Genomic DNA, 57,361 nt, shown 5'->3' with positions numbered 1-57,361 from the left:
AACGCGGCGACGAAGATGATCGCGCAGGTCACGAAGATCGGGAACGGTACGTCGCCGGTGGCGGTGAGCAGGCCCACTGTGAACAGGAGAGAGTCGCCCGGCAGGAACGAGAGCACGATGAAGCCGGTCTCGACGAACACCACGGCGGCGACACCCAGCAGCACGAACGAGCCGAACCAGCCGATCAGCCACTCGGAGTCAAGGAAATCGATTCCGAAGAGTGTGGGTTGCATACAGCTGCCTTCCGGTCGGGGTCATGATTGCGGTCTCGATCGGATGGTGCCGGTACCGAACGCGGTCGAAAACGCGGCGGCTACCGGCTGATGCGCACCCTGCGGTCAAGGGTAGCGAACCCGAGGTGAACGGAAGCTGGGTATCCGTCCAGGCCCAAGGGGGACCACGCCGGCTGCTGTGCCCAGTTTCGGTGCCAGCCGATTCGGTGCCCGTCCTAGGCGGGATACGGTGGTGCAGTGCCAGAACCGTTGAACCCCACGCCAGAACTGTCCACCAACGGGGTCGGTCCGTGGGCCGGCGAGTGGCCGGACGAGCCCTACTACGATCGCGACCTGCTCGAGCACGGTGACACTCGCAACGTGATCGACCGGTACCGGTACTGGACGATGGCGGCGATCGTCGCGGACCTCGACGAGAAGCGCAACCCGTTCCACGTGGCCATCGAGAACTGGCAGCACGACATGAACATCGGCTCCATCGTTCGCAGCGCGAACGCCTTTGGCGCCGACACCGTGCACATCATCGGACGCAAGCGTTGGAACAAGCGCGGCGCCATGGTCACCGACCGCTACCAGCACGTGCTGCATCACCCGGATGTGGCGGCGTTCGTTCAGTGGGCCCGTACCGAGAGCCTGCCCATCATCGCGATCGACAACCTGCCCGGCAGCGTGATCATGGAGACCTTCAGCTTTCCCGAGCGCTGCGTGCTGCTCTTCGGCCAGGAGGGCCCTGGTCTCTCGCCGGAGGCCGTCGCCGCCGGTGATGCCCTGGTGGAGATCAGCCAGTTCGGCTCGACCCGGTCGATGAACGCCTCCGCCGCCGCCGCGGTCACGATGCACGCCTGGATTCTTCAGCACAAATTCTGACCCGACCGGCGCGCCCGGGGGCTAGCGTGGAGTCATGACTGCGATCACCGACGATCTCCCCGCCAGACTCCTGCACGAAGCCCACGAAGGGTGGCGCGCCATCCTCGCCGGCAAGGGCGGTGATTACTACCAGCGCACCATGACCGGTGACGGCCTGCTGATCCTCCCCGGGGTGGTGCTCGGCCGCGACGAGGTGCGGGCCGCGTTCAAGGCCGCCGCGCCGCTGGACCGGTACGAGCTGCACGAGCCGGCCGTCATCCGGTTGGGCGACCACGCCGGCGTGTTGGTCTACCGGTCGACGGCCTGGCGCGGCGACGTCGCCACCGAGCTGCAGATGTCCACCACCTACCTCTTCGACGAGAACAACGGCGGCTGGTCCATCGCCGCCCACCAGGAGTCGCCCGTTTAGCCTCGATACCGTTCAGTTAAGCTTTCTCATGTTACGTTGTGGCTATGGCGCGTACAGGGTGGGTGAAGCCGGTCTCTGACCGTCGGTTGTCGGATTTAGTGTCGGTGGGTTTGTTGACCCGCGTGTTCCCTGCTGATGTCATCGATGAGGTGGTTCAGGCCGCGGGCCGGACGGAGCAGCGCAACCGGGCGTTGCCGGCGCGGGTGATGGCGTATTTCTCAATCGGGATGGGCCTGTATGCCGAAGCGTCCTACGAGGACGTGTTTGCTCAGTTGACGGATGGGTTGTCGTGGTCCTCGGGCTGGTCCGAGACGTTTGTGCCGCCGTCGAAGTCGGCTATCTTTCAGGCGCGTCGGCGGCTGGGGTTTGAGCCGATGCGGGACTTGTTTGCCCGCGTCGCACGCCCGCTGGCAGGGCCTGACACACCGGGGTCGTGGTTGGCGGGACGGCGGCTGATGTCCATCGACGGCACAATCTTGGATCTGGCGGACAGCGTGGTGAATGCGGAGTTCTTTGGTCGGCCGCCGGTCAGCCGTGGGGAGCAATCAGCTTTCCCTCAAGCGCGCCTGGTGGCCCTGGCGGAGTGCGGGACGCATGCCGTTCTGGACGCGGTGATGGGCCCGTGCACGACGTCGGAGATTGAACTCTCCCGTGAGCTCGCCAGCCGTTTCAAGCCGGGCATGTTGGTCCTGGCCGACCGCGGCTTCTACGGCTTCCGGTTGTGGGCGCAGGCAGCAGCGACGGGCGCTGACCTGCTCTGGCGGGTCAAGACGAACCTCCGCCCCCGGTATCAGGAAACCCTCGCTGACGGGTCCTGGCTGGCGACGATCATCCCGACCTCCGGCCCGGGACGGCAATCGACACCACCCTTGACCGTGCGGGTCGTGGACTACACGATCGACGACGGACGCGACAACCCTGATGCCTACCGGTTGTTGACGACGATCCTTGATCCGGCCGAGGCCTCCGCGGAAGAACTCGCGACCGTGTACTCCGAACGATGGGAGATCGAGTCCGTGTTTGATGAGTTGAAAACTCATCAACGCGGCCCGCGCATGGTGATGCGGTCCAAGTCCCCCGACCTGGTCAAGCAGGAGATCTGGGGCCACCTCTGTTGCCACTACGCGATCCGCACCCTCATGGTCGAGGCCGCCCAACACGCTCACCGTGACCCTGACCGGGTCTCCTTCATCGCCGCACTCCGCATCGCCCGCCGCTCCGTGGCTCAGGGCGCTTTTCCCCCCTCCGCACCCTGACCACGCCACAGCCATCTGGCGCCATGCGGTACTCGCCCTGATCCGACGGCTGAACCCCGCCCGGCGACGACGATCAAACCCTCGCGTCATCAAACGCAAAATCTCGAAATGGCCCGCCAAACGCTTCCACCACGCCGACTGGCCACAACCCCGCCACGAGCCAGAAATCACCCTTCACACGCTTAACTGAACGGTATTGCCCTTAGCCTCAATCCACCGATCGGGTCCGAAATCTGACGGCGCGTTAAACCGAGAATGCCTGTCTTGTCAGGGAAAATTGTACTTACCACAGTGCAAATCGTCCCGAGAAGAGAGGCATCTCGTAGATGCAAGTTTCCCACAGCGTGCGGGCTGTCTCCGCGTCATTTGATGACCCGAATCTCGTGTCGGCCGCAGGTCTGGTCCCGATCCTGAAACTCGCCGAGAAAGCGGGCCTGCACCAGTTGGCCGACCAGTGGTTGAGCGTTCCAACGGACAAGGGAGCCAACGCCGGTTTGAAGGTCGCCTCCCTCGTGGGCGGCATGGTCGCCGGCGCGGATTCCATCGATGACATGGCGGTGCTGCGTCACGGCGGCATGCGGAAGGTCTTTAGCTCCTGTTACGCACCCTCGACCCTGGGATCGTTCCTTCGGAAGTTCTCCTTCGGCCATGTGCGTCAGCTTGATGCGGTCGCGTCCCGGTTCCTCCAGGGCCTGGCCATCCAAGCCCCGCTACTCGTGAAGGAGACCGACGCCGCCGGCTACGTGTTCCTCGATATTGATGACACCATCATCGAAGTACACGGTCATCAAAAACAAGGCTCCGGCTACGGATACTCCGGGGTCCGCGGGATCAACGCTTTCCTCGCGACGGTGAAAACGGACGCTTCCGCGCCGATCATCGTCGGACAGCGTTTACGGCGGGGCGCGTGCGGGTCACCGCGCGGAGCTGCTCGCATGGTCCGCGACGCCCTCGCGACCATCAAACGCCTCAATGGCATGGCCTCCGCCCGAGTGCTGCTCCGCGCCGATTCCGCGTTCTACGGTTACGCCACGATGAGCGCAGCGATCACTGCGGGCGCGGCCGTGTCGGTCACTGCCCGGATGGATCCGGCCGTGAAACGCGCGATCGCGGCCATTCCCGATAACGCCTGGGAGGCCATCGAATACACCAACGCGATCTACGACGAGGCCACGAAATCCTGGATCAGCACGGCCGAAGTCGCCGAGATTCCGTTCACCGCGTTCACGTCCTGGAAGAAGAGCGAGCACATCACTGGCCGCCTCGTGGTGCGGCGAATCCCGGAATTGAACGAGAAAGACCTCGAGCACCCCACCCTCTTTGACACGCACCGCTTCCACGCGTTCTTCACCACCAGTGACCTGCCCACGGTCGCCGCGGACAAAACCCACCGGGCTCACGCGGTGATCGAGCTCGTCAACGCGGATCTGAAGAACAGCGCCCTCGCGCACCTGCCCTCCGGCAAGTTCACCGCGAACGCCGCCTGGCTGGTCCTGGCCGTGATGGCCTTCAACCTCACCCGCGCCGCGGCGACCATCGCGGGCGCTGGCCTGGCCAAAGCGACCACGGCCACCATCCGCCGGAAACTCGTCACCGTCCCAGCCAGGATCGCATCGTCCGCCAGACGCATCATGCTTCATCTGCCCCAGTACTGGCCCTGGGAAACAGCGTGGACCACCCTGTTTTGCCACAGCACCGAGCGCCCCCGACCCGCGCCCAGCTGACGACCAGCCCCGACCCAACGACCAGGACCACGAGTGGAACACCACGAGCAGCGAGGCTCAGCACTCAATAACGCGCCAGCGCGCTCTAACTTTTCAAATCAGAAAACGCCGCCCAGCCTCAGCCGATCGGTGGATTGAGGGTAAGGCGCGCCGTGACCATCGAAAGCCGGCAACAGCTCAGGCAGTCCGGAAGTTGGCACAACCCACAAGTGCATCAGGCAACCGGGGTGATCGTTGCCCAGACCAATACCGACCCTGACAGTGCTCTGCTCCTACTCATTGAGCAGGCCGAGTCCTCTGGGCTTCCAGTGGAGGCCATGGCCGCCGCCGTCATCGCTCGCGAGATCAACTTCACCTAACGCTCTTGGCTGCTCGACCAGCCGGACGCTGCTCATCAATCCGTAGTGGAGCAATGCCAGCTGAGAGATGCCGCTCGGGACTCCCTCAGGCTACCGTGTCCCTATGCGGGACAGCACAGTGGACGCCGCCCAGATTCGACTCCGGATTCGGACCTGCGACGAAGCATGCGCCGCCCTTGTCATCGTGAGCGAAGACTCTGCCGACGCATGCCTGAATCTGGAGGACAGTGGGGAAGCGACGGCGCGGGTCTTGTCCTGGACAACGAGTGAGCACCACACGTCTGCAATCGCGCTCCTCGACGCGTGCCTCCGTTCCTGTGCAGCATCAACGGCCGCCTGTGAGCGGATGGCGGCGCAGCACACCCCGTGGACAACCTGCACCGCGGCGTGTCTGCGCCTGAGCACAGCATGCTTAGCCTGAGGCTAAGCCGGGCCCACCTTCACGGTTGGGACAACGTGTTTTCGGATACTCAGAGCTGGTGGTGTGAACGTCTGAATTAACAGGTTCGAAACAGGCGCCGAACTGCGCGGAAACGCAGGTGCCCGAAAGTAGGACCCGACAGGCAGGCGGGAAGCCGCGCGGGAGCGACTTCGCGGATTGCATCGTCGAGGCATCCATCGGCACGATACGGGGAAATCCAATGAAGACACTGACGCATCCAGCGGCGCAGATCGGGATCGCGGCGATCGCCGGCATCCTGTTCGGACTGATCGTCGGCGAGTGGGCGGCGAACCTCAAGTTCATCGGCGACCTGTTCATCCGGCTCATCCAGATGGCCATCGTTCCGCTCGTGATGTCGTCGGTCATCGTCGCGACTGGCTCGATCGCAGGCAAGGGCACCGGACGGCTGGCCCTCCGAACCTTCGCCTGGATGATCGGCTTCTCGATCGTCGCGGCCGTGGTCGCCTGGGGGCTCAGCGTGCTGATCCAGCCCGGCGTCGGCATGGTCTTCGACGGCGATATCGACCCGACCCTCGAGGAATCCGCCGGGCAGGCGACCGGATGGCAGGACACGATCCTCGGGTTCGTGTCGACCAACATCTTCGCGGCGATGTCGACCGCGACCATGGTGCCGATCATCATTTTCTCGCTGCTATTCGGGGCTGCTCTCAACAACTACGCCGGCAGGACCGGCAACACGCTGATCCTGAGCTTCTTCGACCAGCTGCAGCAGGTCGTGCTCACGATGATCCGCTTCGTGATGTACATCGCGCCGCTCGGCGTGTTCGCGCTGCTCGCCGCGCTCGCCGGCGACGTCGGGTTAGCGGTGATCACGACCGCGCTCAAATACCTCGGCACGACAGCCCTCGGTGTGGTGATCCTCACGGCTGTGTTCGTGGTTGTCGTGACCGTGCGCACCCGCCTGAACCCGGCGAAGCTGCCACGCAAGCTCGCCGAACAGACGGTCATCGCGGTTACGACGACCAGCTCGGCCGTAACGTTCCCGACTGTGCTGCGCAACGCCGTGGAGAAGGTGGGGGTGAGCCCGCGGGTCGCGAACTTCACCCTGTCGGTCGGTCTCACGATGGGATCGTACGGCGCGGTGCTCAACTACATGATCGTCATCATGTTCCTCGCGCAGTCCGGGGGGATGACCCTCTCGGTCGGGCAGATCGTGCTCGGTATGGGGCTCGCGATTATGCTCAACATGGGCACCATCACCGTTCCGGGCGGATTCCCGGTGATCGCCATGTTCCTCGGCGGAACGATGGGACTGCCGCTCCAAGCGGTCGGCCTGCTGATCGCGGTGGACTGGTTCACGGGCATGCTCCGCACCTTCCTTAACGTGAATGGCGACACGATCGTAGCCATGCTCGTGGCGAAAGCGTCGGACGACATTGACCGCGACGTCTACAACGGCACGAAAGTCGTCACGGCCAAGGGGATCGACACCGCCGAGTACGAAAAGTCGTTCGCCCGGGCGGACTCGGCAGACTGATGCTCGAGAGGGCGAGGATGAAGCCTCGATGTCCAAATAGGACCCTGCCCCCCCTGGGAGCGCGGGGCTGCAAGAGCGGAACCAGGGCGCTCGAACGGAGGAGGGGGCAGATTTCGGCCTGAGCTTTCTCCTCAGGGCGGTGTTGGACGAGCGGTCGGAATCGGGTTAATGAAAGATTGTGCGTGAAGTGTGATCGGCGCGGCTGGACCCAGAGGCAAAGTCAAGCAGTCGAGGCAACGCCGGTGGTTTGTGCTGCTGTGAGCAGCTGGGCCAGCCGGTTGGCTGGGGTTTCGAGGCCGAGGGTGGGTCGGGGCCGGCGGTTGAGTTTCGCCGCGACGCGGTCGAGATCGTCGGCGGTGTGGCCGGCAAGGTTCGAGCCTTTTTCGAACCAGAACCGCAGGAGCCGGTTGGTGTTCTCGTTGGTGCCGCGCTGCCAGGGCCAGTGCGGGTGGCAGAAGTAGAGCTTGGTGACCAGGCGAGTTGGATGCGTTCGTAGTCGGCGAGTTCGGTGCCGCGGTCCCAAGTCACTGAACGACGCAGGTGATCGGGGAGGTGGCGCATCTCGCGGATCATCGCGGTCGCGACCTCGTCGGCCGTGTGCGGGCCGGGCAGGTGCAGCAAGATCGTGAACCGGGTGCTGCGTTCAACGAGAGTGCCGATGGCCTCGCCGTCGCTGCCAATGATCAGGTCGCCTTCCCAATGCCCCGGGACGGCACGTACGCGGCCGCCAATTGGGTCGCCATCAAAGAGGCGCTCCTGCCGCTGGCCGAAGAAGCTGATCTTGATCTGTACTGGACAATGCAGGTGAACGCGCGCAGGAACGATCCCAACGTGGACGGCGCGTAGGCGCCAACAAAGAGTTTCTTCAGTCCGCCGTGGCGGAGCAACGCCATGTCATCGATGGAATCCGCGCCGGCGAGCATCCCCGCGATCAGCGCGGTGACTTTCAACCCGGCGTTCGCGCCGAAGTAGCCGGGCAACGTCAACCACCGGTTGGCCAACTCTGCCAATCCCGTCGACGTGGCCAGAACCATCGCTGGGACCAGCCCTGCGGACGACACGAGATTCACATCGTCGAAGGTCGCTGACAAGGCTGTGGATCTATGGAACAGTTGCATCTACGAGATGTTTTTCCTGATCAAAGGGACATTCTCTGTTTAACGCGCCGCTAACCCCTCAAGTCGACCGGTGGATTGAGGTTTAGGCGCTCACTGCACCTCGTATGGCCCATTGCGCCCGCAGAACGCTGGCGCGGTGGGCCATAACTGGTGCGCCGACGCCCTGTAGCTCCCGGCATCGCGGAGCTTGGGGTGCCGCGCCAGGAATTTACCTGCACTGTGCATCCCATGGTGCACAACACTCACTTCATGGCAGAAAATGCAACCCACTCGTGTTGAGCGACGGATGCGCAAGACCTCCGCCAATCTCACGGCGGTGTCTCGTCGGCTCACCGCCGAACGCGGCCAGACCGGCGCGCTGAGGAATGCGTCCGACCGGGTGACTAGGTCTATGGTCCCGGGTGCGGGGGCCGCGGTGGCCGTAGCCTGAATCCAGGCCGGTCTCGAGATGTCCCTGTGCGTGTGCGGCTTCCCCTGTTCCGACCGCGAAGGCCGTGCCATGTCCCTCACCCAGCCCGCCCAGTCTGCCGACGTTGGCACCCGCGTCAGCACTGACGAGATCTTCGCCGCCCACGAGGGCGGCAAGCTGCGCATCGAGCTGGCCCGCCCCATCGACTCCGCGCGTGATCTGGCGGTCGTGTACACCCCTGGCGTCGCCGAGGTCAGCCGGGCCATCCACACGGATGCCGCCGTCGCCGCCTCGCACACCTGGGCGAGCCGTCTCGTCGCCGTTGTCAGTGACGGCACCGCGGTGCTGGGCCTGGGCGACATCGGCCCGGCGGCGGCTCTGCCCGTGATGGAGGGCAAGTCGGCGCTCTTCCAGCGCTTCGCGGGGCTGAACTCGATCCCGCTGGTGCTCGACACCACCGATGTCGACGAGATCGTCGAGACCCTGGTGCGACTGCGCCACAGCTTCGGCGCCGTGAACCTCGAAGACGTCTCGGCGCCGCGCTGCTTCGAGCTCGAGGCCAAGCTGATCGAGGCCCTCGACATGCCCGTGATGCACGACGACCAGCACGGCACGGCCGTCGTGGTGCTCGCGGCGATCACCAACGGCGCCACGGTGCTGGGCCGCAACCTCCGCGGGCTCCGGGTCGTGATCTCGGGCGCCGGCGCCGCGGGGATCGCCATCGCCGCCCTGCTGCTTGAGGTGGGTGTCGAGGACGTGGTGGTACTCGATTCGCGGGGCATCCTGAGCAATCGCCGCTTCGACCTCCTGGGCGTCAAGGCCAGGTTCGCTCTCAGGTCCAACCCGCGCCAGGTCCACGGCGGTCCGGCCCAGGCGCTGGCGGGCGCCGACGTCTTCATCGGCGTCTCCTCGGGCACGGTCGACGAGAACCTGCTCGCCACGATGTCCGACGACGCCATGATCTTCGCGCTGTCCAACCCCGACCCGGAGGTGGCGCCCGAGGTGGCTGCCCGCTACGCCAGGATCGTCGCCACCGGGCGCAGCGACTACCCCAACCAGATCAACAACGTGCTGGCCTTCCCCGGCATCTTCCGTGGCGCGCTGGATGCCGGCGCCCGCCGGATCACCACCGCCATGAAGATCGCCGCCGCTACGGCCATCGCCGACCTGGTCGGTGACGACCTCGCCGCCGATTTTATCGTGCCCAGCCCGTTCGACGAGCGCGTCGCATCCGCCGTGGCCGCCGCGGTGATCGCCGCCGTCGATCGCCCTCTGGTCTGACCCCGCCGGATTCTGGCGCCGAGGCCGACTGTCGCGACGCTGGTGCACTCGTCTGCGGACTTCGCATAGTCCTGACGTGAAACGAAGGTGCGAAGTTCCGAAACGAGTGCGCGATTCGCCGTGCGCGGTCAGCCGATCAAGCTGGGCTTGAGGTCGCGCAGGGTGCGGAAGTGCGTCATCCGCACCACGCCGACCGCGGCGAGCACGAGCGCCCCGGTCAGCCAGAGCAGCAGCACGCCGGCGTCGTTCAGCGCGGTGGCCGGGTTGCCGCCGTACATCAGCTGACGGATGCCGTCGACCGCGTAGCTCATCGGCATCACGTGGTGCAGGAACGCCAGCGGAGCCGGCAGGGTCTGCCACGGGAAGGTGCCGCCGGCGGTGACCAGCTGGATCACCATGAGCACCAGGCCGACGAACTGGCCCACGCTGCCAAGCCACACGTTCAGCGCGAGGATGATCGCGGCGAACGTCATCGCGGCCAGGCCCATCATCGCGTAGGTGCCCACCGGGTTGTGCACCTCGAAGTGCAGCACGCCGGTGAGGATGCCGAACAGCGCGGCCATCTGCAGCAGCCCCAGGATGCCGGGGGTGAGCCAGCCGGCCAGGGTGATCTTCAGCGGCGAGTGCAGCGCCGTGATCGCCCGGCGGGAGACCGGCTTCACGATCAGGAACAGCGCGTAGATGCCGATCCAGCCGGCCAGGCTGGCGAAGAACGGGGCAAGTCCGGCGCCGTAGGTACCTGCGGAGGTCACGGCCGCCTTGTGCAGGTCGACCGGGTCGGCGATCGTGGAGGCCTGCAGGTCGCGGGTGTCGGCATCCGAGTCGGGGATGCTGTCGACGCCCTCGGTGAGCCCGTCGCGCAACGTGCCCGCGCCGTTCTTGAGGCCGAGGAGGCCGTCGCTGAGCGAGGAGGCCCCGGTGGCGAGGGAGTCGGCGCCGGACTTCGCCGCGGTAGCACCGGTGCTGAGGCTGGCGGCGCCATCGGCGGCGGCGGACGCCCCAGTATTCAGGGTGGCGGCGCCCGCGGCGGTCTGGTCTGCGCCGGCGGCCAGGGTGGCCGCTCCGTTGGCGGCCTGGCCGGCGCCGGTGGCGAGGGCGCTGGCGCCGTCGGCGCTCTGGTGTGCGCCCGTGGCGAGGGTGGCTGCCCCGTCGGCGGTCTGACGGGCCCCGGCCGACGCCGTGGCGGCGCCCGTGGCCAGGGTCGTCGCCCCGGCGGCGCTCTGCTGAGCGCCGGTGGCTGTCGCGGCGGCCCCGGCGGCCAGCTGGGTGCTGCCGGTGGACAGGGTGTTGATGGCGCTGCCGGCCTGGGTGAGGGCGGCTCCGCTCTGGGTGAGGGTGCTCCCGATCGGGGTCAGGGTCGCCAGGGCCGCGTCGACCTGGGCGGGGCTCAGGCCGTCGGCGGTGAGCTGGTCGGCCAGGGCGGTCTGCGCGGCCGTGTAAACCGCGCCGGCCCCGGCAACACCGTCGGAGGCCTGCTGCGCGGCCGTGTTCAGCGCCGCTGTGCCGTCGGCCACCTTCTGGGCGGCGGTGGCCACCTGGGTGGCGCCGGCCGAGACCTTGCCCGTGCCGTCGGCGAGGGATGCGGCGCCCTGTGCGAGCGCGGCAGTGCCGTCGGCCACCTGGCCGGTCGCGGTCGCGAGCGAATCGGCTCCGGTGGCGACCTGTGCGGTCCCGTCGGCGAGGCTGCCCGCACCCGTGCTCAGGGTACCCGTTCCCGTGGCCAGGGCATCGGCGCCCGAGGCCACCTGGCCCGTGCCGTCGGCCACCTGGCCGGCGCCGTCGGCGACCTGGCCGGTGCCGTCGGCCAGACTGCCGGCCCCCGTGGCCAGCTGGCCGGCGCCGTCGGCGAGTTGGCCGGCGCCGTCGGACAGGCTGCTGCCGCCGTCGGCGGCGGTCGCCGCGCCATCCGTGAGCTGCGTGGCGCCGTCGGCTGCGTCGACCAGGCTCGAGCGGATGTCGGACAGACCGATCAGCAGGGTGTCGGCGGCCTGCTCGTTGACCCGCTCGACGATGGCGTCCCGAATGGTCTGCGCCGCCTGGCTGCCGATGGTGGAGGCCAGGTAGCTGTTGGTGTCGTTCGTGGTGAGCGTGATGGTGGCCTGGTGCGGGGTGTCGGTCGACGAGGAGGCGATCGAGCTGGAGAAGTCGGCGGGAATCGTGACGCTGAAGTCGTAGGTGGCATCGGCGACACCGGCCTTCGCTGTCTGGGCCGTCACGGTGTGCCAGTCGAACGTGCCGTCGTCCACCAGCTGCTCGGCGACGTCCGCGCCGTAGTTGGTGGCTTCGCCGTCTTGCTCTGCGCCGGTGTCGGAGACGACGAGGGCAACAGGCACCCGGTCCAGGCCCGCGTACGGGTCCTGGTTGGCCCAGAGGTAGAGACCGCCGTAGAGCACGGGCACCAGCATCAGCGCGACGAGCGCGACCCGGGACATGGTGGTGGCGGTCAGGCGCGCCAGTTCGGCGCGGATCATGGCGAAGATCTTCACAGGACGACGGCTCCAGCGGTGGCGAGGGGTGAGCGGACGAGCCCGGCGGGCAGCTCGCCCGCCGGCTCGAGGTTGGTCAGTTCCAGGTCGGCGATCGCATGCGCAGAGGCATCGCCGGCGATCACGAGCATCGCGTAGCCGCGCGCGGCCAGGCCGCCGGCCACGTCCCACCAGCCCAACGGGTCGCCGCCATGGCGGTCGGGCGAGGTGAGAACGAGGCCCAGAACGCCGTCGCGGAGCACGGCCAGCTCGGTGAGCAGGCGGATACGGTCGTCGGGTGCGAGGTCGCCCATGTCGGAGCGGGCCTGGTCGGCGAGGCCGATCTCGGTGAGCACCCGTTTGACCGTGCTGCGTCGGCCGAGGCGGCCGGCGAACATCAGCTCCTCGGCCACGACCTCGTCCACCTTCACGTCGGCGGCCGGCTCGGAGACCCCGAGGGCGTCGACGAGGGCGACCTGGCGGCGGAGGCCCGAGTAGTCGGTGTGCCCGTCGAGGGTCACCGTGCCGGCGTCGGGACGCATCCGCCCGGAGGCGATCAGGCCGAGCACCGTGGGGCGGCGTTCGGTCTCGGCCCGGGCGAAGGTGACGGCGCCGCTGGCGAACTCCAGGGTCGTTTCGGGCAGGGCCGAGTTCTTCGGTCCTTTCGTGACGGCGGTGAGGGTAACGCGCATGCGAGCGCCTCCGGTGGTAGCGGGGAGCCCGGCCAGCGCCGGGCCCGAAGGGGAAGAGAGGCGTCGCGGCGCTGCGACAGGGTCACACTCTAATTCACCCGGCCTCCTTTTCACTGACTAGTCAGTTTTTGCTTTGAACTCTCTCAGACGTGACCCGGACGAGGGGTGCGGTTGCATCCGGCCGGAGCGCGGATCTATACTGACTAGTCGGTACAAAGGTGCCGACGAGAAGGGACCGACGTGCGGACGACACTGGTAGCGGACGAACTGACCGTGAATTACAAACGAGGCGTGGTCTTCGGGCCGCTGAGTTTCAGCGCCGGCGACGGCCTCACGGTGGTCTGCGGACCGGCCGGCAGTGGCCGCACCAGCCTGCTGCTCACCCTGGCCGGGCGTATGAAGCCCAGCTCGGGCAGCCTGTCGGTGCTGGGAGAGGACCTGCCCCGCCGCGCCCGCCGTGTGCAACGCCGCACGGGCATATCCGGGTTTCACGGCATCGACTCCCTCGAGGAGTCGGTCAGCGTGGCCGCGGCCATCCGCGAACGCCACGCCTGGCTCGCCCCCTGGTGGTCCTTCATCCGCGCGGTCGACGACGCCGAGGTCAGCCGGGTCTGCGGTCCCATCTTCGGGGACATCCCCCTGCCCGCCGCCAGCACCATGATCTGGGACCTCGATGAAGTCGAGATGGTGCTGCTGCGCGCGTCGCTGGCCATGATGAGCCGCCCCGACGTGCTGTTCTTCGACCAGGTCGAGCAGGTGCACTCCACCGAAGCCCGCCGGCAGCTCTGGCACCGGCTCGGCGCGATCGTGGCCGCCGGCACCCCCGTGATCGCCTCGGCCATCGCACCCGACGAAGAAATGTGGACGGACCTGGGCCTCGACCCGACCGTCCTGTACATGAACCAGGAGATTCGCTAGATGTTCGCCTTCCTTTCTACGGGCACGGAGCTCCGCCGATTCGGCAAGGGCACCCTGCCCAAGATCGCTCTCGTGGTGCTGATGTTCATCCCCCTGATCTACGGCGCCCTCTACCTCTGGGCCTTCTGGGCACCCGACAAGGAGCTCAGCCACCTGCCGGTCGCCCTGGTCAACGCCGACACCGGTGCCACCCGCGACGGCGAACCGGTCACCGCCGGCGATGACCTGGTCGACAAGCTCCTGGACGGCAACGACCTCGGCTGGGTCGAAACCGGCGCGGCGGATGCCGCCACCGGGGTCACCGACGGCGACTACTATTTCTCCGTCACCATCCCCGCCGACTTCTCCACCGACGCGGTCTCGGCCGGCACCCACAGCCCCACCGCGGCCGAGGTACAGGTGGACTACAACGACAGCAACAGCTTCCTCGCCTCCACCCTGGGCAAGCAGGCCATGATCCAGCTGCGCGACGCCGTGTCCCTGAACATCGGCGACCAGACCGTCAACGCGATGCTCGTGGCCGTGAACGAGGCCGGCGACGGCATCCGCAGCGCCGCAGACGGCGCCGGCACCCTTGCCGACGGCCTCACGACCGCCGAAACCGGGACCGGCACCCTCGTCGACGGGCTGGGCGACCTCTCCGCGGGCGCCGTCACGCTCGACGACGGCGCCGCCCAGGTCGCAGACGGATCGTCCGCCCTGGCCACCGGCCTCGGCACACTGTCCACCGGCGCGACCACACTGAGCGACTCCTCGGCGAAACTCGCCGATGGCGCCACAGCCGTCGCCGGCGGAACCCGGCAGGTCTCCGACGGCTTCGCCAAGGCCGCGGCCGGGGCTGCCACCCTCTCCGACTCCTCCGACCAGCTCGCCGCGGGGGCAACCTCGATCGCCACCGGTGCCGGTCAGCTGGCGGCAGGCACGACCACGCTCTCCGGAAGTCTGCAGGATCTGGCGGCGGCCATCGCGGCGGCCCCGGCCGGCACGCCGGCCTCCGCCTTCCTGCCGTCGGTGACCCAGCTCGCCGGCGGCGCCGACACGCTCAACACCCAGACGCAGGGCGCCGCGACCCAGATCTCCGGCTATGCCACCTCCAGCGGAACCTTCGCCGCCGGTGTCGGCCAACTCTCCGACGCCCTCAGCGGCGGCGTCCCCGGGGCCGCGCAGGTCGCATCAGGAGCCGGCGACGTCGCCACCGGCGCCGGCGCCCTCTCGGCCGGGGCCGGGCGACTCGCCACCGGAGCGGCGACCGCCGCCACCGGATCGGCCACCCTCGCCGACGGCGCGGGCAGCCTCGCCGCCGGCACCGGCACCCTCGTCGACGGCAGCACCAAGCTGGTCGACGGCGGTACCGCGTTGCAGTCCGGCACCCAACAGCTCACCGCCGGCAGCCACACCCTCGCCGACGCCCTGGCAACCGGAGCGGCCGCCGCACCGGACGACAGCGAGGCCCAGATCGCCACGAAGGCCACGGTGATCGCCAACCCGGTCGACCTCAAGCAGACCTGGGAGAACGCGTCCGACAGCTTCGGTGAGGGCTTCGCTCCGTTCTTCCTGGCCTTGGCCACCTTCGTCGGGGCGCTGATCACCTGGCTGATCCTGCGTGCCCTGCCCACCCGGGCCCTGGCCAGCGCCGCCTCGGGGCTGCGCGCCACGATGACCGGATTCCTGCCGGCCATGGCGATCGGCCTCAGCCAGGTCGTGATCATGGTCCTGGTGCTGGTCTACGGCATCGGGCTCACCCCCGCGCACTGGCTGGGCATGTCGGTCTTCATCTACCTCACGACGCTGGCGTTCCTGGCGCTGCAACAGATGTTCATCATCCTGTTCGGCACCGCCGCCGGCCGCGTGATCAGCCTGGTGCTGCTGATGCTGCAACTGAGCTCGTCCGGTGGAACCTACCCGGTGGAGACCACGCCGCAGTTCTTCCAGATCCTGCACCCGTGGATGCCAGCCTCGTACGTGGTCACCGGCCTGCGGCAGCTCATCACCGGCGGGATCGACTCTAGACTGTGGCTTTCCGTGCTCGTGCTCGTGGGCATCCTTGTCGGCTCGATCGCGATCAGCGCCTGGAGCGCCTCGCGGCAGCGGATGTGGACGATCACCCGGCTGCACCCCGAGTTGACCATCTAGGCTGCGAGCCCGACACGAGAGCGACGAAAGGACCGGCCATGCCCCGCGCGACTGGAACGAAACGGGCGATCTTGGATGCCGCGCTGCAGCTGGCCGCCACCCGGGGGATCACCGGCACCACGATGGACGACGTCGCGGAGCTCGCCGGGGTGGCCAAGGGCAGCCTCTATTACAACTTCAGCTCCAAGGACAACCTCTTCGAGGCGCTGTTGCAGGAGGGGGTCGGCGCGCTGGCCGACACCCTCGGGGAGGCGGCCGCCGGCCTGAACGGCCGCGCCGCCCTGGAGGCGCTGATCACGGTGCTGCTCGACCGGATCGAGGCCAATGCCGGCCTGGCCAAGCTGATGGCGGCCGAGATCTTCCGCACCGACCGGGCCTGGCAGAAGACCCTGTTCGCCCTGCGGCACGACGCCCTCGCGGTCTTCGCCGAGGCGATCGCCGAGGCCAAGCCGGCCACGGCTGCGGCCGGCACCAGCGGGCTGATGGCGTCGAGCGTGTTCGGCGCGGTGCTCATGGCCGGCCTCGAGTGGCTGGTCTTCGAGCCCGAACGCCACCGCGACGAGGTCTCCGCCGCCATCCTCGAGTCCCTCTCCGGCGGCCTGCTCGCCTCCCTCGCCCCGCCCCGCCCGCGAACTGTGACTTAAGCACCTAATTCTCGCGATTTGCGGTGCTTAACTCACAGCTCGCGGGCCTGAATCTCGGGTCGCGGTAGTATCGAGTGTGACCGGCGCAAATCTGATCGAACAGCCCGAGACCCTCCTACCCGCGGAACCGGAGGTGACTGAGGCGCTCAGCCGAACCGGAACGCAAGATATATCAACCGTTGTGGCGGCGCATCCGAAGTCATCGCTGGCCTGGGCGGCCCTCGCAGACGTGACCCACTCTCAGGGCCGACTGCTCGAGGCGTACGCGTATGCCCGGGTGGGCTACCACCGCGGCCTCGACGCGCTGCGCAAGGCCGGCTGGCGCGGCCAGGGACCCATCCCGTGGTCGCACGCACCCAACCGTGGGGTGCTCCGCGCCCTGTTCGCCCTTCGCCGCGCCGCGGCCGAGATCGGCGAGACCGACGAGTTCGAGCGGCTCACCGACTTCCTGGACGGGGCCGATGCCACCGTCATCCCGCTGCTGCGCTCCGAGGCGGACGATTCCCAGAAGTTCCCGGCGGCCCCGCCCGCCGTTTCACCCGGCGAGGACCCGGCCCCGCCGACCGCCGCCTTCTTTATCCAAGGAGAAAACTAAGCCATGCCCGCAATTGTTCTGATCGGCGCCCAGTGGGGCGACGAAGGTAAGGGTAAGGCCACCGACCTCCTCGGCAGCCGGGTCGACTACGTCGTCAAGTTCAACGGCGGCAACAACGCCGGCCACACCGTGGTCGTCGGCAACGAGAAGTATGCGCTGCACCTGCTGCCCTCCGGCATCCTCACCCCCGGCGTCACCCCGGTGATCGCCAACGGAGTCGTCGTCGACATCGAGGTGCTCTTCGAGGAACTCGACGCGCTCAGCTCCCGCGGCGTCGACGTGTCCAAGCTGCGCGTCAGCGCCAACGCGCACGTGATCACCCAGTACCACCGCACCATGGACAAGGTCACCGAGCGGTTCCTGGGCAAGCGCCAGATCGGCACCACCGGCCGCGGCATCGGCCCCACCTACGCCGACAAGATCAACCGCGTCGGCATCCGCATTCAGGACCTGTTCGACGAGAACATCCTGCGCCAGAAGGTGGAGGGCGCCCTCGGGCAGAAGAACCACATGCTGGTCAAGGTCTACAACCGCCGCGCCATCACCGTCGACGAGATCGTCGACGACCTGCTCAGCTACGCCGAACGTCTGCGCCCTATGGTCGCCGACACCGCCCTGCTGCTGCACGAGGCGCTCACCGACGGCAAGACCGTGCTGTTCGAGGGCGGCCAGGCCACCATGCTGGATGTCGACCACGGCTCCTACCCGTTCGTCACGTCGTCCAACGCCACGTCCGGTGGCGCGGTGACCGGCTCAGGCATCGGCCCGAACCGGATCGACCGCATCATCGCGGTCGTCAAGGCGTACACCACCCGCGTCGGCGCCGGCCCGTTCCCCACCGAGCTGTTCGACGAGTCCGGCGAGTTCTTGCGCGCCAAGGGCTTCGAGTTCGGCACGACCACCGGCCGGCCGCGCCGCTGTGGCTGGTACGACGCCCCGATCGCCCGGTACACGGCCCGGATCAACGGGGTCACCGACTTCGTGCTCACCAAGCTCGACGTGCTCACGGGCCTTGAGACCATCCCGGTCTGCGTCGCCTACGAGGTCGACGGGGTGCGCTACGACGAGGTACCCGTGTCGCAGTCCGACTTCCACCACGCGAAGCCGGTCTACGAGGAGTACCCCGGCTGGACCGAGGACATCACCATGGTGCGCCACTTCGAAGACCTGCCCCGGAACGCCCAGGACTACGTCCTCGCGCTCGAGGCCATGAGCGGCGCCCGCATCTCCGCCATCGGGGTCGGCCCCGACCGCGAGGCGATCCTCACCCTCCACGACCTCATCGACTGACCCACGGCCCGCGAACCGTGAGCAAAGCCCCGAAAACGCCGAGTTTTCGGGGCTTAGCTCACAGTTCGGCGAAGGGAGAACCCACGTGACCGCGCACCGACCCGACGCGACACTGCTGACGGGGCGCTTCGTGTGCCTGGAACCGCTCAGCCGGGCACACCTGCCCGAGTTGCACCGCGCCATCGCGCATCCGGCGGTCTTCGCCGGCGGGTACGGCGGCGGCCCGCACGGTCTGCCCGCCGCGCTCGAGGACTTCGTGGCCTTCGCGCTCCAGTACTACCAGTGGGATGCCCAGCCCTACGCCGTGCGCGTCGTCTCCGGTCCGCACGCCGGCGACCTGGTCGGCACCTCCACCCTCGGCGACATCGACCTGCCCAACGAGGCGCTGCACCTGGGCTGGACCGCGTACGCTCCGCAGGTCTGGGGCACCGCGGTGAACCCCGAGACGAAGCTGCTGATGCTCGGTGCCGCGTTCGAGCACGGCTTCGGCCGGGTCAAGATCCAGGCCGATGTGCTCAACTCCCGGTCCCGCGCGGCGATCCTGGGCATCGGCGCGCAGTTCGAGGGCATCAACCGGCGAGTGCAGCGCCGGGCGGACGGCTCGTGGCGGGACACCGCCGTCTACTCGGTGCTCGCCGACGAGTGGCCCGTGGTGCAGGCCGGGTTGCACAAGCGGCTCGACGTGTTCAGCGGCACGGCCGTCGAGTACCGCGACCCGCGGGCGCCCCGCCGCCGGGTCACGCCCAGCTGAATACGGCCATCCGCCCGCGATTTTCGGACATCACCGTCGGCGGCGCCCTGCACACGGCCTGGCCGCTCGGCCAGTGGGCTAGGGTCGGCAGGTGAGTGACATTTCCAGCCCCCGCAGACCCCTGGTCGTCCTGCAGTTCCTGGGGATGGGGGTGGTCTGGGGCGCCAGCTTCCTGTTCATGAAGATCGCCCTCGACGGCGTCAGTTTCGGCCAGGTGGCCTGGTCCCGCCTGGTGCTCGGCGGCCTCACGCTCGGCCTGATCGTGCTGGCCACCCGTCCACGGGTCAACCGCGGTCCGGTGCTGCCCCGTGAGGGCATCGTCTGGCTGCACTTCCTGGTCATCGCGATCACCGGATGCGTCGTGCCGCACCTGCTGTTCGCCTGGGCCGAGCAGTATGTCTCGTCGAGCCTGGCCAGCATCTACAACGCCGTGACCCCCATCATGACCGCGGTCATGGTCACGGCCGTGTTCCGGGTGGAGAAACTCGCCCGCGACCAGGTGATCGGCGTGCTGGTGGGCGTCGTGGGCGTCGTCGTGATCATCGCACCGTGGCAGTACTCCGCGCTCACCGGTGACCTCTGGGGCCAGCTCGCCTGCCTGGGTGCGGCGCTCTGTTACGGCTTCACCTTCGGGTACACCCGCAGAAATCTCAGCGGCCGGCCGATCGCCGGCACCACGTTCGCGTTCCTCAACATCGGCCTGGCCGGGGTCCTGATGCTGCTGCTCACGCCCGTGCTGGCCTGGCAGCCGGTGGCTCCGACCACACCGATCGTGCTCAGCCTGGTCACCCTGGGTGTGCTCGGCACCGGGTTCGCCTACATCTGGCACATCAATGTGTTGCGTGCCTGGGGCCCCACGACGACCTCGACGGTGACCTACGTCACCCCGGTGGTGGGCGTGGTCCTCGGTGTGCTGGTGTTGTCCGAGACGTTCTCCTGGCACGAACCTGCCGGGGCGCTGCTGGTGCTCGTCGGCATCCTGCTCACCCAGAAGCGCGTGCGCTTGCCGTTCGCCGTGCCCCGCACCGCCTGAGCATAACTCCTGCGATCTTCCGCCGACCGGATGCCGCGCCCCGGAATCCCGGGGTCGGGCATCCGTGGCCGTGGCGAATTGCAGGAGTTATGCCGACACGCGGCCTGGGTGGGCGGCAGCGCGCGACTCGGGCATCCGGGTCGGTGCAATATCGGTCGGTGCAATATGGTGAAGACCATGGCTGCAAACAAGGAATTGCCCGCTGACGCGGGGCAGGAAGCGATCAACGAGTTGCAGGGCATCCGCCAAAGCATCGACAACATCGATGCGGCGCTCATCCACCTGCTCGCCGAGCGGTTCAAGTTCACCCAGAGCGTGGGGCGCCTGAAGGCCCAGCACGGCCTGCCGCCGGCCGATCCGGCCCGGGAGTTCCTGCAGATCCAGCGACTGCGCGGCCTGGCCGAAGACGCCAGACTCGACCCGGCTTTCGCCGAGAAGTTCCTCAACTTCATCATCGCCGAGGTCATCCACCACCACGAGAAGATCGCCGGCGGCTCCTCGGATGCCGCCAAGCCCGCCGCAGCCCCGACGAGCTCCGCATCCGAGTCGGGCAGCGCAGCCGTCACGGGTGACCCGGCCGTCGATCCGGCCCACCCCGCCCCTTCAGCGTGAGCTGGAACCCGCGCTCGCTACCGGACCAGTCCGGGCGCACCTTCGTGGTCACGGGCGCCAACGCGGGCCTGGGCTACTTCACCGGCGAACAGCTGGCCGGCGCCGGCGCCCACGTGGTGCTGGCCTGCCGCAACCCGGCCAAGGCGGCCGCGGCCGTTGCCGCGATCCGCGGGCGGGCGCCCGGCGCCTCCGTCTCGACGCTCGAGCTCGACCTCGCCGACCTCGCGTCGGTGCGCCGGGCTGCCGAACGGATGCTCGAATTCCCGCAGCTGCACGGCCTCATCCTCAACGCGGGAATCGTGCACCCGCCCACCGACCGGTCGGTGAGCCTGGACGGCACCGAGCTGGTGCTGGCCGCGAACTACACCGGACACTTCCTGCTCACCAGCCTGGTGCTACCCGTGCTGCTCGGCACGCCCGGCAGCCGGGTGGTGTCGCTTGGATCGCTGATCTCCCGGCTGATGGACTCGGCACTGGACGACCTGCAGCTGGAGGTCACCTACAACGGCTGGAAGGCCTACGCGCAGTCGAAGATCGCGATGCAGGTCTTCGGCTTCGAACTCGACCGGCGCCTGCGTGCGGCAGGCCAGGGCGGCGTCGGCGGTGTGCAGAGCCTGGTGGCGCACCCGGGTTGCTCGATCTCGGGGCTCACCCCCGGCATCCGCGGGGTCAACGAGGTGAGCCGGGCCAAACGGTTCGTCGACACCCTGCAGAGCTTCGTCGGCGCGCAGGGCAAGGATGCCGGCGCCTGGTCGACGGTGCGCGCGGCGATAGACCCCGCCGTCACCGGTGGCCAGTACTACGGTCCGCGGCTTCTCACCCGGGGCACCCCGACCCTTCAGCACCCCACCCGCACCTCGCTCGACCGCGACATCGCAGCGCGCCTCTTCGCCCGCACCGAGGCCCTCATCGACGCACCGTTCGCCCTCGGCCCGTAACCGCCCCCGCGCCATCGCCCCACACGCCGGGCGATCAGTGCAACTCCTGCAGAACCTCCCGCGCTGAGGTGCACACCCGCGTGATTCCGCCCCCGCTGACCGACGAGCGCACAAATTGCGGGAGTTATGCACGGGGCTGCAACGGGAGGCATTGCCGGGACCGTCCGCAGGGGGCAGGATGCCACCGTGCGGGGGTTCGTCGAACCGGTGGTCCGTCACGGGCACATGAGAACGGATGGTTATGGGCGAGCGCATTGCGATCATCGGCGGCGGCATCGTGGGGGTGGCCATCGCGCGGGCCCTGGTGTTGCGCGGACTCGGCGACGTCACCGTCTTCGAAAAGGAAGACCGGCTCGCCGCGCACCAGACCGGGCGCAACTCCGGGGTGGTGCACGCGGGTCTGTACTACCAGCCGGGAACTCTCAAGGCACAGCTGTGCGCCGCGGGCCGGATCAGCATCCGCGACTACTGCGCCGAGAAGAACCTGCCCTACCGGGAGGTGGGCAAGCTCGTCGTCGCCGTCGACGAGTCCGAGCTGCCGGCCCTGGCCGACATCGAGCGGCGGGCTCTCGCCAACGGGGTACCCGGCCTGGTGCGCCTCGATGGCGGGGCACAGCTCCGCGAGATCGAACCGCATGTGGCGGGCATCGCCGCGGTGCACTCGCCTCACACCGCGGCCGTGGACTACACCGCGATCACCGAGGCGATGGCCGAGGATGTCCGCCGCAACGGCGGCACCATCCGCACCGGCCATGAGGTTGTGGCGCTGCACCTCGAGGGCTCAGCGGTGCGGGTGCGCACGGCCGACGCCGAGCAACTCTTCGACCGGGTGATCGCCTGCGCCGGTCTGCAGTCCGACCTGGTCGCCCGTCTGGTGGGCGCCGACCCGTCCCCGAAGATCCTGCCGTTCCGCGGCGAATACTGGGCGCTGGATCCAGCCCGCACCGACCTGGTTCGCGGCATGATCTACCCGGTGCCCGACCCACGGTTCCCGTTCCTCGGCGTGCACTTCACCCGCGGCGTCCACGACGACGTGCACGTGGGGCCGAACGCGGTGCCGGCGCTGGCCCGGGAAGGCTACAGCTGGCTCGCCGTCTCGCCGAAAGACACTTGGGAGTCGCTACGTTGGCCGGGAGCGGCGGCGCTCGCGCAGCAGCACTGGCGGATGGGCATCGACGAGATCAGCGGCTCGTTGGTCAAACCCCTGTACTTCCGCAAGGCCCGCCGGTTCATCCCCGAATTACGGATGCGCGATCTCACCCACAAGACCGCCGCCGGCGTGCGCGCCCAGGCCTGGGGCAGCGACGGAGCCCTCCTGGACGACTTCGCGGTCGACCAGGTCGGCCCGGTCACGCTGCTGCGCAACGCCCCGTCCCCGGCTGCCACCTCGTCGATGGCCATCGCCGATCACCTCATCGACCACTATGTTTTCGCCCGCACCACAGACTGACCTGAGCGCATCCGCCCCGGATGGCACTCGCCGCACCCCTGGTGGCGCCTCGCGCCCGCTCTCGCGGGTGCGGCCAGCCACAGCCGGCGTGGGCATGCCACAGCGCGCGGTGACGGCTCACAAATCGGCTGAGGTGCAACCCCTCCAGGCCGGTGCGGCCGAGGTGCCTACGATGGGCAGATGATGTTCGAGCAGATCGCCAGTGACGCCGCCGCCGGCCGCTTCGACGACTGGGCGCTGTCAACGGTGATCGACGAGAACATCCAGTCGCCGGTGATCTCCAAGGCCGAGTTCTTCAGGTTGCATGCGGCGGCGGGCATCGTGGCGACCTGGCCGATCGGCAATGCCGGCCTGTTGCACGTCTACGGCTACCTGCTCTCGAGGGTGGTCACGCCGTTCGGACTCAAGGGCGACCGCTGGCGAAACGGCGAGCTGGCCGGCCAGTTGGGCCTGGCGCCCGCGGCGTTCCTGCTTGACGCCGCGGATGCGGCCGGCGAAACAGTGCTGCAGCGGGTCACGGATGCGGCGTTGCCGCACCTGGCGCATCCGGCAGGCGCGCTCGGGGACGTTCTGGTCATCGACGACGAGGTGCCCGGGGTCGCCACGTTCTTCCGCACCACGGTGGTGAGCACACCCGGCCGATCAGGCGCGGCCCTGGTCTACGGTGTGTCCGACGTCGGCCGGATGCGCGTGGTCACGGCCTTCTCGATGGCCAGCCCGTCCCCGGTGTCGCTTGACGCCCTCGCGGCCGAACCGCCACGGATGCGCTACAACGCCGCCCTGGCAACGCTCCCGCCGCGCACCGGGCTCCGCCGTCGCCGCTGAGCTGCACTTTCACGGCTGCCGCAGCTCGCGAAAGACGCCGCGTGGTTACGCGAACGCGTTCGGCAGCGTGCTGCGGTGGCGCGACTGCAGTTCGGTCAGCGGCACGGTGAAGTAGTCCTGGATCTCCAGAACCGGAGCAGTCGCATCCGTCACACCGATACGCAGCACCGGGTAGTCGCGGCCTTCGCAGAGACCGAGGAACTTGACGTCGTCCTCACGCGGCACGGAGACCAGCACGCGGCCGGTCGACTCTGAGAAGAGGGCAACGGATGCGTCGACGCCGTCGCGCTCGAGGATGTCGCCGAGCCAGACCCGGGCGCCCACACCGAAGCGGAGCACGGCCTCGGCGAGGGCCTGCGCGAGGCCACCCGTGGAGAGGTCGTGCGCGCTGTCGATCAGAGCCTCGATCGACGCGGCGTGCAGTAGGCCGGCGAGGTCGGCTTCGCGGCCGAGGTCCACGATGGGTGGCAGACCACCGAGGTGGTCGTGCACCACGGCGCTCCACGCGGAGCCGTCGAGCTCCTCGCGGGTGATGCCGAGCAGGTAGATGTTGTGGCCGTCGTCCTGCCAACCGCTCGGCACGCGGCGGGCCACGTCGTCGATCACACCGAGCACGGCCACCACGGGGGTGGGGTGGATCGGCTGGTCGCCGGTCTGGTTGTAGAACGACACATTGCCGCCGGTGACCGGGATCTCCAGCTCGAGGCAACCATCCGCCAGACCCTCAACGGCCTGGGAGAACTGCCACATGACCTCGGGGTTCTCCGGCGAGCCGAAGTTGAGGCAGTCGCTGATGCCCACCGGCACGGCGCCGGTGACGGCCACGTTGCGATACGCCTCGGCGAGGGCCAGCTGGGCGCCGCGGTACGGGTCGAGCTGGCAGTAGCGGCCGTTGGCGTCGGTGGAGATGACGAAGCCGAGGCCCGACTCCTCGTCGATGCGGATCATGCCGGCGTCGTCGGGGAACGACAGTGCGGTGTTGCCCATCACGTAGCGGTCGTACTGGTCGGTGATCCAGCTCGGGTCCGCCAGGTTGGGCGAGCCGAGCAACGCGAGGAACTGCTCCTGCAGCGTCTGGGCATCCGTCGCCCGGGGCAGCGCGGAGGCGGAGTCGGCCTGCAGGGCGTCGATCCAGGTGGGGTAGGCCACTGGGCGGTCGTAGACCGGTCCGTCGACGGCGACGGTGCGCGGGTCGACGTTGACGATCTCTTCGCCGTGGAAGTCGATGATCAGGCGGCCGGAGTCGGTGACCTCGCCGAGCACGCTGGTCTCCACGTCCCACTTCTGAACCACGGTGAGGAAGCCGGCGAGCTTCTCCGGCGTGACGACGGCCATCATGCGTTCCTGGCTCTCGCTCATCAGAATCTCTTCGGCGGTGAGTGAGGGGTCGCGCAGCAGCACCTTCTCCAGCTGGATGTACATGCCGCCGTCGCCGTTGGAGGCCAACTCGCTGGTGGCGCAGGAGATCCCCGCGGCGCCCAGGTCCTGGATGCCCTCGACGAGCTTTTCGCGGTACAGCTCGAGGCAGCACTCGATGAGCACCTTCTCGGCGAACGGGTCGCCCACCTGCACGGCAGGGCGCTTGGTCGGGCCGCCCTCGCTGAACGTGTCCGAGGCCAGAATGGATGCGCCGCCGATGCCGTCGCCGCCGGTGCGGGCTCCGAAGAGCACCACCTTGTTGCCGGCGCCCGAGGCGTTGGCCAGGTGCAGGTCCTCGTGGCGCAGCACGCCGACGGAGAGCGCATTGACCAGCGGGTTGCCCTGGTAGACGGAGTCGAACCAGGTCTCGCCGCCGATGTTGGGCAGGCCCAGGCAGTTGCCGTAGAAGCTGATGCCCGAGACCACACCGTGCACGACCCGGGCGGTGTCGGGGTCGTTGATGTCGCCAAAACGCAGCGCATCCATCACGGCGACCGGGCGGGCGCCCATCGAGATGATGTCGCGCACGATGCCGCCGACGCCGGTCGCGGCGCCCTGGAACGGCTCGATGTAGGAGGGGTGGTTGTGCGACTCGATCTTGAAGGTGACGGCCCAGCCCTCGCCCACGTCGAGCACACCGGCGTTCTCGCCCATGCCCACCATCAGGTTCTTCTTCATGGCGGGGGAGACCTTGTCGCCGAACTGGCGCAGGTACTTCTTCGAGCTCTTGTAGGAGCAGTGCTCGCTCCACATCACCGAGTACATGGCGAGCTCACCGCTCGTGGGCCGGCGGCCCAGGATGGTGCGGATCTCGGCGTATTCGCCGGGCGTCAACCCGAGGGCAGCGTACGGCTGCTCCTTGTCGGGAGTGTTGATCGCGTTGGTCACGGTGTCAGCGACGCCGCGGGAGGATGTGTTGGAAACAGCGGTCACGAGTGGCGTTCTCCCAGAGATAGCGGATGCTTGACCGGGCAAGTCTACCCGGCGACCCCGCCCCGCGGCGGCGGTCTCGGTACCGCTGTCGAGTCGCCCCTGTGCGCGCCTCCTGGTGGGCGCCACGGTGCTCCGCGTTGGGCGCCAGGGCGGGTCTTGGGGCGAAGCGCGGGTCAGGCGCCGCTACGCGGGTGGCGCGCCACCCGCGCAACGGCGCGTAGCCCGCGCACCGGCGCCGGCAGGCCCGGCCGGGTGCGGGCGCGGCGGTTAGCTCTCGCCGCCGGGCGGGCCCATCACGAGCAGCGTCGTGAACACGGCGACCAAGCCGACCACCAGCACGGATGCCAGCAGCACAGGCCGCGCCAGGCCGAACCGCAGCAGCCGGCTCACCACGGTGTGGTCCCGGGGGTCGTCCGTGGCCTCCCGGCGCCAGGCGCCGTCGAGCAGCGTGCGTCGCTCGAGCCAGCGGTCGAAGGGGATCGTGGCGTAGGGCACCACGGCGGTGGTCACGGCCAGGAGCATCAGCCGGGGCCGCCAGTGCTGGTTGACGCCCACGAGCACCGCGGTGATCCCGTAAGCCAGGAACACCAGTCCGTGCACGAAGCCGCCCACCCGCACCGCGCCGTCCCCGAAGTCGCCGGGGAGGAGCACGTACTTGAGCAGCATCGCGGTGATCAGGATGGTCCAGGTGATCGCCTCGGCGATGGACAGGATGCGGTAGAGCAGGCGGGGAGACACGGGGGAGAACTCCATACGGCGTGTGAGGTGGGCAGGTCTGCTCCCAGCCTGTCAGGCCCGCCTGGGCGGTGCATCCGTCGAAGGTTGGAACCGCGCTCGCCCTCGTAAAAGGACAAAGTGACTAAGAAAGGATGCGAGTGCTCAGATCGTCCTTTTTTGGGACCGAAGTCCTTCGCAGCGTCCGCCGCTTCGGGCCGCACGGTCCTCAAGAAGGCCCGGAGCGCAGAAACCTACGCGTTGACCAGCGCGCGATCGATCACCGAGGTGAAGAACGCGAGCCCATCCACGCCGCTGCGCATGGCGGCAGCCGTGTCGGGCCCGAAGCCCGGCTCCACGGCGTGCTCGGGGTGCGGCATCAGGCCCACGACGTTGCCGCGGGCATTGGTGACACCGGCGATGTCGTTCAGCGAGCCGTTCGGGTTCACGTCGAGGTAGCGGGCGATGACCCGGCCCTCACCCTCGAGGCGAGCCAGGGTCTCGGTCGAGGCGATGAAGCCGCCCTCGCCGTTCTTCAGCGGGATGGTGATCTCCTGCTTGTCGGCGAAGCCGCCGGTCCAGTCCGTGGAGTTGTTCTCGATGCGCAGGCGCTGGTCGCGGCAGATGAACGCGCCGGCCTCGTTGCGAATGAGCCCGCCCTCGAGCAGGTGCGCTTCGGTGAGCATCTGGAAGCCGTTGCAGATGCCGAGCACGGGCATCCCCTGGTTGGCGGCGTCGATGACCTCGGCCATGATCGGCGAGAGGCTGGCGATGGCGCCGGCGCGTAGGTAGTCGCCGTAGCTGAAGCCGCCGGGCAGTACGAGCGCGTCCACGCCGTGCAGGTCGTGCTCGCCGTGCCAGAGGACCACCGGGTCTGCGCCGGCCAGGCGGATGGCGCGCTGGGCGTCGCGGTCGTCGAGCGAGCCCGGGAAGGTGACGACGCCGATGCGCATCAGTGCGTTTCCCCGGCGGCGACCTCGAGCACGTAGACGTCGGTCACGTCCTCGATCACGGAGTTGGAGAGCACGCTGTCGGCGAGCTCCCGCACGTCGGCGAGCAGCGCAGCGTCCGCTGGCCCGTCAACGGTGAGTTCGAATCGCTTGCCGACGCGCACGCCGGTGAACTCGGTCTTGCCGAGGCGGCGGAGGGCGCCGGCGACGGCCTTGCCCTGGGGATCGAGCAGTTCTGCCTTGGGCATAACTTCTACGACGATGGTTGGCATGGCTCACTCCGTAAGACGTCGGGGGCGGATGCGTCGATTCTACAGGCCCGCGCTCTCCCCGGCGGCGGGGGCGAGACCGGCCTGGCCGAGCAGGATGCCGCGCAGCACGTCCCGCACGGCCGCGACGCCCTGGTAGGTCTCCACGAAGCTGGTGCTCAGCGGCGACAGCCCGATTCGCAGGCCCTCCGGCGCGCGGAAGTCGGGGATCACGTCGTGCTCCCAGAGGATCCGGGTGACCTGCCTCATGGCCGGGTGATTCACGGTGACGTGGCCGCCGCGGTGGGTGTGCTCGCGCGGGGAGGCCACGGTCACGCCCAGCGGCGCCAGCCAGGCATCCACCAGCTCCAGCGCGAACTCGGTCAGCGCCACCGACTTGGCCCGCACCGCATCGATGCCCACCTCGTCGATCATGGCGATCGTGTCCTGCATGGCGAGCATGCCCACGATCGCCGGGGTGCCGCTCATGAACCGGCGGATGCCCGCGGCCGGCACATACTCCGGCCCCATCGCGAACACGTCGGCGGCGCCCATCCACCCCTGGATCGGCTGGGACAGATCGGGTTGCAGCTCGGCATGCACGTAGCCGTACGCCGGGGCGCCCGGGCCGCCGTTGAGGTACTTGTAGCTGCAGCCCACGGCCAGGTCGACGCCGTCGAGGTCGAGGTTCACCGGCACCGAGCCGGCCGAGTGACAGAGGTCCCAGAGCACCAGCGCGCCGGCCTCGTGCACGGCGGCGGTGATCGACGGCACATCGGCGAGGAACCCGGAGCGGTAGGCCACGTGGCTGAGCACCACGAGCGCGGTCTGCGGGCCCACGACGGCGCGCACCTGGTCGACGGTGACGCCGGCTGTAGTGCTCGACTCGATCCAGCGCAGGGTGAGGCCGCGTTCGGCGGCGATGCCGGCCAACACGTACCGGTCGGTGGGGAAGTTGTCGGTGTCGAGCACGATCTCGCTGCGGGCCGGCAGCGAGTCCACGGCGGCCCGGGCGAGCTTGTACAGGGTCACGGTGGTGGAGTCGCCGATGTACACCTGGCCGGGGGCTGCGCCGAGCGCAGCGCGGCCGAGGGCATCGCCGATGGTCAGCGGCAACTGCATCCATTCGTCGTCCCAGCCGCGGATCAGCCGGGTGCCCCAAGCTGTGCCGAGGAACTCGGTGATGCGCTCCACGCTGGCGATGGTGGGGCGGCCGAGCGAATTGCCGTCGAGGTACACGATCGACGGCGCATCCGGATCGGCGTCCACGGTGGTGTCATCCAGGCCCACGAACCGGCGGCGGCAGTGGGCGAGGCCGTCGATGCGGTCCATCCGCCGGGCGAAGGCGAGGTGGGCGTCAAGGCCGTCGGCGACGGTGGTGTCGTGCTGGGTCATGATCGGAGGTCCTCGAGGTCGGGCCGGGGGAGGGCGCGGGCTGGCTGTTCGTGAGCGGGCAGTGCATGGTTGGGCTGTGCGTGGGCGGGCAGTGCGTGGGCGGGCTGTGCGTGGGCGGAGAGTAGCCAGTTGATGAAACCGGCCGGATCGTCGGAGTCGGCGGGACGGTCGCCGGGTACAACGGTAACCGTCCCGGCCCGGTCGGGGCGGGTGCCGGATGCCGCGTCGACGGATGCCGCGCCCGGCCGGCCCGGGAAGTCCGCGGTCAGCGCGGCGAGCACGTCGTCGGGGGAAAGGCCGCAGGCCACCAGCGCCGCGATCTCCCGTCGGTTGAGCCCCACCGGCAGCGGTCCGTTGCCGAGGTCGGTGCCGTAGAGCACCCGGCCGCCCGCAGCGTGGAACCGGGAAAGGTTGTCGCTGGCCACGTGGAATGCCGCGGTCGGCTCACCCCAGCCATGGATGTCCAGCGTGCTGATCCAGGTGGTCCGGCCGGCCATCGAGCCGAGCAGCGCATCGGACAGGCGCTCGGAGAACGGCGTGTGCGCGAGCAGGTCGACCCCGGCGTCGAACGCGGCCGCCGCCTGGCCGGCGCCCTCGGTGTGGGCGGCGACGGGCAGCATCCGCGCGTGCGCCGCCGTCACGATGGCCAGAAGGGTGTCGGCCGTGAGCACTGGACCGGCCGCGGAGTTGAGCGTCACCTTGATTACCGAGGCGCCGGCCTCGGCCTGGCGGTGCACGGCCTCAGCGGCATCGGCGGGCGCCGCCACCGGGCAGGCGCTGCCCGCTGGGGCCCAGGCCTGCCGGCTCGGATACCCGCCGGGGGCGCCAACGAACTGGCCGGCGAACCGGGTCTCTGGACGATCCCCGGACGCGTAGTCGCCCAACTCGTCGGCGGCGGGGGTCCACCCGCCCAGGTCGAGCACCCGGCCGATGCCACCGGCGGCCAGGCGTGCCGGGTCGATCAGGGCGAGGTGCACGTGCGCGTCCAGGAACCCGGGCAGCACGACCGTCATCGCTCCTCGCAGGCCGCGTCGACGGTCCAGTACTCCGTCTTGTCCTTGTATATGCCACGGAAGGTATGAACCAGGTCGGGATGCAGCACCCAGTCCTCGGTGACGTCACGGTCGAGCACCGCCGCCGGGACCTCGAAGCCGTGCCGGTGCTTGAAGCGCAGGAACTCGAGGTCGCGGGTGTTGTTCTCCACTGGCATGGCATCCATTCCGCCGGGCACGGTGCGGCCCGGTTCTGCTCCCTGAATTGTGTGGGCTCTTCGGCGCGGGCGCAACACGCGCTGCGCTGCAGCGAGCCGACACGCCAGGGCGGCGCAGACATCCGAGCACGCCGACCCACGGCCTGGTTGGCTGGGGAGGCCTCCCTCCGCCACCTCGCAGGAAGGGGATCTAGAATCGACCGCATGACTACCTCTGCCCGGCCCCCGCAGGACGCGTCTCAACCGCGGCGCCGCGACGCCCGGCAGAATCGTGAACGTCTCATCGACGAGGCGCGCAGCCTGATCGCGGAGCACGGCGTTGACGCCTCGCTCGAAGAGATCGCCCGCCGCGCCGATGTGGGAGTGGCCACCCTGTACCGCAACTTCCCCACCCGCGACGACCTTGTGCGGGCGCTCTACGACATAGCGCTCGCGGAGCTGTTCGCGGTGCGCGGCGAGATCGAGGCGGCGCCCACTGCGTGGGCAGGCGTGGTGCTGTACACCGAACGCCTCGCCGAATGGCTCGTCGCCGACCCGTCGTTGCCGCCGATCCTCAAGCGGATGGCCACCATCGACCCCACCGCCCGGCCGTCGGTGGAGTTCGAGAGTTTCATCGCCGCGCTCGTGTCGCGGGCGAAGAAAGACGGCGACCTGCGCCCGGACGTGGACTCGATGGACCTCGCCGTCCTCGTCACCATGATCGGGTCGCTGGGTACCCTGGGCGGCGGCTACAGCGGCCAGTGGCGCCGGCAGCTCTCCCTGGTGCTCGACGGCCTACGGATGCCCGAGAAGACCCGGCCCAAGCTGCCCGGCCGGCCTCTGAGCGTCAAGGAGTTCCAGGCCACGGTGCATGGCCTCACCCGCCGCGCCAAGCGCGCCGCCCGCGGCTCCCGCGCCGCCCGCTGACCCGGCCCGCCCGCTGACCCGAGCCGCCCGCTGACCCGCGCCGCCCGCTGACCCGGCCCGCCCGCTGACCCGAGCCGCCCGCTGACCCGAGCCGCCCGCTGACCCGCGCCGCCCGCTGACCCGCGCCGCCCGCTGACCCGCGCCGCCCGGCCTCGCTCGCGGCACGTTTTCGTCCCGGCGGCACGTGTTTGTCCGCTCGCGGCACGTGCTCGTTCCGGCGGCACGTGTTCCAACACGTGCCGGCGGGCGCAAGTAGTGCCGCGAGAACGGGAGGTGCCGCGCGGCGCAGGCTACCCGGCGGTCAGCAGCCCGAGCAGCTCGCGGTACCGGGCCGCGGTCTGGGCCACAATCTCTGTGGGCAGCTCCGGTGGGGTGCCGGTCTGGTCCCAGTGCGCGGCCAACCAGTCGCGCACGATCTGCTTGTCGAAGCTGGCCATGCGCTCCGCCGGCGTGGCCCCGGCCAGCCAGCGCGCCGCATCCCAGTACCGGCTGGAGTCACTGGTGAGCACCTCGTCGCCGAGGGTGAGCAGGCCGGTGGCGCGGTCGGCGCCGAACTCGAATTTGGTGTCGGCCAGAATCACGCCGGCGGTCTCCGCGATCACGGATGCCCGGCGGAAGATCTCCAGCGACGCATCCCGCAGCGCCGCCGCCACGTCGGCCCCCACGAGCTCGACGGTGCGCTCGAACGAGATGTTCTCGTCGTGCTCGCCCATCGGAGCCTTCCAGGCGGGGGTGTAGATCGGTTCGGGAAGCCGGTCGCCGTTCTGCAGACCGGCCGGTAGCGGGATGCCGCACACCGTCTGGCTGGCGACGTACTCGAGCCAGCCGGAACCGGTGAGGTACCCGCGCACCACGCACTCGATCGGGTACATGTCCAGGGTCTTGCAGAGCATGGCCCGGCCGGCGACGGCGGCGGGGATCAGGCTCGATGCGTCGAGGGCGTGGTCGGGCACGAGGTGGTTGGGCACACCCTCGAGCTGGTCGAACCACCACAGGCTCAGGGTGGCCAGCAGTTCGCCCTTGCCGGGGATGCCGGGCTCGAGCACGTGGTCGAACGCGCTCACCCGGTCGCTGGCCACGACGAGCACCCTGTCGGCGTCGGCCAGGCCGGTGGCTTCGGCCGGCACGTAGAGGTCGCGTACCTTGCCCGAGTAGACGTGTTGCCAGCCGTCCAGCTGCAGCGCGGCCATCAGCTCGCGACCTTGGCGGCGATGTCGCCACGGTGCTGGGAGCCCTCGAGCCCGATCAGCGCCACGGCCTCGTAGGCGCGCGACCGCGCCTGGGTGAAGTCGCTTCCCACGGCCACGACGCTGAGCACCCGGCCGCCGGTGGCGACCAGAGTCTGGCCGTCCAGCGCGGTCGCGGCGTGCGCGATGGTCACGCCCGTCACAGCGGCGGCGTCGGCGAGCCCGGTGATCGCACGACCGGTCACCGGGGTCTCCGGGTAGTTCTCGCTGGCGATCACCACGGTCACCGCGGCGTCGGCCGAGAATTCAGGGCGGGGCAGCCCGGCAAGCTCGCCGGTCGACGCGGCCAGCAGCAGCCCGCTCAGCGGTGTCACGAGGCGCGGCAGCACCACCTGCGTCTCGGGGTCGCCGAAACGGGCGTTGAATTCGATCACCCGGATGCCGGCATTCGTGAGAATCAGCCCGCAGTACAGCAGCCCGATGAACGGGGTGTCTTCGGCGGCGAGCTGGCGCACGGTGGGCAGGGCGATGGTCTTGATGACCTCGTCCACGAACGCGGTCTCGCTGCCGAAGCCGGCGTCGAGCCAGGGCAGCGGCGAGTAGGCGCCCATGCCGCCGGTGTTGGGGCCCTCGTCGTTGTCGGCGAGACGCTTGTAGTCCTGGGCGGGGGAGAGCGGCAGCACGGTGTGGCCGTCGCTGAGCAGGAACAGGGAGACCTCCTGGCCGGCGAGGAATTCCTCGATGAGTACCGCACCGTGCTGCAGCCAGCGCACCGCGTGGGCGAGGGCGTCGTCACGGTCGGTGGTGACGAGCACACCCTTGCCGGCGGCCAAGCCGTCGGCCTTGACCACGTACGGGGCGCCGTATTCGTCGAGCGCGCCCTGCGCCTCGGCGAGGTTGCCGGCCCGCACGGCGCGGCCGGTGGGCACTCCGGCCTGGTCCATGATGCGTTTGGCGAAGGTCTTGCTGCCCTCGAGGGCGGCGGCGGCCTGGCCCGGGCCGAAGACCGGGATGCCGCGGGTGCGCAGTGCGTCGGCGACCCCGGCCACCAGGGGAGCCTCGGGGCCCACCACGACGAGGTCGATGTTGTGCTCCTGGGCGAAGTTGGTCACCACATCGGAGTCGGTGGGGTCGAGGTCGACCACGGGTGCATCCGCGGCGATGCCGGCATTGCCGGGTGCGGCGATCACGTGGGGCCGCGGCTCCTCACGCAGGAGGGCAGTGACGATGGCGTGCTCGCGGGCGCCGGAACCGAGGACCAGTATTCTCACCGGAACAGGCTACCCGGCCAACACGGTGACGCGCACCCCGGCCGACGCCCGGCGTCACGGCGCGGTGCGGGAGAGGGCAGACTGGAGGCATGGCACGCGCAAGAATCGACGACGGACTGGGCCGCACCGCCGTGAAGGCCTACCTGGCCGACGAGGCCGGCGCGAGCCGGGACACCAAGGCGCTCGCCGTGCGGTACACCCTGCAGATCCTCGCCGAGCAGGCCGAGGGCAACACCGTCGAAGTGCGCGTGCCGCCGTTCGGCGCGGTGCAGTGCATCGCCGGCCCCCGGCACACCCGCGGCACCCCGCCCAACGTGGTCGAAACGGATGTCGCCACCTGGCTGGCCCTGGCCACCGGCGCGCTGGCCTGGACCGACGGCCTCAACTCCGGCCGAATCCATGCCTCCGGGCAACGTGCCGACCTCAGCGCCGAGCTGCCCCTGTTCCCTTAGTTGCACCCGGAACGGGCTTCTGTTCCCCGTGCGGACAATTGGGCCCGGTGCGCCGGGTGCAGAAGTCCGAATCGGCCACAGTTGCGGCCCAGCGGCGGCTCAGGCCAGGATCGCCGCGACCTCGGCCAGCGACGGCATCGAACTGGTGGCGCCGGGCCGGGTCACCGAGATCGACGACGCGACGGTGGCCCAGCGCACGGCGTCGACCATCCGTTCTTCGGAAATGGCGGCGGCGGACAGCTCGAGCGGCAACCCGAACGCGGCCAGCCGGGCCACCAAAGCTCCCACGAAGGTGTCGCCGGCCGCAGTGGTGTCCACCGCCTTCACCGGCCGTGCGGGTGCCAGACCCACCACGGTGCCGTCGTAGGCGAGCACACAGCCCTCGGCGCCGAGCGTCACGATCGCCCAGGTCTTGTCGGCGCTGAGCAGCTCGGCGGCCCGAACCGGGTCGGCCTCGCCGGTCAGCTCGGTGGCTTCGATCCGGTTCGGCACCACCAGGTCCACCGACCCGGCGAAGCCCTCTGGCAACGGCAGCACGGGAGCCGGGGTCAGCACGGTGAACACTCCGTTCGCCTGGGCGATGCGGATGCCGGCCGCAAGCGCCGGCACCGGCAACTCGCACTGCATGACCAGGAACCTGGCCTGGGCTATGGTGGCCTCCTGCTCCGCGTCGAGAGCGGTGACGGTCGCGTTGGCCCCGGAGACCACGACGATCGAGTTCTCGCCGGAGTCCAGCACGGAGATGTGCGCGGTGCCGGTGGGCTCCCGCACGGCGGCCAGGCCGCGCGCGCCGATCCGGTGCAGCGCGAGGACGCCGCGCAGCTCGGTGCCGTTGGCGTCGGTGCCGACCGCGCCCATGAAGTCCACCGCTCCGCCCTGCCGTGCCGCGGCCACGGCCTGGTTCAGCCCCTTGCCGCCCGGCACAGTGCTGTACCCACTGCCGAACATGGTCTCCCCGGGCTGGGGCAGCCGGGGCTGCCGCACCACGAGGTCCATGTTGGCGCTGCCGAGCACGGCGATCCGGTTGGTGCTGGTCGTCGCGGTCCTGGGGGTGGTGCTCGAATCGTTCACCCGCCCAGTCTGACGGATGCCGGTGCGCGGGCGCCGCGCCGCTGGGCCCGTGGCGCGCCACCCGCGTGAGCGGCGCCTGCCCCGCCGCCCACGAACCGCACGACATGTCTCCGTGCGACAATAGAACGGTGAGTTCTGCAGACCAGCACGGTGACGCCGAGACGGCAGCGTCCGGCACTGCTTCGCCAGCCGCGGCCCCGCCCGGCGTGGCCCCCGAGGCCCACGTGGCCCACGTGGCCCCCGCGGCAACCCCGGTTCCCGTCGAACCGACCGAGACCGTCGTCGCGGAGCAGACCCTCGTTGTGCGTCGCTCGCCGCGCTACGTGAGTTTCATGATCGTCGGCGCCGTCGTCGGCGCCCTCCTGGCGCTGGTGCTCACCGTGAGCTACCCGCAGAACGCCGAGTTCGACCCTGCCCAGGTCTTAGGGTTCCTGCTTCTGGGCGGCGTCGCGATCGGCGTCGCGGTCAGCTGCCTCATCGCGATCGTGCTCGACCGAATCGTCGGGCGCTCCGCAACCACGGTCGTCGTCGATAGACTCAACGCGATCTCAACAAGCGCCCTCGAGGCTCCGGATCCTGGATCCGACCCCCAATCTTCCAACGAGAATTCCTAGTAAGGGGCTGCGGCTTGGCCGGTGGCGACGGACGACTGAATCATGATCTTCTTCCTGGCGAGAAGGGCCCGCAGGATGCCTGCGGAGTCTTCGGCGTCTGGGCTCCCGGTGAAGAGGTAGCCAAGCTCAGCTACTTCGGGCTCTACGCCCTTCAGCACCGAGGCCAGGAATCGGCGGGAATCGCCACGAGTGACGGCTCGAAGATCCTCATCTACAAGGACATGGGCCTGGTCTCCCAGGTCTTCAACGAGGCCTCGCTGAGCACCCTGCTCGGCCACCTCGCGGTGGGGCACACCCGCTACTCGACGACCGGGTCGTCGAGCTGGCAGAACGCCCAGCCCACCCTCGGTCGCACAGCCGGCGGCACCGTCGCGCTCGGCCATAACGGCAACCTCACCAACACCGCCGAGCTGCTCGAGCTGGTGCGCGAGCGCTACCCCAAGGTCGACGGCGAACTCGCGCGCGGCAACACCACCGACACCGCCGTGATCACCGCCCTGCTCACCGGCGACCTGGACCACACCCTCGAAGCCACCGCCATGGAGGTGCTGCCGCGTCTGCGCGGGGCCTTCTGCCTGGTCTTCATGGACGAGACCACCCTGTACGCAGCCCGTGACCCTCAGGGTGTGCGCCCGCTGGTGCTCGGCCGGCTCGAGCGCGGCTGGGTCGTCGCCTCCGAGACCGCCGCCCTCGACATCGTCGGCGCCAGCTTCGTGCGCGAGGTCGAACCCGGTGAGCTCATCACCATCGACGAGAACGGCCTGCGCACCCAGCGTTTCGCCGAGGTGAAGCGGGCCGGATGCGTGTTCGAGTACGTCTACCTCGCCCGGCCGGACACCACCATCGCCGGCCGTGGCGTGCACGAGGCCCGGGTCGAGATGGGCCGCCAGCTCGCCGCGGAGTACCCCGTCGAAGCGGACCTCGTCATCCCCACCCCCGAGTCCGGCACCCCCGCGGCGATCGGCTACGCCCAGGCGTCTGGCATCCCGTTCGGCCAGGGCCTGGTGAAGAACACCTACGTGGGCCGCACCTTCATCCAGCCCTCCGAGACCATCCGCCAGCGCGGCATCAAGCTCAAGCTCAACCCGCTCAAAGAGGTCATCAAGGGCAAGCGGCTGATCGTCGTCGACGATTCGATCGTGCGCGGCAACACCCAGCGCGCCCTGGTCAGCATGCTCCGCGAAGCCGGTGCCGCCGAGGTGCACGTCCGCATTTCCAGCCCGCCGATCACCTGGCCCTGCTTCTACGGCATCGACTTCGCCTCCCGCGCCGAGCTGATCGCCACCGGCCTCGGCGTCGACGAGGTGCGCCAGGCCATCGGCGCCGACTCGCTCGGGTATCTCTCCGAGGACGGCATGATCGCGTCCACCGAGCAGCCCCGCGAGAGCCTCTGCACCGCCTGCTTCACCGGCGTGTACCCGATCAAGCTGCCCGAGACCCAGCACCTGGGCAAGAACCTCCTCGAGCGCGACGTCTCCTCCAACGGCTGTGACCCCGGTCCGGACGCAGAGTTCGAGAGCGTGCTCACCCCTGACTCGACGCGGGCCACCGTGCTCGTCGAACACAGTCAGGTCCCGTTCGGCGATCCCGGAAGACCAGAATGAGCAACGCAACCTACGCCGCAGCCGGAGTCGACACCCACGCGGGAGACCTCGCGGTGTCACTGATGAAGTCCGCCGTCTCGGCCACCCACGGCCCGGAGGTGCTCGGCGGTTTCGGCGGGTTCGCCGGCCTCTACGACGTCTCCTTCCTCACCACCTACAAGCGCCCGCTGCTGGCCACCTCCACGGATGGCGTCGGCACCAAGGTCGCCATCGCCCAGGCCCTCGACAAACACGACACCATCGGGCAAGACCTGGTCGGCATGGTCGTCGACGACATCATCGTCGTCGGTGCCCGACCGCTGTTCATGACCGACTACATAGCCTGCGGCAAGGTCGTCCCCGAACGCATCGCGGCGATCGTCGAGGGCATCGCCAAGGCTTGCGCCGCCACCGGCACCGCCCTCGTAGGCGGCGAGACCGCCGAGCACCCCGGCCTGCTCGGCCCGGACGACTACGACGTCGCGGGAGCGGCGACCGGTGTCGTCGAGGCCGACCAGGTCCTCGGCGCTGAGCGGGTCCAGTCCGGCGACGTTGTCATCGCGATGGCCTCCTCCGGGCTGCACTCCAACGGTTTCTCGCTCGTGCGGCACATCCTGGCCGCGCGTGGCGTCGGCTACACCGACACCTCCGCCGAACTCGGCGGCGTCATCGGCGAAGCGCTCCTTGAGCCCACCCGGCTCTACACCGGCCCGCTGCTCAGTGTGCTCGCCGACCCCGAACTGGCCGGCGTTGTGCACTCGCTCAGCCACGTCACCGGCGGCGGTATCGCGGCCAACCTGGCCCGGGTGCTGCCCGTCGGCAGCTGGGTCGAGGTCGACCGGTCAACCTGGTCACCCGACCCCGTCTTCAGGGTGCTCGGCGATATGGCCGGCACCACGCTGGAAAGCGCCGAAGGCACCTGGAACCTCGGCGTGGGCATGTTCGCCGTCGTCGCGGCCAACGCCGCGTCATCCGTCATCGCGCGCCTCAAGTCTGAGGGTATTCCGTCCTGGGTCGCCGGCCGCGTGTCGATGGCCCCGCACGACCTCACCGGCTTCGAACAGGGCGCCAAGGGCGTCAACGGTGGCGCCGTGCGCCTCGTCGGCGGCTACGCGGCCTAACCGAATCCTCGGTCAAGCTCCTGGCTCGCCCATTTTTGCTGGTCGGCGCCCCGCGCGACTAGCGAATTCGGGCCAGTCATCGTCGGAGCGCGAGGTAACTGCCCCGCCGATGGCTCGCCCATTTTCGGCAGTGAGGGATCCCCTGCACCAGCAAGAGTGGGCGACCCTGGTGCAGCCGAGGGCGCTGGCGTTCTCACACTGAGAGTTGTCCGGGAGCCGGTCTATGGGCGCGCCACAAGCGCAGCCGCGCACAGAGGTGCGCAGCTCCTCAGCGAGTTGAGCTAGGCGCGCTTCTTCTCGTCTTCGGTTTCGTAGTGGTCGACGTAGTCGTCCGGCTCGTCAGCCGCCGTCTTGTTCGCTTCGTACTCCGGCCACTTGGCCAGGTCCTCGTCGAGCCGCGGGTCGGTCACCGGATGCCCAGTGAGCTCGCGTTCAAGCGCGTTGTAGTTGGTGTCCGGGCTGAAATACTTCAGCTCGCGGGCAACCTTGGTGTGCTTTGCTTTTTGACGGCCGCGCCCCATGCGTGACCCCCTAACGATGCCAGGCCGGGTGAGTGATGAGTCACCCGGGAGTTGCCGAACGGAATTGTGAAATCTAGCCGCTAGTTTAGCATGGTGGGCCTGACGCCCCGATGACGCGGTTCACGGTCGGAACCCGAGGGATGAGGACGAATGGTGAACGCCACGGCCGTTCCGGTGGTGATCATCGGTTCCGGGCAGGCCGGGCTGTCGGTGGCCTACCATCTCAGGCGGTTCGGGCTCAGTGCGGGGCGCGACTTCGTCGTCTTCGACCGCGGCACGGATGCCGGCGGCGCGTGGCAGTACCGCTGGGAGTCCCTCCGCCTGGGCGCGGCCCACCGGGTCAACGACCTGCCGGGCCTGTCCGAGCTCGGCCTGAGCTTCGAAACCGCCGATCGCTCCCGCCCCGCCCGCGACGTGGTCAGCGAGTACTACCGACAGTTCGAAAAACACTTCGAGTTGAACGTCGTGCGGCCGGTCACCGTGCGGTCGGTGTTCAACCGGCGTGCCGACCTGGTCGTGCGCACCAGCTCGGAGCACTACGGCGAGCGCGAGACCCTGGCCGGGCTGCTCGTCAACGCCACGGGCAGCTGGGGTGCGCCCTTCGTGCCGCACTATCCGGGCGCCGGGTTGTTCGCCGGTCGTCAGCTGCACACCAATGGGTTCCGGGATGCCGCCGACTTCGCCGGCCAGCGGGTCGTGGTCGTCGGCGGCGGCACCTCCGCCATCGGTTTCATGCCCGAGCTGGAGGGTGTCGCGGCAAGCCTCACCTGGACGTCCCGCCGCCCGATCGACTGGGTGCACACCGAACGCCTCGATCTCGAGGGGGCGTCGGCCGCGGTGGCCATGCAGGACGAAGCAGCCCGAAACGGCCGGGCCCTGCCGAGCATCGTCAGCGGCACCGGTGTGCCGGTCAGTCGCCGTATCCAGGCCGGCATCGACCGGGGCACCCTCGTGGCCCGGCCGATGTTCGAGGCTCTCGAGGAGACCGGTGTGCGCTGGCCGGACGGCTCGTCCAGCGAAGCGGATGCGATCATCTGGGCGACCGGATTCCGGCCGGAGCTGCGCCACCTGGCCCCGCTCAAGCTGCGTGACAAGGCCGGCGGCCTGGTCGTCGGCGCCGGCTCGTCCTGGACGGACCCACGGATCTTTCTGGCCGGCTACGGCCCGCAGGCCAGCACCATCGGCGCCCGCCGGGCCGGCCGCGTGATCGCCCGGCAGGTCATGGCCCTGCTTTAGCCGCGGCGACCGGCTCGACCCCGCTTGTCGGGCCACCGCTGGTTGACCCACCGCTGGTCGGGCCGCCCACCGCTGGTCGGGCCGCCCACCGCTGGTCGAGCCTGTCGAGACCTACTTGCGCTTCCGCCGGTTCGGGTTCACCGGCCGCGTCCGCGGCTTCATCGGCGGGCTGGCCGGGCTCGACTTCGGTCTCACATTCTCGCTCTGCACGGCAACACTCGTCGTGTCCACGGTCACCGGCGCCAGGGGCTTGCGCGGGACCGGGTGGGAACGCACGGGCTCGCCGCGACGCTCCTGGCCGGGAATCGGCCGGGACCGGCGTCCGTAGATGAGTTCGGAGGAGTCAAGAAGCCACGGCACCAGCGCGATGGTGACACCGTGCACGAGCATCAGCTTCTGGCGCAGGCGCCTGGCCTTGTGGTTGTGCAGCAGCGACTCCCACCAGTGCCCGACGATGTAGATCGGCGTGTACACGGTGACAACCTCGGAGCCGTACTCCTCGCGGCGGTCCTTGATGTAACAGATCAGCGGCCAGCTGATGTCGCGGTACGGCGAGGCCACGATGTTCAGCGGCACCTGGATGTTCTGTTTGGCCCAGTCGATGATGAGGTTCTCGGTCTCCTCCTCGTCGATGGACACGTGCACGGCCTCCAGGCTCACGTGCCGCGCCGCAATGGCGTAGTCGAGGGCCTTGAGCACGGGCTTCTGCATCTTGCCCACCAGCACGATGGCGTGGTCGCCCTGCGAGCCGAAGGTTGTGATCGGGTCGACCTCGATCTCCTTGGCCACGTCGCGGTAGTACCGGTTGACGCCGATCATCAGCACGAACAGGATCGGCATCATCAGGAACACCAGCCACGCACCGTGGGTGAACTTGGTGATCGTGACGACGATCAGCACCACGCCGGTGAGAAGGGCGCCGAAGCCGTTGATCGACAGGCTGCGGATGATCGAGCCCCGGTTGGGCGGGTCGGTTTTGAGCAGGGTCAGCCAGTGCTTGACCATGCCGGTCTGCCCGATGGTGAACGACACGAAGACGCCGATGATGTAGAGCTGGATGAGCACCGTGAGGTTGGCCTGGTAGATCACGATGATCACGATGGCGGCCAGGGCGAGCAGCACCACGCCGTTCGAGTAGATCAGGCGGTCGCCGCGGGTGCTCAGCGACTTGGGTGCGTAGGAGTCGCGGGCCAGGACGCTGCCGAGCAGCGGGAACCCGTTGAACGCCGTGTTCGCGGCCAGCAGCAGGATCAGGGCCGTTGCGCCCTGCAGGATGAAGAACATGAGCGAGTTGTTGCCGAAGGTGGCCGCTGCGATCTGGGCGATCAGGCTCCGCTGGGGTTGTGTGGCGCACTCGGCCCAACCGATGAGGTCGCAGGGGTTCTCCGCGTAGTGCACCTTGGAGAACAGCGCCAGGGCGGTCAGCCCCACGAACAGCACAATCGCGATGCCGCCCATCAGCGTCAGGGTGATCTGGGCGTTCCTGATCTTGGGCCGCTTGAACGCCGGCACGCCGTTGGCGATGGCCTCCACGCCGGTCAGGGCGCTGCAACCGCTGGCGAAGGAGCGCAGCAACAGCAGGATGAACGCCGTCTGGGCGAGGTTCTGCGCCTCCACCTCGAAACCAGCCGACTCGGCCACCGGTGCATCGCCCAGGGCAACCCGGCCCAGGCCCACGACGATCATCAGCAGCACGCTGCCGATGAACAGATAGGTGGGCAGGGCAAAGGCCTTGCTCGACTCGGCGACACCACGCAAGTTGACGGCGGCGAGCACGATCACGAAGACGACGGCCAGTTCCACGCGCAGCGGGGCCAGCCCGGGTATCGCCGAGATGATGTTGTCCACACCGCTGGACACCGACACGACGACGGTCATCACGTAGTCAACGAGCAGGGCGGATGCGACGACGAGGCCGGCCTTTTCGCCGAGGTTCTTGGAGGCGACCTCGTAGTCGCCGCCACCGTTCGGGTACGCCTTGATGAGCTGGCGATACGAGGCCACCACGACCACCAGGAGCAGCACGACCACTGCAGCCACCCAGGGCGCGAAGCTCAGGAAGGCGAGCCCCCCGAGGGTCAGGATCATCAGCAATTCCTGCGGAGCGTACGCGACGCTCGACAGCGGGTCACTGGCGAAGATCGGCAGCGCCAGGTGCTTCGGAAGCAACTGCCCGTCCAGGTGTTCGCTGGCAAGCGGTTCGCCGATTATCCACCGTTTAGGTGATCGGGCTTCGGGTGCTGGGGGGTTCCCCTCTGGTGTCACGAGGGACGACACTACTCCGATGCACCGCACTGTCAAGTTGTCGGCGGATTGCCAGGATCACCCCGGCGCTTCGGCGGCGGCAGACCGATCGGGCCGTCGGATTGTTCCGGCTGGTCGGCGCGCAGTTCCGCGGGCGACACGAGCCGGTCCGGGCGCCGGATCGGCGCCCGGACGCTCGCAGCCGGTGTGCAGGTTAGCTCGTGAGCGAGTCGCGGATGCTCGCGCGCACCAGATCCAGCTGGCGCCGCAACTCCGGCACGGTCTCACTCGGCATCGTCGAACGGTACGCCTGCGTCCGCAGGTCAGCGCGCATCTGCTGGCGGAACTCGTTGAGCACCATGTCGGCCTCCCGCAGCGCGAGGTTGGAATCGCCGGTCGGGCGCGCATCCGACGTGGACTTGGTCGGCTCTGGCGCCTTCTGCCGTGCGGCGGAGGCGAGGTCGGCCCGCAGGCTCTTCATGGCCTCCGTGACGCCAGTGCGCACCTCGTCGGCGAGTCGGCGAACCGAGTCGGTGACCTCGCTCTCGATGCTGGCCAAGTCGTCGGCGCGGGCGGCCAGTTCGGCGCGGCCGGCGTCGGTGATCTCGTAGACCGTCTTGCGGTCGCCCGCCGTCTTGGTCACCAGACCCTCCTCCTCGAGCTTGGCCAGCCGCGGGTAGATGGTGCCGGCGCTCGGACTGTAGGTGCCGCCGAAACGGTCGCTCAGAGCCTGGATCAGCTCGTAGCCGTGCCGGGGGCGCTCGGCCAGCAGGCTCAGCAGGTACAGGCGCAGGCTGCCGTGGGCGAAGATCGGGGTCATGACGACGCTCCGTCGCCCACGGTGTCGGTGCTGCCTGCGGTGCCCGCGTCGTTGACGCCGGCGCCCTGACGGCGCACCACCGAGATGTTGCCGGACACCGAGTTCGCCCGCAGGTCCAGCCAGGCGCCGTTGAGGTCGCCGGTGCTGCCGTCGTAGCCCTTGCCCAGGGTGCCGCGAATGGTCTGGTTGTCCAGCTGCAGCGTGCCGGAGACCGTGTTGATCTTGTAGCGAGTCGGCACGTCCGCGCCGATTCGCACGGTGAGGTTGCCGCTGACCAGGTTGGTGGAGATCTGGTCGGGGGTGCTGTCGATGTCGAGGAACACCGCGCTGGTGACGCCGTCGACGGTGAACCGGCCGATGTCCCCGCTCGCGGTGATGTCGCCGGAGACCGTGTGCGCCACGATGTTTCCGGTGTGATTGCGCACCGACATCTCGCCGTTCACGCCGTTGAGCTCGAGGTCGCCCACCAGGTCGTCGACGACCAGGTCGCCGGACACCGTGCTGAGCTTGGCGTCGTTGCGGAGCCCCGTGACGAGGGCGTCCGCGGTGACCACCCCGAACTTCATGGCCACATCGCGCGGCACGGTGACGCTCACCTCGGCCTTGGCGCTGCCGCGGAAAGAGGCGAACACGTCGATGAAGTTGTCCCAGCGCAGCTGGGGGTGGTCGATCTCGAGGGCGTCGTCGACGACCGAGATCTTGAGGTCCTTGCCGGAGACGCTGTGCACCTCGATGCGTGCGCCCGGTTCGTCACTGCCGATCACATCAACTTTTCCGCCGATCAGGCCCACTTTGAGCGAGCGGACCAGCTCGACGTCGATGATCTTGGTCTGCCCCGGGGCGACCAGCCATTTTTCTTGCGTCATAGTCTTCTCCTTCGCGATATATCGCGTTCAATAAATCTCAAGATATATCGCGTCTGAGCGGGCGGCAAGCCCCTCACGGCAAACCCGAAGGTAGCCGGATCCGCAACCGACGGTCGCCGGCTCAGTAGGGGAAGATTGCGAGCCAGTCGCGGTTGTGCGCGTGCACCAGTACGAGGAACACCACCAGGTCGAAGAGCAGGTGCACGCAGACCACGTAGGTGAGCGACTTCGTGATCGAGAAGGTATAGCCCTGCAGAAGGGCGAACGGGATCGTCAACAGCGGTCCCCAGCTGCGGTAGCCGAGTTCCCAGAGGAACGAGACGAAGATCACCATCTGCAAGAGGTTCGCCGTCCAGAACGAGAAATGCCGTCTGAACAGGGCGAAGACCGTGCAGATGAAGAACAGTTCGTCCCAGATCCCCACAAACCCCACGCCCACGAAGAGGCGGCCGAGTTCATCGGGGGCGCTGATGCTCGGCCAGTTCAGGTAGGCGCCCGAGCGGATGAAATAGCTCGGCAGGATGAGGTACCCCAGCAGCAGCACGCCCACCAGGTACCAGCGCTCCAGGGTCGTCCAGCGTTGCCCGGTTTTGATCGGAAACCACACCTGCCGGTCCCCGAACGCCCGCCGCGAGATGACGTACGGCACCGCGACGGATGCCGACAGCACCACCCCCATCAACACCATGTTGGGGTAGCTGATGTTCGCCTCCACCGAGATGGTGCTGATGATCAGGAGCCCCACCGCGATGAGGAGGAGGTCACGAAACAGGGCCCGGTCCACCAGCCAGGCGACGACCAGGGCCGCCGCGAGGGTCGCGTATCCCGGCACCGGTAGCCGCACCGCGAACAGGAGCACCGCGGAGGCCGACACCAGCACGGCCGCCAACAGACGCAGCGGCGCGGGTGCGGATGCCCGCCCGCGCGTCGCCGGAGCATCTATGGCGGCTTCGTCTCCCATCGTGCAATTCTCGCCGAAATCGTCGTCAGGGTAAATGGCAACCCTGCCGGGCGGGGCCATCCGGCAGTAGGTTCGGGGAATGGTGAACCCCACGAACCGCGCGGATGCCCTCCGGCATGGCAGTCTCGAGCCCGCCGACAACGGTCACCTCGATCCCGTCGCGCTGGCCGCCCGCCTCGTCTCGATCGATTCGACCAATCCCGACCTGGTCCCCGGCGGCGCCGGCGAGGCCGAGATCGCCGCCTGGTGCGCCCAGTGGCTGGCCGCCCGCGGCTTCCAGGTGCACCGGCTGGAGGAGAGGGCCGGTCGGCCGTCCATCGTCGGCATCAAGCGCGGCACAGGCACTGGCGGTTCCCTGATGCTCAATGCCCACCTCGATACCGTCGGCGTCGCGGGCTATGAGGGTGATCCGTTCTCGGGCGAGCGGCACTCCGGCCGGCTGCACGGTCGCGGTGCGTTCGACACCAAGGCCGGCCTGGCCGCCGTGTTGGTCGCCGCGCACCGGGCCACCCTCACCCCGCTGGCCGGGGACGTGCTCGTGACGCTCGTCGCCGACGAGGAATTCGGCAGCCTCGGCACCGAGGAGGTGTTGCGCCGGTTCAGCGCCGACGCGGCGATCGTCGTGGAGCCCAGTGAGCTCAACCTCACGGTCTGCCATCGTGGTTTCGCCTGGTTCGAGCTCACCCTGCACGGCCGGGCGGCGCACGGATCGATGCCCGGCGAGGGCGTGGACGCCATCCGGCACGCCGGCCTGGTGCTGCACGGCCTCGACGAGCTGCGAACCGGCCTCGAGCAGAGACCCGCTCACCCGTTGCTCGGCCACGGCACTGTGCGGGTCGCCATGATCGCCGGCGGCACGGATGCGGCCACGGTCGCCCCGAGCGCCACCCTCACCATCGAGCGGCGCACCGTGCCCGGCGAGGCTCCGAAGCAGGTCGAAGCCGAGCTGCGCCACCTACTCGACCACCTGGCCGCGACGACCGCCGACTTCCGGTACGACCTCACCAGGCTCGTTGCCCGCGGCGCGTTCGAGGCCGACCCGACCTGGCCCATCGTGCGGCTGCTCGACGAGCAGGCCGAGCGGGTGCTCGGCCGCCCCGTGGTGCAACGCGGCGAGCCGTTCTGGACCGATGCCGGCCTGGTCCGAGAGGCGGGCATCCCGTGCCTGCTCTTCGGCGTCGACGGTTCCGGAGCGCACGCCCCGGTCGAATGGGCCACGGAGAGGTCGATCCATCAGCTCGCCGAGATTCTCGAAGACACCATCATCGCGTTCTGCGGCTGACGCCCCACGCCCCACACCCCACACCCCGCACCCCAGCAGCCCCCACCCCACCGCACCGCGCCCCCGCATCCCGATTTCGCGAGCCATCAAGCGGGATCGAGCGCGGGAGCGGCCGCGTGGGCGTGGCGCCGGTCCCGGGCGAACAGGGGCAGCGTCCACTGGCAGAGCGGCCCGACCAGCACGGCGAACAGCACGGTGCCCACCCCGACGTTGCCGCCGAGCACCCAGCCGGTCGCCAGAACCAGGCCCTCGATGCCGGTGCGCACGGCCCAGATCGGCCAGCCGGTGCGAGCGTGCAACCCGGTCATCAGGCCGTCGCGCGGGCCGGGTCCGAGCCCCGCGCCGATGTAGATGCCCGAGGCGACCGCCAGCAGCAACAGCCCGGCCACGAACAGCAGCACCCGCAGCCACAGGGCCAGGTCGGCGGGCACCAGCCACAGGCCCACATCCGCCGACGGGCCCACCAGCAGCGCGTTTAGAACGGTGCCGATGCCCAGCCTCTGCCTGAGCGGAATCCAGAGCAGCAGCACAATGCCGCTGATGATCGTGGTGATGACGCCGAAGCCCAGGTGCAGGTGCCCGTCGAGGCCCTGGGTCAGCACGTCCCACGGGGCCACCCCGATCGCGCCGCGCACGATCAGCGCAATACCGATTCCGTATAGGAAGAGGCCAATAGTGAGCTGAATCACACGTCGGGTCATGAGAGCCAATCCAATTGCATCCACGCCCTGTATTCAAGTAGCCAATTTACCTAGAGTGGCGTCATGTCCTCGAACCAGCTCAGCGCCCGCACCCTGGAGTCCATGCTGGGGGACTGGCGCACCGGGGGCAGCGCCTATCGCGCGCTGGCCGACCGCATCCGCCTGCTCACCCTCGACGGCCGCATCCCCACCGACAGCCGGCTGCCGGCCGAACGCGATCTCGGCACCAGGCTGGGCCTGAGCCGAACCACGGTCACCGCCGCCTACCGGCAGCTCCGCGAGTCCGGCTACCTGCACAGCGTGCAGGGCTCAGGCAGCGTCGCCCGGCTGCCCGGGGTGTCTGTCGCAGCGGATGCCGCGGCACCGGGCGGGGTGCTCGACCTGGGCCAGGCGGTGCTGCCGGCCTGGTCCGGCGTGGCCGAGGTGGCCGCGCTTGCCGCGGCGGACCTGCCCACGCACCTGACCGGCTCTGGCTTCGACCCGGTGGGGCTGCCCGAGTTGCGCGAGGCCATCGCCGACCGTTACCGGGCCAGGGGGCTGCCCACCGAGCCGAACCAGATCATGGTCACCGTGGGCGCCCAGCACGCCATCGCCCTGCTCGCCCGGGTGCTGGTCAACCGGGGCGACAGGGTGCTCGTCGAGACGCCCACCTACCCGCACGCCTACGAGGCCCTGCGGGCGGCCGGCGGTCGCCTGATGCCGGTGTCCGTCACGGCCGCGCTGCCCGGCGCCGACGCCGGCTGGGACGAACCCGCGTTGCTGCAGACGATCCAGCGCAGCAACCCGGTGCTCGGCTACCTGATGCCCGACTTCCAGAACCCCACCGGGCAGTCGATGCCAGTGGCCCAACGCGAACGGGTGCTGGCCGGCGCCGCCCGCCAGGGCACCGTGCTGATCAGCGACGAAACCATCGGCGAACTCGACATCGACCGGGCCGGTGAGTTTGGACCGTTCGCCGCGTCGGCCGATCCGGACCGGCCCGACCTCGCGGTCACCGTCGGGTCGGTCGGCAAGACGGTCTGGGGCGGCCTGCGGGTCGGCTGGATCCGGGCCGACCCCGGCCTGATCCGCAAACTGGCCGCGGCCCGCCTGGCCAACGACCTCGGCACGCCGGTGCTCGAACAGCTCATCGTCACCCGGCTGTTGCTGCAGCTGCCCGACATCCTCGAATCCCGCCGGGTGCTGCTGCGGGCGGGCCGGGACCGGCTCGTGTCCGGCCTCTCCGAACGGTTCCCCGACTGGCAGCTGCCGCGGGTGGACGGCGGCATCACCCTGTGGGTCAACCTGGGCCGGCCGGTCAGCTCGCAGCTGGCCCTCGCCGCCCGTGCCCAGGGGGTGTTGCTGCCGGCCGGTCCGCGGTTCGGCATCGACGGGGCGTTCGAGAGGTTCCTGCGCATCCCGTTCTGCTCCGGTCCGGCCGAGATGCCGCGTGCCCTCGACGCCCTCGCGCTGGCCTGGGAATCGTTGCTGCGTCATCCGCTGCCCGACACCGGCTACCTCGCCGACGTGGTGTGATCCGACTGTAATCGGACCGTCACATCCAGGGCCTAAGACCCCTCTGGTTGCAGGCGGTGTAATGGGATACTGATCGGGTGTATTTTCTCTCGGCCCTGAGCATGAAGAACCGGGCGCTCATTGCGCTCATCACCATCGTCGCGGCCGTTTTCGGCTCCCTCGCGCTGACCAGCCTCAAACAGGAGCTGATCCCCTCCCTGCAGCTGCCCACGCTGCTGATTTCCACGAGCTACCCCGGCGCCTCGCCCGAGGTGGTCAACGACGACGTGTCGACGCCGATCGAGACCGCGATCCAGGGCATCGAGGGGCTGGAGTCCACCTCCACGACCAGCAGCACGAACTCATCGCTGGTCAATGCCACGTTCACCTACGGCACCGACCTGGTCAAGGCCGAATCGAAGATCAGCCAGGCCGTCAACCGCATCACGAGCACGCTGCCCGCCGATCTCGACCCGCAGGTGATCAGCGGCAGCATCGACGACTTCCCGGTGCTGTCCCTGGCCGTGTCCGGCGGCGACGCCGACACCGTCGCCGACCAGCTCACCCGCAGTGTGCTCGGCGACATCCGTGACATCGACGGGGTGCGCGATGCCGCCCTGGTCGGCGACATCGGCCAACGGGTCACCATCACCCCGGATGCCGCGGCCCTGGCCGCGCGCGGCCTCAGCGCGAGCGCCATCCGGGACGCGATGCAGCAGAACGGGTCGCTCATCCCGGCCGGTTCCCTCACCGAGAACAACACGACACTCTCGGTGCAGGCCGGCACCAAGCTCGGCTCCGCCGAGGACATCGCCGCGCTGCCCCTGATCGGCGGCGGGGCTGCCGCGCCCGGCGCGGCCGCGCCCGTCTCGATCGGCGACGTCGCCGCCGTCGCGGTCGTCGACAACCCCGTCACGAGCATCTCCAGGGTCGCCGGCGAAACGGCCCTGACCATCTCGGTCACCAAGGTGCCGGCCGCGAACACGGTTGATGTCTCGTCGGCCGTGCGCGCCATCCTGCCCCAGCTCGAGGACGCCGTGCCCGGCACGACCATCACCGTGGTCTTCGACCAGGCCCCGTTCATCCAGGAATCCATCGACGCCCTCACCCAGGAGGGAATTCTCGGCCTGGTCTTCGCCGTCCTGGTGATCCTGGTCTTCCTGTTGTCGGTGCGCGCCACCCTGGTCACGGCGATCTCCATCCCCACCTCGGTGCTGATCACCTTCATCGGCCTGCAGGCGGTGGGCTACTCCCTCAACATCCTCACCCTCGGTGCGCTCACCATCGCGATCGGCCGGGTGGTCGACGACTCCATCGTGGTGATCGAGAACATCAAACGGCACCTGGTCTGGGGCGCTGACCGCGCCGAGACCATCGTGCGCGCGGTCCGCGAGGTCGCCGGGGCCATCACCGCGTCCACCATCACCACCGTCACGGTGTTCCTGCCGATCTCCTTCGTCGGCGGCTCCACGGGGGAGCTGTTCAGGCCGTTCGCGCTCACCGTCACCATCGCGCTGCTCGCGTCGCTGCTGGTCGCGCTCACGATCGTGCCGGTGCTGGCCTACTGGTTCCTGCGCGCGCCCCAACCCGCCGCCGTGCCCGTCGTCGCCGTGCCCGTCGTCGCCGTGCCCGTCGTCGCCGCGCCCGTCGTCACCGCCACAGCCCCCACCGCCACCGCACCGGCCACGACGACAGTCGCCGTTCCCGCCACCCGCAACCGGCACGCCGCGCCCGAAGCCGACGGCTTCGACGAACGTGACGCCAGGGAGCAGCCCAGCCGCCTGCAGAAGGGCTACCTGCCGGTCATCGGCTGGACCCTCAAGCATTACCTGGCCACCCTCCTCCTCGCCGCCCTGGTCCTGGTCGGCACCGTCGCCCTGTTGCCCTTCATGAAGGTCAACTTCCTCGGCTCCACAGGCCAGTCCACCTTCCGGGTCAGCCAAGAGCTCCCGGTCGGCACCAGCCTCGCCGCCCAGGACGCCGCGTCCACGGCGGTTGAAGACGCCGTGCGCGGCGTCGACGGGGTGAGCATCGTGCAGGTTTCCATCGGTGGCGGCAGCGCGCTCGCGGCCTTCGCCGGGGGAGGGTCGTCCTCGAGCACGGTCACCTATTCGGTCACCACCGACGACTCCGCGGATGCCGACGCGGTCCAGGTCGACGTGCGCGACAAGCTCGACGGCCTGGCCGACGCGGGTGAGATCACAGTGTCATCCGGCGGCGGCTTCGGCGGCTCCTCCGACATCGAAATCGACATCACGGCGGCGTCCGGCGCCGACCTGCAGACCGCATCTGACGACATCCTCGCCGCCGTCGGCGACCTCGACGCGCTCAGCCAGGTCAGCAGCAACCTCGCCGCGTCCCGCCCGTACGTGGCCGTGACCATCGACCGCACCCAGGCCGCGGCGGCCGGGCTCAGCGAACTGGCCCTCGGCACCCTGGTGTCGCAGGCGATGCAGCCGAGCACGATCGGCGGGGTCGTGATCAACGAGGCCACCCTGTCCGTGTACCTGCAGTCGGGCTCGTCGCCGGCCACCACGGCCGAGCTTGCGGCCCTGCAGATTCCCACCCTGGTCGGCCCGGTTCCGCTGGACACGCTGGCCACCGTGCAACAGGTGGACGGCCCGTCCACCCTCACCACCACCAAGGGGGTCCGCACGGCCACGATCTCGGCTACCCCCAACGGTGACGACCTCGGCACCGCGACCGCCCAGGTCAGCGCGGCCCTGGCCGACACCGACCTGCCCACCGGCGCCACCACAACCCTCGGCGGAGTGTCGGCCGACCAGAGCGACGCGTTCCAGCAGCTGGGAATCGCGATGCTCGTGGCCATCCTGATCGTCTACATCGTCATGGTCGCCACCTTCCGGTCGTTGCTGCAACCGCTCCTGCTTCTGGTGTCGGTTCCGTTCGCGGCGACGGGGGCGATCGCGCTGCAGGTGGTCACGGGCATCCCGCTCGGCGTCGCGTCGTTGATCGGTGTGCTGATGCTGATCGGCATCGTCGTCACCAACGCCATCGTGCTGGTCGACCTGGTCAACCAGTACCGTCGCCGGGGCCAGAGCGTCTACGACGCCCTCGTGCACGGGGCGTCACGCCGGCTGCGGCCGATCCTGATGACGGCGCTGGCCACCATCTTCGCCCTGCTGCCCATGGCGGTCGGGCTCACCGGACACGGCGGCTTCATTTCCCAACCGCTGGCGCTGGTGGTGATCGGCGGCCTGGTCTCCTCGACCGTGCTGACCCTGGTCGTGCTGCCGGTGTTGTACCTGGTGGTCGAGGGTGGCCGGGAGAACCGCCGGATGCGGCGTTCCGTGCGCTGACTCAGCCGCTGACCAGGCCGATGCCGATGTTGATCCCGCGGTCGGCGAAGAACGGTTGCGGGTCGATGGCGCTGCCGTCGACCCGCACTTCGATGTGCAGGTGGCAGCCGGTCGAGGCGCCGGTGCTGCCCACCGATGCGATCACCTCACCGGCCGTCACGCTCTGACCGGCAACCACGAGCGTGGCCCCGTCGACGATATGCGCGTACCCGGTGGTCACTCCGTCGCCGTGATCGATCAGCACCCAGTTACCGTAGGTGCCGAGCTGGCCCGTCTGGGCGACGACGCCGGCGCTGGCGGCATAGACCGGGGAGCCGCACTCGGTGGCGAGGTCGGTGCCGGAGTGGAACGGGAGAACGCCGGGTAACGGCAGCTCGGCCCGGGGGCCGAAGCCGTCGGTGAGGCTGCCCACGGCGGGAGTGGCCCACCCCGTCAGGCTCAGCCGAGCCCCGAGGGTGCCGGCCAGCAGGCTGGTCGCCTGGTTGGCGCGGCCCGCGGAGGCCTCGGCGGCGGTGGCCAGCGCCGCCTGCGCATCCAGGCTGGCCGTGCTGAAAGCCGTGGAGGCCTGGGCGAGCGACACCTCGGCAGCAGAGAGCGCGGCCTCCTTCTCAGCGAGGGGAAAGTCCACCGTGGCCGCCTCCGCGGTGCCGAGTTCGGCCTGCAAAGCCTGCGCCCGTTGGACGTCCCGATCGACGCGGCTGCGGATCTCGCCCAGGTCGCCGGTCAGGTCCGCGATCCGGTCGACGTTCCCCAGCCGGGAGAGCAGATCCCCTGAGCCTTCTTCGCTCAGCAAGGCATCCAGGGTCGCCGTTCCGGTACCGTTCTGCACAATCGTGCGCACCAGGGCGGCGAGCGCCCGGGTCGACAACTCCGCCTGCACGGCCGCTGCATCAGCCAGCACACGCACCTGCTCGAGCCGGGTGAAGGCGGCGGTCTGGTCGGCGAGCGTCGAGGCCAGCTCGAACCGGGCGGCGTCATAGGCCGCCTGGGCCCGATCGCGGCCGGTCTCGGCAGCCGCGAGGGCGGATGCTGCCCGGGCCGCGTCGAGGGACGGCGCCGCCACCTTGGCGTTCGGAGCCGCCGGACGCGCCTGCGCGCGAGGGCTCGCTTGAGTAACCGGGTTCCCCGGTGGCACGGTCTCGTTCTGTGGCGGTGTGGGCGGTGTGGGCGGTGTGGGCGGTGCAGGCGGTGCGGACGGGGTGGGCGGAGCGGTGGGAGGTGCCGCAGGGGGAGAAGCCGTGGGGGTGGCGGTGGGCTGACCGGGTGGCTCGGTGGGGGAGTTGGTCGGCGGCGGGGGTACGTCCGGAGCCGAGGGCACTTCCGGGATCGCCGGATCGGAGGGGGCGGGATCCGGAGTCTCGGGGTCGGGCGGCACCGGGGACGGCACTGGAGTGACGCCCGGATCCGACGGCCCGTCGGCCGGCGTCTCCAGAGGTGGAGAGGGGAGCGGAACGGGTGCTGAGGGTGTCGGGGTGCCGGTCGGCAGTGGCGTTGGCGTTGGCGTTGGCGTCGGAGTGGGAGTCGGAGTGGGAGTCGGCATTGGCGTCGGCGTGTCAGTGGGCGTCGGGGTGCCCGGTGACTCGATGGTGGTCGTGACGGCGGCCTGTGCCGACGCCGGGCCGAGACCGGACGACGAGCCGGCCGTGAGCACGGCGGCGCCGAGAACGAGCACGCTCCCGATGGCGGCCACTCTGACGACGGTTCGTCGCCGACGCGCGGGCACGATGCGCTGCGCGCTGCGACCGTGCGACGTCGTGGCCATGTACGTTTCGCAATCCAGAGCAGTCGGGAGCCGGTCGGCCTGCCGGCCCGCCGGCGAGTGGCGCCAGTATCGCACCGCCTCCCGCGGGCCGCAACGCGCACGGGCGCGCCTTGTTACAAGGAAATAGTGAGATTAGGAGGACGGGATTGGACACAGAGTCCCTGTATCCGACCGTTCTCCCCATAACCGTCCGTCCAACTCAGTCGCCGTCGAGATGCTCGTGCAGAAAGGCCGATACCTCGTCGCGCATGGCCGCGTCGAGGATGCCGATGGAGTGCAGGCCACCCGGCACGGTGACGAGCCGATTGACGATGCCGAGGTCGCTCAGATCGTCGGCGAAGCCGCTGGACTGGCTCAGCGGGATGAACTCTTCGGTGGACGACCCGATGAAAACGGGCGGGTCGGTGCGGTCCAGCGCCCGGACGGCGGACGCATCCCGTGCCGCGTCACAGTCCAGCAACGAGGCGCAGTCGAGGTAGTCGAGCACGATCTGTTCCAGGCCCGACGAACCGCCGGCTACGACGATGCCGTCGTAGCTCAGGTCCACGGGGCCTGAAAGCTCGGCGACCGCCGCCACCCGGCTGCCATCGGTCAGCGATCCGCTGCCGCGGGCGCCGAGCAGGGCGGCCAGGTTACCGCCGGCCGAGCCTCCGAACGCACCGATCCGATCGGCGTCGATGCCGTAGCGGTCGGCGTTGGCGCGCATCCATTCGACGGCCAGGCCCAGGTCTTCGATGGCCGCCGGAAAGCTCACGTCCGGCACCAGGCGGTAGTTCACCGAGTACGCCACGAATCCCTCGGATGCGAGCCATTGGCACACATTGCGCCAGTCAGTGTTGCCCTTGTCGCCCCTGGCCCAGCTGCCGCCGTGGATGGACAGCACGGCGGGGCGCCGCACGGTCTTGGTGGGCGTCTCGACTGGTGTTTCGGTTGTCGTTTCCGTTGCCGCTTCGGTGGTCGGGTCCGTGGGCGTGATCCCGGCGGGGACCTCGGCCGGCGCGGCAGCGGCATCCGCGGCATCAGCATCGGCGGCAACGCCGGCGCTGGCCGCCACCGCGTCTGCCGGCGGCGAGCAGACGTCCAGGGTGAGCTGGGTGCCGTCGGGCTGGGTGGCGTAGACCACGTCTTCGTCGATGACGGCGTCTCCGGGCGCGGTGAAGGTGCGGATGCCCACAATCGCGGTGGTGTCGACCTCACTCGCGGTTCCGCCGGCCTGGGCGGGGGCCACCGCGCGCAGGTTCCAGTGCAGGCCGCCGAGCAGGGCGGTGGCCACGACGGCCATTCCGCCGGCGTAAGCGACGAAGAGAAAGAGAAAGCGTCGGGAGCCTAGTCCGATGATGCGGCGACCGGTGCTCACTGATGCTCCTGAATGCGCTGGGTGCGGGTACTCCCGAGAATAGATCGGAGCCGCCCGGCCTGCTAATCCGCGGGCGCCGCGGAGCAGTCCGGGCGCGTCGCGCCTAGCGGTCCGACCCAGCCAGTCGGCCGGCACGCGGGACTTCGACCCGTCAGGCCGGAACGTCGCGGGTGATCCCCGGACTCAGGGCGGCGATCATCCGGGTGAGATCGAGGGCCGCCGCGCTGGCCGCGACAATGGCCTCCGCGCCCAGCTCCCGGTGGTCGTGGATCGCCAGGGTCACGGCCGCGGCGGCCTCCTCGGCCGCCGTCAGGGTGTCCAGGCTCGGTTCCCCGTCGTCCCATTCGCTCACCAGTGTGGCCATCGTCCGCACCGCGGCACTGAGCGGCGGCCGCAGCACGTCCGGCAGCTCAACCGGCACAGGTGTACCCCAGGCCGCCCCGGCCAGGACGTCGGTGAGGTCGCGCACATAAAAGGTGGTGTTTTCCAGCGCGGCGAGGTCGTCGTAGTCGGTGCTGAGGTCGTGCGGCCGGATGCGCGCCCGCGGGTTGACCCGGCGGCTCTCATCGGCCTCTGCCAGCGCGCGACGCACGGCGGTGCTGGTGCTCGCCAGGGTGGCGCCCTGCTTGGACCACTCGCTCTCCTCCGGCGGCCAGCTTCCGTCCAGCGCATCGGCGAGGGAACCCAGGTGCAACCCGAGCGCTTCGCGCAGCCTGGACAGCTCCTTCATTGCAGCGCTTACGCGCAGTGGCGGTGCGACCAGGAGGTTCACCGCGAGGCCCACCACGATGCCCAGGCTCATCTGCGAGACATAGCCGATCGAGTAGCCGTCGGCGTTCGGACCGCCCACGATCAGCACGAACAGGCCCGCGATCGGCACATATTCCCGTCCGGCGCCCAGCTGGCGGATGCCGCCGAACAGGATGCCGATTCCCACCACCAGTGACACCGTCAGCACGCTGGGTTCGCTGAAGATGATCACAGCGGCCGCCAGGCCGATGCCGATCACGAGCCCGGCGAGGATTTGCGCGGCATTCTTGATTGAGCCCATCAGGGTCGGGAAACTGGCCACGATAACCCCGAGCGGTGCGTAATAGGGGTAGTCGTCGGCAACGCCGGGCATCAGCGGGGCGAGCTTCCAGGCGATCGCCACCCCAATCGCCGTCTTCACCGCCTGCAACAAACGAGGGTGTGCGATGACGGCCTTCAGCAGTCCGCCGGTGGCACGCGGGGAGAGCTCATGAGTGCGCATCGACTGATTGTGCATGATCTCAGGCCATCCACCCAATCCGGATCGGCCCCGTCCGACCGCAGGTTTCGCGGCAGCGGGCATAGAATCGCGGCATCATCGGGGCCTTGCCCCGCCAGGGAGCGGTCAGAACAGGAGGCGAAAGTGAAGATCGCGATAGCCGGTGGAACCGGTACCGTCGGGCGGCACGTCACCGAGCTGGTCGGCCGGCGCGGCCACGAGAGCGTGGTCATTGCCCGGTCGAGAGGTTTCGACCTGCTGGCCGGGGCGGGCCTCGCCGGGGCGTTGGCCGGGGTCGACGCGGTCATCGACGTCGTCAGCATCGCCACCCTGTCCGCCGCCGCCTCTGCACGCTTTTTCGGAGCGACCTCGGCCAATCTGCTTCGCGCTGAGGCGAGTTCCGGGGTGCGGCACCACGTGTCGCTCTCGATCGTGAACGCCAGCCGGGTGTCGGCGGGCTACTACGCCGGCAAGACCGTCCAGGAGAACATCGTGACAGCAGGGTCAGTGCCGTGGACCGTGCTCCGGGCCA

50 protein-coding genes and 2 pseudogenes (2 of these 52 running past the window's edge) are annotated in these 57,361 nt (G+C 69.2%); 28 read left to right on the top strand and 24 right to left on the bottom strand.

Annotation, left to right across the window (positions count from 1 at the left end):
* A protein-coding gene (locus tag BJQ95_RS17285) for a DedA family protein (protein ID WP_130178749.1) crosses the window boundary here: on the bottom strand, positions 1–233 show its 5' end (the start). 457 nt of this gene lie to the left of the window's left edge; only the first 233 of its 690 coding nucleotides appear in the window; its start codon is at positions 231–233; its stop codon lies beyond the left edge, outside the window.
* Between the two features lie 237 nt (positions 234–470).
* On the opposite strand from BJQ95_RS17285, the gene BJQ95_RS17280 reads away from it, so the two are divergent.
* The 6 genes from BJQ95_RS17280 to BJQ95_RS17255 all read left to right on the top strand — a co-directional run bounded on the left by BJQ95_RS17280 (position 471) and on the right by BJQ95_RS17255 (position 6,788).
* Complete coding sequence (locus BJQ95_RS17280; RefSeq protein WP_130178750.1) at positions 471–1,100, top strand: RNA methyltransferase; 630 nt, start codon at positions 471–473, stop codon at positions 1,098–1,100.
* Positions 1,101–1,134: 34 nt separating this feature from the next.
* On the top strand, positions 1,135–1,509 hold the full coding sequence (locus BJQ95_RS17275; RefSeq protein WP_130178751.1) for a DUF4440 domain-containing protein: 375 nt from the start codon (positions 1,135–1,137) through the stop codon (positions 1,507–1,509).
* A 44-nt stretch (positions 1,510–1,553) separates the two neighbouring features.
* Positions 1,554–2,765, top strand: coding sequence for an IS4 family transposase (locus BJQ95_RS17270; protein WP_130178752.1), 1,212 nt, complete (start codon positions 1,554–1,556; stop codon positions 2,763–2,765).
* 326 nt (positions 2,766–3,091) lie between these two features.
* Complete coding sequence (locus BJQ95_RS17265) at positions 3,092–4,489, top strand: IS1380 family transposase (RefSeq protein WP_130178754.1); 1,398 nt, start codon at positions 3,092–3,094, stop codon at positions 4,487–4,489.
* Positions 4,490–4,698: 209 nt separating this feature from the next.
* Complete coding sequence (locus BJQ95_RS17260; RefSeq protein ID WP_130178755.1) at positions 4,699–4,848, top strand: ANTAR domain-containing protein; 150 nt, start codon at positions 4,699–4,701, stop codon at positions 4,846–4,848.
* 641 nt (positions 4,849–5,489) lie between these two features.
* Entirely contained in the window at positions 5,490–6,788 is a 1,299-nt protein-coding gene (locus BJQ95_RS17255) for a dicarboxylate/amino acid:cation symporter (protein ID WP_130178756.1), read from the top strand.
* Between the two features lie 220 nt (positions 6,789–7,008).
* Here the strand turns inward: BJQ95_RS17255 and BJQ95_RS17250 are convergent.
* Both BJQ95_RS17250 and BJQ95_RS17245 read right to left on the bottom strand, forming a co-directional pair.
* Positions 7,009–7,505: pseudogene (locus BJQ95_RS17250) on the bottom strand (IS30 family transposase); the annotation flags it as partial.
* A gap of 86 nt (positions 7,506–7,591) precedes the next feature.
* Positions 7,592–7,906, bottom strand: a pseudogene (locus BJQ95_RS17245) (IS1380 family transposase); the annotation flags it as partial.
* A gap of 499 nt (positions 7,907–8,405) precedes the next feature.
* On the opposite strand from BJQ95_RS17245, the gene BJQ95_RS17240 reads away from it, so the two are divergent.
* Positions 8,406–9,596 (top strand): NADP-dependent malic enzyme, encoded by a 1,191-nt coding sequence (locus BJQ95_RS17240; RefSeq protein ID WP_130178757.1) that lies wholly within the window; start codon positions 8,406–8,408, stop codon positions 9,594–9,596.
* A 128-nt stretch (positions 9,597–9,724) separates the two neighbouring features.
* On the opposite strand, the gene BJQ95_RS17235 is transcribed toward BJQ95_RS17240, so the two are convergent.
* Complete coding sequence (locus BJQ95_RS17235; protein WP_240694879.1) at positions 9,725–12,082, bottom strand: YhgE/Pip domain-containing protein; 2,358 nt, start codon at positions 12,080–12,082, stop codon at positions 9,725–9,727.
* A complete protein-coding gene (locus tag BJQ95_RS17230; RefSeq protein WP_205750207.1) occupies positions 12,079–12,753 on the bottom strand; it encodes a hypothetical protein in 675 nt (224 codons plus the stop codon). Before BJQ95_RS17230 ends, BJQ95_RS17235 begins: the two co-directional genes overlap by 4 nt.
* 273 nt (positions 12,754–13,026) lie before the next feature.
* Between BJQ95_RS17230 and BJQ95_RS17225 the strand changes: the two genes are divergently transcribed.
* The 11 genes from BJQ95_RS17225 (at position 13,027) to BJQ95_RS17175 (ending at position 23,942) form a co-directional block, all read left to right on the top strand.
* A complete protein-coding gene (locus BJQ95_RS17225) occupies positions 13,027–13,671 on the top strand; it encodes an ATP-binding cassette domain-containing protein (protein WP_165385005.1) in 645 nt (214 codons plus the stop codon).
* Positions 13,672–15,804, top strand: a complete 2,133-nt coding sequence (locus tag BJQ95_RS17220) for a YhgE/Pip domain-containing protein (protein ID WP_130178759.1) — start codon at positions 13,672–13,674, stop codon at positions 15,802–15,804.
* A 38-nt stretch (positions 15,805–15,842) separates the two neighbouring features.
* On the top strand, positions 15,843–16,448 hold the full coding sequence (locus BJQ95_RS17215; RefSeq protein ID WP_130178760.1) for a TetR/AcrR family transcriptional regulator: 606 nt from the start codon (positions 15,843–15,845) through the stop codon (positions 16,446–16,448).
* A gap of 76 nt (positions 16,449–16,524) precedes the next feature.
* Complete coding sequence (locus tag BJQ95_RS17210) at positions 16,525–17,043, top strand: DUF3151 domain-containing protein (RefSeq protein WP_130178761.1); 519 nt, start codon at positions 16,525–16,527, stop codon at positions 17,041–17,043.
* A gap of 3 nt (positions 17,044–17,046) precedes the next feature.
* Positions 17,047–18,333, top strand: coding sequence for an adenylosuccinate synthase (locus BJQ95_RS17205; protein ID WP_130178762.1), 1,287 nt, complete (start codon positions 17,047–17,049; stop codon positions 18,331–18,333).
* Between the two features lie 85 nt (positions 18,334–18,418).
* Positions 18,419–19,084: a GNAT family N-acetyltransferase gene (locus BJQ95_RS17200; protein WP_130178763.1), complete on the top strand. Its 666-nt coding sequence runs from the start codon at positions 18,419–18,421 to the stop codon at positions 19,082–19,084.
* A 91-nt stretch (positions 19,085–19,175) separates the two neighbouring features.
* Positions 19,176–20,117: a DMT family transporter gene (locus BJQ95_RS17195; RefSeq protein ID WP_370688346.1), complete on the top strand. Its 942-nt coding sequence runs from the start codon at positions 19,176–19,178 to the stop codon at positions 20,115–20,117.
* A 177-nt stretch (positions 20,118–20,294) separates the two neighbouring features.
* Positions 20,295–20,729: a chorismate mutase gene (locus BJQ95_RS17190; RefSeq protein ID WP_130178764.1), complete on the top strand. Its 435-nt coding sequence runs from the start codon at positions 20,295–20,297 to the stop codon at positions 20,727–20,729.
* Positions 20,726–21,667, top strand: a complete 942-nt coding sequence (locus tag BJQ95_RS17185; RefSeq protein ID WP_130178765.1) for an SDR family NAD(P)-dependent oxidoreductase — start codon at positions 20,726–20,728, stop codon at positions 21,665–21,667. Before BJQ95_RS17190 ends, BJQ95_RS17185 begins: the two co-directional genes overlap by 4 nt.
* Before the next feature lie 241 nt (positions 21,668–21,908).
* Positions 21,909–23,117 (top strand): L-2-hydroxyglutarate oxidase, encoded by a 1,209-nt coding sequence (gene lhgO / locus BJQ95_RS17180; protein WP_130178766.1) that lies wholly within the window; start codon positions 21,909–21,911, stop codon positions 23,115–23,117.
* 180 nt (positions 23,118–23,297) lie between these two features.
* Positions 23,298–23,942, top strand: a complete 645-nt coding sequence (locus BJQ95_RS17175) for an amino acid deaminase (RefSeq protein WP_130178767.1) — start codon at positions 23,298–23,300, stop codon at positions 23,940–23,942.
* A 45-nt stretch (positions 23,943–23,987) separates the two neighbouring features.
* Here BJQ95_RS17175 and purL read toward each other — a convergent pair whose 3' ends face one another.
* The 7 genes from purL to BJQ95_RS17140 form a co-directional block, all read right to left on the bottom strand.
* The gene (purL, locus tag BJQ95_RS17170; protein WP_130178768.1) at positions 23,988–26,294 is read right to left on the bottom strand and encodes a phosphoribosylformylglycinamidine synthase subunit PurL; all 2,307 of its coding nucleotides are present in this window, start codon (positions 26,292–26,294) and stop codon (positions 23,988–23,990) included.
* A gap of 267 nt (positions 26,295–26,561) precedes the next feature.
* Positions 26,562–27,047, bottom strand: coding sequence for a DUF3817 domain-containing protein (locus BJQ95_RS17165; protein WP_130178769.1), 486 nt, complete (start codon positions 27,045–27,047; stop codon positions 26,562–26,564).
* A 215-nt stretch (positions 27,048–27,262) separates the two neighbouring features.
* On the bottom strand, positions 27,263–27,961 hold the full coding sequence (gene purQ, locus BJQ95_RS17160) for a phosphoribosylformylglycinamidine synthase subunit PurQ (RefSeq protein WP_130178770.1): 699 nt from the start codon (positions 27,959–27,961) through the stop codon (positions 27,263–27,265).
* Entirely contained in the window at positions 27,961–28,230 is a 270-nt protein-coding gene (purS, locus tag BJQ95_RS17155; RefSeq protein WP_130178771.1) for a phosphoribosylformylglycinamidine synthase subunit PurS, read from the bottom strand. The genes purQ and purS overlap by 1 nt, the downstream gene beginning before the upstream one ends.
* Before the next feature lie 39 nt (positions 28,231–28,269).
* Positions 28,270–29,601 carry a kynureninase gene (locus BJQ95_RS17150; protein WP_130178772.1) on the bottom strand — a complete coding sequence of 444 codons (1,332 nt, stop codon included), beginning with the start codon at positions 29,599–29,601 and terminating at the stop codon, positions 28,270–28,272.
* Positions 29,598–30,614: an amidohydrolase family protein gene (locus BJQ95_RS17145; protein WP_256041444.1), complete on the bottom strand. Its 1,017-nt coding sequence runs from the start codon at positions 30,612–30,614 to the stop codon at positions 29,598–29,600. The genes BJQ95_RS17150 and BJQ95_RS17145 overlap by 4 nt, the downstream gene beginning before the upstream one ends.
* On the bottom strand, positions 30,611–30,805 hold the full coding sequence (locus BJQ95_RS17140; protein WP_256041443.1) for a hypothetical protein: 195 nt from the start codon (positions 30,803–30,805) through the stop codon (positions 30,611–30,613). Before BJQ95_RS17140 ends, BJQ95_RS17145 begins: the two co-directional genes overlap by 4 nt.
* A 210-nt stretch (positions 30,806–31,015) precedes the next feature.
* Here BJQ95_RS17140 and BJQ95_RS17135 point away from each other — a divergent pair, with 210 nt between their 5' ends.
* Positions 31,016–31,717 carry a TetR/AcrR family transcriptional regulator gene (locus BJQ95_RS17135; protein WP_256041442.1) on the top strand — a complete coding sequence of 234 codons (702 nt, stop codon included), beginning with the start codon at positions 31,016–31,018 and terminating at the stop codon, positions 31,715–31,717.
* A gap of 290 nt (positions 31,718–32,007) precedes the next feature.
* On the opposite strand, the gene BJQ95_RS17130 is transcribed toward BJQ95_RS17135, so the two are convergent.
* Positions 32,008–32,907: a phosphoribosylaminoimidazolesuccinocarboxamide synthase gene (locus tag BJQ95_RS17130; protein WP_130177642.1), complete on the bottom strand. Its 900-nt coding sequence runs from the start codon at positions 32,905–32,907 to the stop codon at positions 32,008–32,010.
* Positions 32,907–34,175: a phosphoribosylamine--glycine ligase gene (purD, locus tag BJQ95_RS17125; RefSeq protein ID WP_130177641.1), complete on the bottom strand. Its 1,269-nt coding sequence runs from the start codon at positions 34,173–34,175 to the stop codon at positions 32,907–32,909. Before purD ends, BJQ95_RS17130 begins: the two co-directional genes overlap by 1 nt.
* A gap of 89 nt (positions 34,176–34,264) precedes the next feature.
* Between purD and BJQ95_RS17120 the strand changes: the two genes are divergently transcribed.
* Complete coding sequence (locus tag BJQ95_RS17120) at positions 34,265–34,627, top strand: sterol carrier family protein (RefSeq protein WP_130177640.1); 363 nt, start codon at positions 34,265–34,267, stop codon at positions 34,625–34,627.
* 99 nt (positions 34,628–34,726) lie between these two features.
* Here BJQ95_RS17120 and BJQ95_RS17115 read toward each other — a convergent pair whose 3' ends face one another.
* On the bottom strand, positions 34,727–35,698 hold the full coding sequence (locus BJQ95_RS17115) for a ribokinase (protein ID WP_240694731.1): 972 nt from the start codon (positions 35,696–35,698) through the stop codon (positions 34,727–34,729).
* 128 nt (positions 35,699–35,826) lie between these two features.
* Between BJQ95_RS17115 and BJQ95_RS17110 the strand changes: the two genes are divergently transcribed.
* Genes BJQ95_RS17110 through purM form a run of 3 tightly spaced genes read left to right on the top strand, consistent with a single transcriptional unit; the run spans position 35,827 to position 39,016 of the window.
* On the top strand, positions 35,827–36,312 hold the full coding sequence (locus BJQ95_RS17110) for a hypothetical protein (RefSeq protein ID WP_130177639.1): 486 nt from the start codon (positions 35,827–35,829) through the stop codon (positions 36,310–36,312).
* Positions 36,313–36,326: 14 nt separating this feature from the next.
* Entirely contained in the window at positions 36,327–37,916 is a 1,590-nt protein-coding gene (gene purF, locus BJQ95_RS17105) for an amidophosphoribosyltransferase (RefSeq protein ID WP_130177638.1), read from the top strand.
* On the top strand, positions 37,913–39,016 hold the full coding sequence (purM, locus tag BJQ95_RS17100) for a phosphoribosylformylglycinamidine cyclo-ligase (RefSeq protein ID WP_130177637.1): 1,104 nt from the start codon (positions 37,913–37,915) through the stop codon (positions 39,014–39,016). The genes purF and purM overlap by 4 nt, the downstream gene beginning before the upstream one ends.
* Before the next feature lie 281 nt (positions 39,017–39,297).
* Here the strand turns inward: purM and BJQ95_RS17095 are convergent, their stop codons facing one another.
* A complete protein-coding gene (locus BJQ95_RS17095; protein WP_130177636.1) occupies positions 39,298–39,537 on the bottom strand; it encodes a DUF3073 domain-containing protein in 240 nt (79 codons plus the stop codon).
* Between the two features lie 150 nt (positions 39,538–39,687).
* Here BJQ95_RS17095 and BJQ95_RS17090 point away from each other — a divergent pair, with 150 nt between their 5' ends.
* Positions 39,688–40,773: an NAD(P)-binding domain-containing protein gene (locus BJQ95_RS17090; protein WP_130177635.1), complete on the top strand. Its 1,086-nt coding sequence runs from the start codon at positions 39,688–39,690 to the stop codon at positions 40,771–40,773.
* A gap of 111 nt (positions 40,774–40,884) precedes the next feature.
* On the opposite strand, the gene BJQ95_RS17085 is transcribed toward BJQ95_RS17090, so the two are convergent.
* From BJQ95_RS17085 to BJQ95_RS17070, 4 genes are all read right to left on the bottom strand, one after another.
* Positions 40,885–43,038 carry an APC family permease gene (locus tag BJQ95_RS17085; protein WP_130177634.1) on the bottom strand — a complete coding sequence of 718 codons (2,154 nt, stop codon included), beginning with the start codon at positions 43,036–43,038 and terminating at the stop codon, positions 40,885–40,887.
* A 193-nt stretch (positions 43,039–43,231) separates the two neighbouring features.
* Positions 43,232–43,837 (bottom strand): PadR family transcriptional regulator, encoded by a 606-nt coding sequence (locus BJQ95_RS17080; RefSeq protein WP_130177633.1) that lies wholly within the window; start codon positions 43,835–43,837, stop codon positions 43,232–43,234.
* Positions 43,834–44,703, bottom strand: coding sequence for a DUF4097 family beta strand repeat-containing protein (locus BJQ95_RS17075; RefSeq protein ID WP_130177632.1), 870 nt, complete (start codon positions 44,701–44,703; stop codon positions 43,834–43,836). Before BJQ95_RS17075 ends, BJQ95_RS17080 begins: the two co-directional genes overlap by 4 nt.
* 121 nt (positions 44,704–44,824) lie before the next feature.
* Complete coding sequence (locus BJQ95_RS17070) at positions 44,825–45,664, bottom strand: CPBP family intramembrane glutamic endopeptidase (protein WP_205750109.1); 840 nt, start codon at positions 45,662–45,664, stop codon at positions 44,825–44,827.
* A gap of 79 nt (positions 45,665–45,743) precedes the next feature.
* On the opposite strand from BJQ95_RS17070, the gene BJQ95_RS17065 reads away from it, so the two are divergent.
* Entirely contained in the window at positions 45,744–46,946 is a 1,203-nt protein-coding gene (locus tag BJQ95_RS17065; RefSeq protein ID WP_130177631.1) for a M20/M25/M40 family metallo-hydrolase, read from the top strand.
* Positions 46,947–47,032: 86 nt separating this feature from the next.
* On the opposite strand, the gene BJQ95_RS17060 is transcribed toward BJQ95_RS17065, so the two are convergent.
* A complete protein-coding gene (locus tag BJQ95_RS17060; protein WP_130178146.1) occupies positions 47,033–47,647 on the bottom strand; it encodes a YitT family protein in 615 nt (204 codons plus the stop codon).
* 63 nt (positions 47,648–47,710) lie between these two features.
* Between BJQ95_RS17060 and BJQ95_RS17055 the strand changes: the two genes are divergently transcribed.
* A complete protein-coding gene (locus tag BJQ95_RS17055) occupies positions 47,711–49,162 on the top strand; it encodes a PLP-dependent aminotransferase family protein (protein WP_130178147.1) in 1,452 nt (483 codons plus the stop codon).
* Between the two features lie 77 nt (positions 49,163–49,239).
* Positions 49,240–52,461 (top strand): efflux RND transporter permease subunit, encoded by a 3,222-nt coding sequence (locus tag BJQ95_RS17050; RefSeq protein ID WP_130178148.1) that lies wholly within the window; start codon positions 49,240–49,242, stop codon positions 52,459–52,461.
* A gap of 1 nt (position 52,462) precedes the next feature.
* On the opposite strand, the gene BJQ95_RS17045 is transcribed toward BJQ95_RS17050, so the two are convergent.
* From BJQ95_RS17045 to BJQ95_RS17035, 3 genes are all read right to left on the bottom strand, one after another.
* On the bottom strand, positions 52,463–54,223 hold the full coding sequence (locus BJQ95_RS17045) for a M23 family metallopeptidase (protein ID WP_256041441.1): 1,761 nt from the start codon (positions 54,221–54,223) through the stop codon (positions 52,463–52,465).
* Positions 54,224–54,422: 199 nt separating this feature from the next.
* Entirely contained in the window at positions 54,423–55,580 is a 1,158-nt protein-coding gene (locus tag BJQ95_RS17040; protein ID WP_130177245.1) for an alpha/beta hydrolase, read from the bottom strand.
* A 151-nt stretch (positions 55,581–55,731) separates the two neighbouring features.
* The gene (locus BJQ95_RS17035; RefSeq protein WP_130177244.1) at positions 55,732–56,832 is read right to left on the bottom strand and encodes an aromatic acid exporter family protein; all 1,101 of its coding nucleotides are present in this window, start codon (positions 56,830–56,832) and stop codon (positions 55,732–55,734) included.
* Positions 56,833–56,973: 141 nt separating this feature from the next.
* Between BJQ95_RS17035 and BJQ95_RS17030 the strand changes: the two genes are divergently transcribed.
* On the top strand, positions 56,974–57,361 hold the 5' portion of the coding sequence (locus tag BJQ95_RS17030) for an SDR family oxidoreductase (RefSeq protein ID WP_130177243.1). The gene runs 374 nt beyond the window's last position; the window shows 388 of its 762 coding nt (coding positions 1–388); the start codon lies at positions 56,974–56,976; the stop codon falls past the right edge of the window.

This window comes from Cryobacterium sp. SO1, from assembly GCF_004210215.2.
Lineage (GTDB): Bacteria > Actinomycetota > Actinomycetes > Actinomycetales > Microbacteriaceae > Cryobacterium.
Note: the sequence above shows the minus strand (reverse complement) of the source record. Positions and strands in the feature narration are given on the sequence as shown.

Excerpts from the sequence above, each read along its gene's own strand:
- BJQ95_RS17275 (WP_130178751.1), top strand. The coding sequence starts at position 1,135 with ATGACTGCGATCACCGACGATCTCCCCGCCAGACTCCTGCACGAAGCC.
- BJQ95_RS17220 (WP_130178759.1), top strand. The coding sequence starts at position 13,672 with ATGTTCGCCTTCCTTTCTACGGGCACGGAGCTCCGCCGATTCGGCAAG.
- BJQ95_RS17070 (WP_205750109.1), bottom strand. The coding sequence starts at position 45,664 with ATGGGAGACGAAGCCGCCATAGATGCTCCGGCGACGCGCGGGCGGGCA.
- BJQ95_RS17175 (WP_130178767.1), top strand. The coding sequence starts at position 23,298 with ATGATGTTCGAGCAGATCGCCAGTGACGCCGCCGCCGGCCGCTTCGAC.
- purQ (WP_130178770.1), bottom strand. The coding sequence starts at position 27,961 with ATGCGCATCGGCGTCGTCACCTTCCCGGGCTCGCTCGACGACCGCGAC.
- BJQ95_RS17090 (WP_130177635.1), top strand. The coding sequence starts at position 39,688 with ATGGTGAACGCCACGGCCGTTCCGGTGGTGATCATCGGTTCCGGGCAG.
- BJQ95_RS17045 (WP_256041441.1), bottom strand. The coding sequence starts at position 54,223 with ATGGCCACGACGTCGCACGGTCGCAGCGCGCAGCGCATCGTGCCCGCG.
- BJQ95_RS17190 (WP_130178764.1), top strand. The coding sequence starts at position 20,295 with ATGGCTGCAAACAAGGAATTGCCCGCTGACGCGGGGCAGGAAGCGATC.
- purS (WP_130178771.1), bottom strand. The coding sequence starts at position 28,230 with ATGCCAACCATCGTCGTAGAAGTTATGCCCAAGGCAGAACTGCTCGAT.
- BJQ95_RS17135 (WP_256041442.1), top strand. The coding sequence starts at position 31,016 with ATGACTACCTCTGCCCGGCCCCCGCAGGACGCGTCTCAACCGCGGCGC.
- BJQ95_RS17055 (WP_130178147.1), top strand. The coding sequence starts at position 47,711 with ATGTCCTCGAACCAGCTCAGCGCCCGCACCCTGGAGTCCATGCTGGGG.
- BJQ95_RS17145 (WP_256041444.1), bottom strand. The coding sequence starts at position 30,614 with ATGACGGTCGTGCTGCCCGGGTTCCTGGACGCGCACGTGCACCTCGCC.
- BJQ95_RS17120 (WP_130177640.1), top strand. The coding sequence starts at position 34,265 with ATGGCACGCGCAAGAATCGACGACGGACTGGGCCGCACCGCCGTGAAG.
- BJQ95_RS17065 (WP_130177631.1), top strand. The coding sequence starts at position 45,744 with ATGGTGAACCCCACGAACCGCGCGGATGCCCTCCGGCATGGCAGTCTC.
- BJQ95_RS17265 (WP_130178754.1), top strand. The coding sequence starts at position 3,092 with ATGCAAGTTTCCCACAGCGTGCGGGCTGTCTCCGCGTCATTTGATGAC.
- BJQ95_RS17215 (WP_130178760.1), top strand. The coding sequence starts at position 15,843 with ATGCCCCGCGCGACTGGAACGAAACGGGCGATCTTGGATGCCGCGCTG.
- BJQ95_RS17130 (WP_130177642.1), bottom strand. The coding sequence starts at position 32,907 with ATGGCCGCGCTGCAGCTGGACGGCTGGCAACACGTCTACTCGGGCAAG.
- BJQ95_RS17255 (WP_130178756.1), top strand. The coding sequence starts at position 5,490 with ATGAAGACACTGACGCATCCAGCGGCGCAGATCGGGATCGCGGCGATC.
- BJQ95_RS17150 (WP_130178772.1), bottom strand. The coding sequence starts at position 29,601 with ATGACCCAGCACGACACCACCGTCGCCGACGGCCTTGACGCCCACCTC.
- BJQ95_RS17035 (WP_130177244.1), bottom strand. The coding sequence starts at position 56,832 with ATGCGCACTCATGAGCTCTCCCCGCGTGCCACCGGCGGACTGCTGAAG.
- lhgO (WP_130178766.1), top strand. The coding sequence starts at position 21,909 with ATGGGCGAGCGCATTGCGATCATCGGCGGCGGCATCGTGGGGGTGGCC.
- purM (WP_130177637.1), top strand. The coding sequence starts at position 37,913 with ATGAGCAACGCAACCTACGCCGCAGCCGGAGTCGACACCCACGCGGGA.
- BJQ95_RS17165 (WP_130178769.1), bottom strand. The coding sequence starts at position 27,047 with ATGGAGTTCTCCCCCGTGTCTCCCCGCCTGCTCTACCGCATCCTGTCC.
- BJQ95_RS17230 (WP_205750207.1), bottom strand. The coding sequence starts at position 12,753 with ATGCGCGTTACCCTCACCGCCGTCACGAAAGGACCGAAGAACTCGGCC.
- BJQ95_RS17205 (WP_130178762.1), top strand. The coding sequence starts at position 17,047 with ATGCCCGCAATTGTTCTGATCGGCGCCCAGTGGGGCGACGAAGGTAAG.
- BJQ95_RS17240 (WP_130178757.1), top strand. The coding sequence starts at position 8,406 with ATGTCCCTCACCCAGCCCGCCCAGTCTGCCGACGTTGGCACCCGCGTC.
- BJQ95_RS17080 (WP_130177633.1), bottom strand. The coding sequence starts at position 43,837 with ATGACCCCGATCTTCGCCCACGGCAGCCTGCGCCTGTACCTGCTGAGC.
- BJQ95_RS17075 (WP_130177632.1), bottom strand. The coding sequence starts at position 44,703 with ATGACGCAAGAAAAATGGCTGGTCGCCCCGGGGCAGACCAAGATCATC.
- BJQ95_RS17270 (WP_130178752.1), top strand. The coding sequence starts at position 1,554 with ATGGCGCGTACAGGGTGGGTGAAGCCGGTCTCTGACCGTCGGTTGTCG.
- BJQ95_RS17060 (WP_130178146.1), bottom strand. The coding sequence starts at position 47,647 with ATGACCCGACGTGTGATTCAGCTCACTATTGGCCTCTTCCTATACGGA.
- BJQ95_RS17095 (WP_130177636.1), bottom strand. The coding sequence starts at position 39,537 with ATGGGGCGCGGCCGTCAAAAAGCAAAGCACACCAAGGTTGCCCGCGAG.